At 47.2% G+C, this 56,176-nt stretch carries 63 protein-coding genes and 4 tRNA genes (1 of these 67 cut by a window edge); 40 read left to right on the top strand and 27 right to left on the bottom strand.

Annotated elements, in window-relative coordinates:
• The 9 genes in view from fliD to QMA41_RS23245 are tightly spaced (at most 48 nt apart) and all read left to right on the top strand, a layout consistent with a single transcriptional unit that may run on beyond the window.
• Positions 1-956, top strand: the 3' portion of a protein-coding gene (gene fliD, locus QMA41_RS23285; protein ID WP_281630713.1) for a flagellar filament capping protein FliD. The gene continues 382 nt to the left of window position 1, outside the view; the window shows 956 of its 1,338 coding nt (coding positions 383-1,338); its start codon lies beyond the left edge, outside the window; its stop codon occupies positions 954-956.
• A gap of 21 nt (positions 957-977) precedes the next feature.
• Positions 978-1,364 carry a flagellar export chaperone FliS gene (gene fliS, locus QMA41_RS23280; RefSeq protein ID WP_281630712.1) on the top strand — a complete coding sequence of 129 codons (387 nt, stop codon included), beginning with the start codon at positions 978-980 and terminating at the stop codon, positions 1,362-1,364.
• Entirely contained in the window at positions 1,348-1,662 is a 315-nt protein-coding gene (locus QMA41_RS23275) for a hypothetical protein (RefSeq protein WP_019277547.1), read from the top strand. Before fliS ends, QMA41_RS23275 begins: the two co-directional genes overlap by 17 nt.
• A 2-nt stretch (positions 1,663-1,664) precedes the next feature.
• Positions 1,665-2,672 carry a flagellar hook-length control protein FliK gene (locus QMA41_RS23270; RefSeq protein ID WP_281630711.1) on the top strand — a complete coding sequence of 336 codons (1,008 nt, stop codon included), beginning with the start codon at positions 1,665-1,667 and terminating at the stop codon, positions 2,670-2,672.
• Between the two features lie 14 nt (positions 2,673-2,686).
• Positions 2,687-3,184, top strand: a complete 498-nt coding sequence (locus tag QMA41_RS23265; protein ID WP_019277545.1) for a flagellar basal body-associated FliL family protein — start codon at positions 2,687-2,689, stop codon at positions 3,182-3,184.
• A gap of 12 nt (positions 3,185-3,196) precedes the next feature.
• Positions 3,197-3,925: a FliA/WhiG family RNA polymerase sigma factor gene (locus tag QMA41_RS23260; protein ID WP_006963046.1), complete on the top strand. Its 729-nt coding sequence runs from the start codon at positions 3,197-3,199 to the stop codon at positions 3,923-3,925.
• Between the two features lie 9 nt (positions 3,926-3,934).
• Positions 3,935-4,792, top strand: coding sequence for a flagellar motor stator protein MotA (gene motA, locus QMA41_RS23255; protein ID WP_006963047.1), 858 nt, complete (start codon positions 3,935-3,937; stop codon positions 4,790-4,792).
• Positions 4,792-5,784, top strand: a complete 993-nt coding sequence (locus QMA41_RS23250) for a flagellar motor protein MotB (protein WP_281630710.1) — start codon at positions 4,792-4,794, stop codon at positions 5,782-5,784. The genes motA and QMA41_RS23250 overlap by 1 nt, the downstream gene beginning before the upstream one ends.
• A 48-nt stretch (positions 5,785-5,832) precedes the next feature.
• Positions 5,833-6,120, top strand: coding sequence for a hypothetical protein (locus tag QMA41_RS23245; protein WP_019277544.1), 288 nt, complete (start codon positions 5,833-5,835; stop codon positions 6,118-6,120).
• 94 nt (positions 6,121-6,214) lie between these two features.
• Here the strand turns inward: QMA41_RS23245 and QMA41_RS23240 are convergent, their stop codons facing one another.
• The 12 genes from QMA41_RS23240 to flgB all read right to left on the bottom strand — a co-directional run bounded on the left by QMA41_RS23240 (position 6,215) and on the right by flgB (position 16,267).
• On the bottom strand, positions 6,215-7,258 hold the full coding sequence (locus QMA41_RS23240; protein ID WP_281630709.1) for a flagellin: 1,044 nt from the start codon (positions 7,256-7,258) through the stop codon (positions 6,215-6,217).
• Positions 7,259-7,275: 17 nt separating this feature from the next.
• Entirely contained in the window at positions 7,276-8,172 is an 897-nt protein-coding gene (gene flgL, locus QMA41_RS23235; protein WP_043008855.1) for a flagellar hook-associated protein FlgL, read from the bottom strand.
• A 15-nt stretch (positions 8,173-8,187) separates the two neighbouring features.
• On the bottom strand, positions 8,188-9,561 hold the full coding sequence (flgK, locus tag QMA41_RS23230) for a flagellar hook-associated protein FlgK (protein ID WP_281630708.1): 1,374 nt from the start codon (positions 9,559-9,561) through the stop codon (positions 8,188-8,190).
• Complete coding sequence (locus QMA41_RS23225) at positions 9,562-10,107, bottom strand: rod-binding protein (RefSeq protein WP_095560531.1); 546 nt, start codon at positions 10,105-10,107, stop codon at positions 9,562-9,564.
• Positions 10,108-10,116: 9 nt separating this feature from the next.
• Positions 10,117-11,214, bottom strand: a complete 1,098-nt coding sequence (locus QMA41_RS23220) for a flagellar basal body P-ring protein FlgI (RefSeq protein ID WP_281630722.1) — start codon at positions 11,212-11,214, stop codon at positions 10,117-10,119.
• A 104-nt stretch (positions 11,215-11,318) separates the two neighbouring features.
• Positions 11,319-11,990: a flagellar basal body L-ring protein FlgH gene (flgH, locus tag QMA41_RS23215; protein ID WP_006963055.1), complete on the bottom strand. Its 672-nt coding sequence runs from the start codon at positions 11,988-11,990 to the stop codon at positions 11,319-11,321.
• A gap of 25 nt (positions 11,991-12,015) precedes the next feature.
• The gene (flgG, locus tag QMA41_RS23210) at positions 12,016-12,801 is read right to left on the bottom strand and encodes a flagellar basal-body rod protein FlgG (protein WP_006963056.1); all 786 of its coding nucleotides are present in this window, start codon (positions 12,799-12,801) and stop codon (positions 12,016-12,018) included.
• 21 nt (positions 12,802-12,822) lie between these two features.
• Positions 12,823-13,554, bottom strand: a complete 732-nt coding sequence (locus QMA41_RS23205) for a flagellar basal body rod protein FlgF (RefSeq protein ID WP_038156275.1) — start codon at positions 13,552-13,554, stop codon at positions 12,823-12,825.
• A gap of 11 nt (positions 13,555-13,565) precedes the next feature.
• A complete protein-coding gene (flgE, locus tag QMA41_RS23200) occupies positions 13,566-14,762 on the bottom strand; it encodes a flagellar hook protein FlgE (protein ID WP_172851220.1) in 1,197 nt (398 codons plus the stop codon).
• A 25-nt stretch (positions 14,763-14,787) separates the two neighbouring features.
• Complete coding sequence (flgD, locus tag QMA41_RS23195; RefSeq protein ID WP_019277538.1) at positions 14,788-15,468, bottom strand: flagellar hook assembly protein FlgD; 681 nt, start codon at positions 15,466-15,468, stop codon at positions 14,788-14,790.
• Positions 15,468-15,902, bottom strand: a complete 435-nt coding sequence (gene flgC, locus QMA41_RS23190; protein WP_006963060.1) for a flagellar basal body rod protein FlgC — start codon at positions 15,900-15,902, stop codon at positions 15,468-15,470. The genes flgD and flgC overlap by 1 nt, the downstream gene beginning before the upstream one ends.
• Before the next feature lie 2 nt (positions 15,903-15,904).
• Entirely contained in the window at positions 15,905-16,267 is a 363-nt protein-coding gene (gene flgB, locus QMA41_RS23185; RefSeq protein ID WP_006963061.1) for a flagellar basal body rod protein FlgB, read from the bottom strand.
• A gap of 78 nt (positions 16,268-16,345) precedes the next feature.
• On the opposite strand from flgB, the gene flgA reads away from it, so the two are divergent.
• From flgA to QMA41_RS23120, 13 genes are all read left to right on the top strand, one after another.
• The gene (gene flgA / locus QMA41_RS23180) at positions 16,346-17,143 is read left to right on the top strand and encodes a flagellar basal body P-ring formation chaperone FlgA (protein WP_281630707.1); all 798 of its coding nucleotides are present in this window, start codon (positions 16,346-16,348) and stop codon (positions 17,141-17,143) included.
• Between the two features lie 150 nt (positions 17,144-17,293).
• Positions 17,294-17,575, top strand: coding sequence for a flagellar biosynthesis anti-sigma factor FlgM (gene flgM / locus QMA41_RS23175; RefSeq protein ID WP_006963063.1), 282 nt, complete (start codon positions 17,294-17,296; stop codon positions 17,573-17,575).
• A gap of 18 nt (positions 17,576-17,593) precedes the next feature.
• Positions 17,594-18,037: a flagellar protein FlgN gene (locus QMA41_RS23170; RefSeq protein ID WP_045985016.1), complete on the top strand. Its 444-nt coding sequence runs from the start codon at positions 17,594-17,596 to the stop codon at positions 18,035-18,037.
• Positions 18,034-18,726, top strand: coding sequence for a lytic transglycosylase domain-containing protein (locus tag QMA41_RS23165; RefSeq protein ID WP_281630706.1), 693 nt, complete (start codon positions 18,034-18,036; stop codon positions 18,724-18,726). The genes QMA41_RS23170 and QMA41_RS23165 overlap by 4 nt, the downstream gene beginning before the upstream one ends.
• Positions 18,727-18,994: 268 nt before the next feature.
• Positions 18,995-19,576 (top strand): electron transport complex subunit RsxA, encoded by a 582-nt coding sequence (gene rsxA, locus QMA41_RS23160; RefSeq protein ID WP_006963066.1) that lies wholly within the window; start codon positions 18,995-18,997, stop codon positions 19,574-19,576.
• Complete coding sequence (gene rsxB, locus QMA41_RS23155) at positions 19,576-20,160, top strand: electron transport complex subunit RsxB (protein WP_006963067.1); 585 nt, start codon at positions 19,576-19,578, stop codon at positions 20,158-20,160. Before rsxA ends, rsxB begins: the two co-directional genes overlap by 1 nt.
• An 8-nt stretch (positions 20,161-20,168) precedes the next feature.
• Positions 20,169-23,048 carry an electron transport complex subunit RsxC gene (gene rsxC, locus QMA41_RS23150; RefSeq protein WP_281630705.1) on the top strand — a complete coding sequence of 960 codons (2,880 nt, stop codon included), beginning with the start codon at positions 20,169-20,171 and terminating at the stop codon, positions 23,046-23,048.
• Positions 23,048-24,094: an electron transport complex subunit RsxD gene (rsxD, locus tag QMA41_RS23145; protein ID WP_281630704.1), complete on the top strand. Its 1,047-nt coding sequence runs from the start codon at positions 23,048-23,050 to the stop codon at positions 24,092-24,094. Before rsxC ends, rsxD begins: the two co-directional genes overlap by 1 nt.
• A gap of 8 nt (positions 24,095-24,102) precedes the next feature.
• On the top strand, positions 24,103-24,738 hold the full coding sequence (gene rsxG, locus QMA41_RS23140) for an electron transport complex subunit RsxG (protein ID WP_045985019.1): 636 nt from the start codon (positions 24,103-24,105) through the stop codon (positions 24,736-24,738).
• Positions 24,731-25,423: an electron transport complex subunit E gene (locus QMA41_RS23135; RefSeq protein ID WP_281630703.1), complete on the top strand. Its 693-nt coding sequence runs from the start codon at positions 24,731-24,733 to the stop codon at positions 25,421-25,423. The genes rsxG and QMA41_RS23135 overlap by 8 nt, the downstream gene beginning before the upstream one ends.
• A 33-nt stretch (positions 25,424-25,456) precedes the next feature.
• Positions 25,457-26,098 (top strand): endonuclease III, encoded by a 642-nt coding sequence (gene nth, locus QMA41_RS23130; RefSeq protein WP_006963075.1) that lies wholly within the window; start codon positions 25,457-25,459, stop codon positions 26,096-26,098.
• A 12-nt stretch (positions 26,099-26,110) separates the two neighbouring features.
• Positions 26,111-26,527, top strand: a complete 417-nt coding sequence (gene gloA / locus QMA41_RS23125) for a lactoylglutathione lyase (RefSeq protein WP_281630702.1) — start codon at positions 26,111-26,113, stop codon at positions 26,525-26,527.
• 115 nt (positions 26,528-26,642) lie between these two features.
• Complete coding sequence (locus QMA41_RS23120; RefSeq protein WP_006963078.1) at positions 26,643-27,080, top strand: DUF2753 domain-containing protein; 438 nt, start codon at positions 26,643-26,645, stop codon at positions 27,078-27,080.
• A gap of 47 nt (positions 27,081-27,127) precedes the next feature.
• Here QMA41_RS23120 and QMA41_RS23115 read toward each other — a convergent pair whose 3' ends face one another.
• Positions 27,128-28,009, bottom strand: coding sequence for an OmpA family protein (locus QMA41_RS23115; protein ID WP_043008889.1), 882 nt, complete (start codon positions 28,007-28,009; stop codon positions 27,128-27,130).
• Between the two features lie 204 nt (positions 28,010-28,213).
• Between QMA41_RS23115 and rnt the strand changes: the two genes are divergently transcribed.
• Both rnt and QMA41_RS23105 read left to right on the top strand, forming a co-directional pair.
• Entirely contained in the window at positions 28,214-28,873 is a 660-nt protein-coding gene (rnt, locus tag QMA41_RS23110) for a ribonuclease T (RefSeq protein ID WP_171352427.1), read from the top strand.
• Positions 28,874-28,900: 27 nt separating this feature from the next.
• Positions 28,901-30,226 carry a Na+/H+ antiporter family protein gene (locus QMA41_RS23105; protein WP_281630701.1) on the top strand — a complete coding sequence of 442 codons (1,326 nt, stop codon included), beginning with the start codon at positions 28,901-28,903 and terminating at the stop codon, positions 30,224-30,226.
• A 74-nt stretch (positions 30,227-30,300) separates the two neighbouring features.
• Here the strand turns inward: QMA41_RS23105 and bamC are convergent, their stop codons facing one another.
• Together bamC and dapA are read right to left on the bottom strand one after the other, a co-directional pair.
• Positions 30,301-31,326: an outer membrane protein assembly factor BamC gene (bamC, locus tag QMA41_RS23100; RefSeq protein ID WP_281630700.1), complete on the bottom strand. Its 1,026-nt coding sequence runs from the start codon at positions 31,324-31,326 to the stop codon at positions 30,301-30,303.
• A 55-nt stretch (positions 31,327-31,381) separates the two neighbouring features.
• A complete protein-coding gene (gene dapA, locus QMA41_RS23095) occupies positions 31,382-32,260 on the bottom strand; it encodes a 4-hydroxy-tetrahydrodipicolinate synthase (protein WP_006963083.1) in 879 nt (292 codons plus the stop codon).
• A gap of 300 nt (positions 32,261-32,560) precedes the next feature.
• Between dapA and QMA41_RS23090 the strand changes: the two genes are divergently transcribed.
• Positions 32,561-33,103, top strand: a complete 543-nt coding sequence (locus QMA41_RS23090) for a glycine cleavage system protein R (RefSeq protein WP_006963084.1) — start codon at positions 32,561-32,563, stop codon at positions 33,101-33,103.
• 12 nt (positions 33,104-33,115) lie between these two features.
• The gene (bcp, locus tag QMA41_RS23085) at positions 33,116-33,586 is read left to right on the top strand and encodes a thioredoxin-dependent thiol peroxidase (RefSeq protein ID WP_006963085.1); all 471 of its coding nucleotides are present in this window, start codon (positions 33,116-33,118) and stop codon (positions 33,584-33,586) included.
• Positions 33,587-33,641: 55 nt separating this feature from the next.
• Here bcp and QMA41_RS23080 read toward each other — a convergent pair whose 3' ends face one another.
• The 3 genes from QMA41_RS23080 to QMA41_RS23070 form a co-directional block, all read right to left on the bottom strand.
• Positions 33,642-35,513, bottom strand: coding sequence for a methyl-accepting chemotaxis protein (locus QMA41_RS23080; protein ID WP_171346973.1), 1,872 nt, complete (start codon positions 35,511-35,513; stop codon positions 33,642-33,644).
• Between the two features lie 209 nt (positions 35,514-35,722).
• Positions 35,723-36,799 carry an AI-2E family transporter gene (locus tag QMA41_RS23075; RefSeq protein ID WP_006963087.1) on the bottom strand — a complete coding sequence of 359 codons (1,077 nt, stop codon included), beginning with the start codon at positions 36,797-36,799 and terminating at the stop codon, positions 35,723-35,725.
• Positions 36,792-37,028 carry a sulfurtransferase TusA family protein gene (locus tag QMA41_RS23070; RefSeq protein ID WP_006963088.1) on the bottom strand — a complete coding sequence of 79 codons (237 nt, stop codon included), beginning with the start codon at positions 37,026-37,028 and terminating at the stop codon, positions 36,792-36,794. The genes QMA41_RS23075 and QMA41_RS23070 overlap by 8 nt, the downstream gene beginning before the upstream one ends.
• A 301-nt stretch (positions 37,029-37,329) precedes the next feature.
• Here QMA41_RS23070 and QMA41_RS23065 point away from each other — a divergent pair, with 301 nt between their 5' ends.
• From QMA41_RS23065 to QMA41_RS23050, 4 genes are read left to right on the top strand one after another with little or no spacing between them, the layout of a single operon-like run.
• Positions 37,330-38,784, top strand: a complete 1,455-nt coding sequence (locus QMA41_RS23065; protein WP_281630699.1) for a M48 family metallopeptidase — start codon at positions 37,330-37,332, stop codon at positions 38,782-38,784.
• 48 nt (positions 38,785-38,832) lie between these two features.
• The gene (arsC, locus tag QMA41_RS23060; protein ID WP_171749157.1) at positions 38,833-39,177 is read left to right on the top strand and encodes an arsenate reductase (glutaredoxin); all 345 of its coding nucleotides are present in this window, start codon (positions 38,833-38,835) and stop codon (positions 39,175-39,177) included.
• The gene (gene wrbA, locus QMA41_RS23055; RefSeq protein ID WP_006963091.1) at positions 39,174-39,740 is read left to right on the top strand and encodes an NAD(P)H:quinone oxidoreductase; all 567 of its coding nucleotides are present in this window, start codon (positions 39,174-39,176) and stop codon (positions 39,738-39,740) included. Before arsC ends, wrbA begins: the two co-directional genes overlap by 4 nt.
• Positions 39,741-39,743: 3 nt before the next feature.
• Positions 39,744-40,163: a DUF2069 domain-containing protein gene (locus QMA41_RS23050; protein WP_019277135.1), complete on the top strand. Its 420-nt coding sequence runs from the start codon at positions 39,744-39,746 to the stop codon at positions 40,161-40,163.
• A 31-nt stretch (positions 40,164-40,194) separates the two neighbouring features.
• Here QMA41_RS23050 and QMA41_RS23045 read toward each other — a convergent pair whose 3' ends face one another.
• Positions 40,195-41,415: a DUF2066 domain-containing protein gene (locus tag QMA41_RS23045; RefSeq protein ID WP_281630698.1), complete on the bottom strand. Its 1,221-nt coding sequence runs from the start codon at positions 41,413-41,415 to the stop codon at positions 40,195-40,197.
• 249 nt (positions 41,416-41,664) lie between these two features.
• Between QMA41_RS23045 and QMA41_RS23040 the strand changes: the two genes are divergently transcribed.
• Positions 41,665-42,909: a uracil-xanthine permease family protein gene (locus tag QMA41_RS23040; RefSeq protein WP_064487875.1), complete on the top strand. Its 1,245-nt coding sequence runs from the start codon at positions 41,665-41,667 to the stop codon at positions 42,907-42,909.
• A gap of 71 nt (positions 42,910-42,980) precedes the next feature.
• Here the strand turns inward: QMA41_RS23040 and ybaK are convergent, their stop codons facing one another.
• From ybaK to hemA, 8 genes are all read right to left on the bottom strand, one after another.
• On the bottom strand, positions 42,981-43,454 hold the full coding sequence (ybaK, locus tag QMA41_RS23035; protein ID WP_281630697.1) for a Cys-tRNA(Pro) deacylase: 474 nt from the start codon (positions 43,452-43,454) through the stop codon (positions 42,981-42,983).
• A gap of 85 nt (positions 43,455-43,539) precedes the next feature.
• Positions 43,540-45,201 carry a bifunctional UDP-sugar hydrolase/5'-nucleotidase UshA gene (gene ushA / locus QMA41_RS23030; protein WP_019277132.1) on the bottom strand — a complete coding sequence of 554 codons (1,662 nt, stop codon included), beginning with the start codon at positions 45,199-45,201 and terminating at the stop codon, positions 43,540-43,542.
• A gap of 401 nt (positions 45,202-45,602) precedes the next feature.
• Positions 45,603-46,454, bottom strand: a complete 852-nt coding sequence (gene kdsA / locus QMA41_RS23025; protein ID WP_019277131.1) for a 3-deoxy-8-phosphooctulonate synthase — start codon at positions 46,452-46,454, stop codon at positions 45,603-45,605.
• 44 nt (positions 46,455-46,498) lie between these two features.
• Positions 46,499-47,308: a SirB1 family protein gene (locus QMA41_RS23020; protein ID WP_038510120.1), complete on the bottom strand. Its 810-nt coding sequence runs from the start codon at positions 47,306-47,308 to the stop codon at positions 46,499-46,501.
• 19 nt (positions 47,309-47,327) lie between these two features.
• Complete coding sequence (locus tag QMA41_RS23015) at positions 47,328-47,711, bottom strand: SirB2 family protein (RefSeq protein ID WP_006963099.1); 384 nt, start codon at positions 47,709-47,711, stop codon at positions 47,328-47,330.
• Positions 47,712-47,713: 2 nt separating this feature from the next.
• Positions 47,714-48,583, bottom strand: a complete 870-nt coding sequence (gene prmC, locus QMA41_RS23010) for a peptide chain release factor N(5)-glutamine methyltransferase (RefSeq protein ID WP_281630696.1) — start codon at positions 48,581-48,583, stop codon at positions 47,714-47,716.
• 3 nt (positions 48,584-48,586) lie between these two features.
• A complete protein-coding gene (gene prfA / locus QMA41_RS23005; RefSeq protein ID WP_281630695.1) occupies positions 48,587-49,675 on the bottom strand; it encodes a peptide chain release factor 1 in 1,089 nt (362 codons plus the stop codon).
• A gap of 52 nt (positions 49,676-49,727) precedes the next feature.
• The gene (gene hemA / locus QMA41_RS23000; protein ID WP_019277129.1) at positions 49,728-50,984 is read right to left on the bottom strand and encodes a glutamyl-tRNA reductase; all 1,257 of its coding nucleotides are present in this window, start codon (positions 50,982-50,984) and stop codon (positions 49,728-49,730) included.
• A gap of 162 nt (positions 50,985-51,146) precedes the next feature.
• Here hemA and lolB point away from each other — a divergent pair, with 162 nt between their 5' ends.
• From lolB to QMA41_RS22955, 9 genes are all read left to right on the top strand, one after another.
• Positions 51,147-51,764, top strand: a complete 618-nt coding sequence (gene lolB, locus QMA41_RS22995) for a lipoprotein insertase outer membrane protein LolB (protein ID WP_006963103.1) — start codon at positions 51,147-51,149, stop codon at positions 51,762-51,764.
• Positions 51,761-52,633, top strand: a complete 873-nt coding sequence (gene ispE, locus QMA41_RS22990) for a 4-(cytidine 5'-diphospho)-2-C-methyl-D-erythritol kinase (RefSeq protein WP_281630694.1) — start codon at positions 51,761-51,763, stop codon at positions 52,631-52,633. Before lolB ends, ispE begins: the two co-directional genes overlap by 4 nt.
• A gap of 29 nt (positions 52,634-52,662) precedes the next feature.
• A complete protein-coding gene (locus QMA41_RS22985; protein WP_006963105.1) occupies positions 52,663-53,607 on the top strand; it encodes a ribose-phosphate pyrophosphokinase in 945 nt (314 codons plus the stop codon).
• 149 nt (positions 53,608-53,756) lie between these two features.
• The gene (gene pth / locus QMA41_RS22980; RefSeq protein WP_008075196.1) at positions 53,757-54,347 is read left to right on the top strand and encodes an aminoacyl-tRNA hydrolase; all 591 of its coding nucleotides are present in this window, start codon (positions 53,757-53,759) and stop codon (positions 54,345-54,347) included.
• Positions 54,348-54,357: 10 nt separating this feature from the next.
• A complete protein-coding gene (ychF, locus tag QMA41_RS22975; protein WP_006963107.1) occupies positions 54,358-55,449 on the top strand; it encodes a redox-regulated ATPase YchF in 1,092 nt (363 codons plus the stop codon).
• Positions 55,450-55,717: 268 nt separating this feature from the next.
• Positions 55,718-55,794: transfer RNA gene (locus QMA41_RS22970), tRNA-Met, on the top strand.
• Between the two features lie 37 nt (positions 55,795-55,831).
• Positions 55,832-55,916, top strand: a tRNA-Leu gene (locus QMA41_RS22965).
• Positions 55,917-55,946: 30 nt separating this feature from the next.
• Positions 55,947-56,021, top strand: a tRNA-Gln gene (locus QMA41_RS22960).
• 79 nt (positions 56,022-56,100) lie between these two features.
• Positions 56,101-56,174 (top strand) — tRNA-Met (locus QMA41_RS22955).
• The last annotated feature ends 2 nt before the right edge of the window (positions 56,175-56,176 follow it).

The following is a 56,176-nucleotide window of genomic DNA, read 5'->3' as shown; positions in this document are numbered from 1 at the left end:
GCGAGACAATGACGTTGGATCTTTCCACTCTGGACAGTGACGGAGATGGTAAGGCAACCATGGCTGACTTAACTTCGGCCATCAACAATGACCCCGATAATCCGGGCGTAAACGCCACCTTGGTTCGCTCAGGTGGCAAAACCCACTTCATGCTCTCCAGTGAAGAAACTGGGGTAGCAAACAAGATTGAAGTCTCGGCGACAGGGACTGGACAGAGTTGGTTTGAAGATGCCTTCACCAACCTCAATCAAATCAGCGAAGCAAAAGACGCCATCATTTGGCTAGGGGCGAAAGACTCAGGCCTTAAACTCGAAGGCAGTAGCAATACGTTTAGTGATGCTATTGATGGCCTCGACATCACTGTCAGCAAAGCCCAAGAAACCAGCGAATCGCCGTTAACCCTCAGCGTCGGTGGTGACAATGACGCCACTAAAGAGCAGGTCAACAAATTTATCGACGCCTATAACAAGTTGATGTCGACCGTTGACGAATACACCAAAGTAGACACGGAAAACAACACTCGGGCTGTTCTAGCCAGTGACCCTACCCTACGAGCGATTGAAAGCCAGGTGAAGTCTGTTGTGCGTGGAGATTTCGGTGGCCTTCGCCTGAGTCAGGTCGGTATTGAGATCGATCGTGACGGAAAAATGAAGCTCGATTCAGAAAAGTTCGAGCAGGCTCAAATCGATAACAGTACAGGCCTTGAAGCAATGTTCAACGGTGACGGCAACCTGCTAGATAGCATCGACACCATCATCGAGCCTTACCTGCAGTTCTCTTCCGGTTTGTTTAAATCTCGAAAAGACGCACTAAAGCAGAACATTGATCGCATCAACGACAAACAGGTCGTGTTGGACCGTAAATACGATATGGCTTACGACCGCTACCTCAAACAATTCACCCAAATGAACACCATTATGCGCCAAATGAACCAAACCATGTCGATGTTTGGTTAACGGACACCAGGAGACGTTTTTATGTTAATGGACTCAGGCTACAACTCTTATCAACAAGTCGATCTTGATGCTCAGGCTGCCTCGGCAAACCCACATCAATTGGTGGTGATGTTAATCGACGGTTTGCTCAACGAAATCGAACGAGTTCGAGGCCACATGGCCTCAGGTCGCCTTGCAGAAAAAGGGGCTGGCATTAATAAATGCATGAATATTTTGGTTGGCCTAGATAGCGCACTTGATGCAGAGAATGGCGGCGAGATCGCTGAGAACCTCCACCAGCTATACGACTTTTGTCAGGTTGAGTTTTATCAGGCAAGCGTACAAAACAACCTGGACAAACTCACCAGTGTGGAACATGTCATGAACAATATACGTGAGGGGTGGATGAGTTTTGGTCAGCAAGCATAAAGTGTCCCCTGAACGATTTCGCCATCTCGCGAAGCTGATTCATATCGCAACAAAAACCCAGGACTGGCAAGGTCTGAAACGCTACGACCTTCAATTGAGAGAACTGCTGGAAAGCCACCAGCCCTACCTCAAAGATCCTAGACTCGCGCCTGTCATTACCGAAGTGAAAGCTGTACACAAACAAGCTTTTGACGCACTGGATAAGGCCATTAACGAACTGGAAGCAGAGATTAATGTTGTCGACGCTCAGCATGAGCGTGCAAAAGCTTACCAGCTTGCGATGACCATGGAGTACTAGCAATGAACACACCTTCACTTCACACCATGACAGGTCAAAGACCAGAGCAGTTCTCCGCTGATGGTACGATCCAAAAAGCCCGTGGATTCGGTCAACCTGCCGAACAGAACACTGGCTTTACTCTCATGGGGCAACCAGCATCGACGCTTACTGGCAGTCAGCCAAATGCTGAACAAACTGTCGTGACCTTAACGGATGATAGCGAGGAAATGCTAGGGCAGGAAAATAGCTCAGATCATACGACTACGCTACCGATTGAAAACCCTCATCTACTGAAAGAACACTCTGCAACCACGGACGCTTTAGCTTTGCTACAGCTAAAACAAAAGCGAGTAGCAAGCGGTGCTCAAACGTTCGATGCTATGACAGGCTCAGTGGACACAAATTCGTCAGACAGAATGACACCGCAGAGTATAAGCCATCAACTGGTGAAGCAGACAAGCGGGCCTTTGAGTATCGACACGCCTGTAAGCCAGAGCCCATCAGTTCAGAATGTTCTGCAAACCTTGGCCTCAACACAAGTGCAACCGCAGCCTCAAACCTCTCACCAGCAACCTATAGCAACGTCTGTACAAACAGCAGAATGGGCAGCAGTAAAAGTTGATACCAGTGCGGCTAAGTGGGGCGAACAAATGATGCAGGTATTGCATGACAGAGTCTCACTTCAAGCACAACAAAGCATGCAAGAAGCCAAGATCCGTCTAGATCCGCCAGAGCTTGGAAAGCTGGACTTGCTGGTACGCGTTGATGGCGACCGCCTCAATGTGCAAATCAACGCTAATGCGGCAGCAACCCGCGAGGCCTTGCTTCAAGTTTCTGACCGGCTGCGAGCTGAGTTGCAAGACCAGAACTTTGTCCATGTCGACGTCAACGTAGGCTCAGGAGAAAGTGAACGCGACCAGTCACCTCATCAAGGTGAACAGCAAACACACATTTTCGATAGTCGCGAGTTTGCCAATTCAGACAATCCCAATGATCCATCAGAACATTGGCTCAGCACACACGCATAATTAGGAATAGGGTTATGACAAAAAAACAAATGATCGCGGTATTTTCTGCGATGATCCTCACCAGTGCCCTGGTTTCAGCCGCAACCGTAGTTGGTGGAATTTGGTTCTTAAAGCAATCGGGGAATAGTAACAATTCAGAATCATTTTTCGCAGATTCTCCCCTTGCCTTCCTTACCGAAGAACGCAACCCAGCTCAGACGCCTAGCTTCCACTCACTGGACAAAATTGTCCTCAGCGTTAAAGGAAAGCGCCAGACCCACTTCGTCATGCTGGAAGTCGCGATTGAAACTCGCCGCCCAGAACGCATTCAAAATATTGATGACTACATGCCAATTGTGCGCAATTCACTACTGAAGCTTTTCAGCGACAAAACCTACGAAGATCTGCATCAGGACGGCGCAGTTAACCTGCTCCAGAATCAGGTCAAACAAACGGTGCTGCTAGCCTTTGAGAAAACCGATATTCTTCGCGATATCGATGACGTCTTGCTGACGAAATACGTCGTGCAATAAGGAGCACGGCCCATGTTGGATATGAACTTTCAGGAAGAATACGGCGTCGAAGGTGAAATCAGTTCACCTTCCATTCCTATTGACGAGAATAAGTTGCTCAAACAGCACCAAGTACTGGTCAACCGTATCGTCAATCAACTCAGAGCCCATGCTACACCGCATTGCAGCATCGAAGACATGCAGCAAATTGGCCTTATTGGTTTACTGGAAGCGGGCCGTCGATACGGAAACGTTGAGGACCCCAACTTCCCTGCCTTCGCGGTCTGTCGGATCCGTGGCTCAATACTGGATGAGTTGCGCCGGCTTGACTGGCGATCACGAAAAACGCGTCAACAAGCTCATGAGCTCAATGATGTCACTCGTGATCTGATGCGTTCTCTTGGCCGGCAACCGACCGATGCCGAAATCATCAAAGCATTGGGAACAGACGAACAAGATTATCTGACTCGCCAAAACGCGGCCCTCGCTGGGGAAATGCAAAGCCTAGATCAATTGATTGAAAACGGTATCGAAGCACAATCTGACGCTGTTTATGACGGAATGTCCCATGAGCAAACTCGTCGCAGTCTTGAATTTGCTCTGAATAAACTGCCCAAAAGAGATCAACTGCTGCTGACGCTGTTTTATCAACACGAACTCAACCTTCACGAAATCGCTTTAGTGCTTGATCTGACGCCTCCGAGAATTTGTCAGCTGCACAAACAAGCACTCAAACAACTCAACCACTACTTATCCTCCTAGGAGTCACAAATGCAAAAGTTTTTTGGAGCCATCACCGTCTTACTGTGTGTCTTTGGCGGATATATGTGGGCGGGCGGTAAGCTTGGCGCTATCTGGCAACCGGCTGAATTTCTGATCATCATTGGCGCCGCTGCTGGCTCGCTGATCATAGGTAACCCGCCACAAGTCCTGAAAGAGATGCGTCAGCAAGTTCGTGCCACCATCTCTGCACCACGCGAAGAATACGAATACTACATGGAGCTGATGGCTCTGCTTAACAACTTGCTTGAAACAGCGCGCAGCAGAGGCTTTAAGTTTCTCGATTCTCATATCGAGGCTCCAGATCAGAGCTCGATCTTTCTCGCCTACCCAAAAGTTGGTTCAGATTACCGCCTAATTTCATTTATTACTGACAACTTGCGTTTAATGGCCATGGGTCAAATGTCGCCTCACGAATTAGAAGGTTTACTGGAACAGGAAATCGAAGCCATTCAAACAGAAATGCTCCTCCCTTCTCGCTCAATGCAGAGAACGGCTGAAGCACTGCCGGGCTTTGGTATCTTGGCGGCAGTCGGCGGCATCATCATTACGATGCAGGCTATTGACGGCTCAATCGCTCTTGTGGGTTACCACGTCGCTGCGGCTCTGGTTGGAACATTCGTTGGTATCTTCGGTTGTTATTGCTGTCTTGATCCACTTAGCAATGCCATGGCACAGCGCGTGAAGCGCAACATGACCGCATTCGAGTGCGTCAGAGCAACACTTGTGGCTTATGTGGCGAAGAAGCCAACCTTACTTGCCATCGATGCTGGCCGTAAACACATCCAGTTAGACATTAAACCGACATTCAATCAGATGGAGAAGTGGCTCGCTGAGCAGGAGGGGTAATGCAAAGACAAGAACAGGTGGTATTCAAACGAACAAAAACTGTCGATGACGATGAATTTCACGGAGGCGCCTGGAAGGTCGCTTTCGCTGATTTCATGATCGCCTTAATGGCGCTGTTTCTGGTCTTATGGGTGATGCAGGTTGTTGACAAAGAGGAGCGTAAGGCGATTGTCGCTCACCTTCAGAGTGCGAGCGTGTTTGATAAGAGCTACGGGAATCCGTTTGATACCTCGCAAAGTATCTCTCCTATTGATTTGGCTGCCGACTCTTCCGTACCGAGCCGACATGATTCTACCCACATTGTCAGTTCATTCTTTCAGGGTGATGGTGAAGGTCCGGAAACAGACTCTCTGATTCCCGGAACGTTCGACACACAGGAACGACTGGCTGCACTGGCGAAAGTCATTAAGGAAGCGGTTCGACAAATCAGCGCTCAGGGTAATGTCAATGTCACCGTAACGCCACAAGGTCTACGGATTGTTCTTCAAGACGACTACAAACAGCACATGTTTGGTCGTGGTGGCTCTGAATTGACGCCATTCTTTGAAGATTTGCTTCTTGCCTTAGCGCCTGTATTTAAACGTGTCGAGAACCCACTGATCATCAGCGGTCATACTGACTCTACTCGCTTTAAAGGTCACGTTGAACGTCGCTCTAACTGGGAGCTGTCCGCGTCACGTGCGAATGCAGCTAGGCACACTCTGGTTGCCGGAGGGATGCCCGACGAGCGAGTACTGCAAGTCACAGGGATGTCAGATCGCGCATTACTCAATGGTGATGAACCGGAATCAAGTGAGAATCGACGCATTGAGCTGTTTATCCTCACCACGCCAGCCGCCAAGGTATTGGAAACCTTCTTTGGTAATAATGCTGACAGCGAACTGCAAAAAGCCAAACAGAAGGCGGAATTTAATCAGCCGGTTATTCGCCAGGAAGTGATTAACTTTTCAGATACTCAAGCTTTTTCGAAGCCAAAGCTTCAGCAACTTTAACTCTCTCAGGCGCTCTTGCAGCGCCTGCTAACTCAAACGTAAAAGCAAATGCCTCAATATACGGTCCGACACGCAAAAAAAGATGGATTACAAAAAGCCTTTATGTGGCTGATTGTCATCGACTACGTGTTGCTTTCTTTGTTTCTCAGTCAGCTGTATAACCTGACTCTAAACGGAGGCACGGCCATCAGCACTCTGTTGCTACTCTACAATGTACTACTCACTTTTCTCTGCTTTCAGCGAACCGATAAACGCGACTCTTACATTATTTACCCAACGTTATCGGCAACGCTACTGGCTTTCGTCTGCTTCCTGTACTTCTTCTTTCTGGTCTGACGCGACTTTCCTTTAGGCAAAAAAATGCTCTTCAATTAATGAAGAGCCAAACGAGCAATAAAAATCGGTAAATTATTTTAGCTGGGCTTCCGCCTTAGTTTCTCATTAACGCCACCACAGAATGACGTTTTACGTTCGCCTGAGCATTGAGTGCCATAAAGGCTGTCGAGAATTGGCCAGAGTTCTCATCGAATAGTTTAAGTTTGTCTTCGACTTGGTGAGCAGAAATAACCGAAGACTGCTTATGAAGTGTTTGCATTTGCATTGTCAATTCAGAGCCAATTACACTCGCCTGCTCTAGCCCTACCTGTACTTGACGGAAGTGCTGATTAACCTTAGCAATGGTCTGTTTAATGCCTTCTCGAGAGCTTAAATCGAAACTCAGCTCCGCAATGCCTTCTGGCTCTGCTTTGAGCGTCATAACATTGGATTGCCCTGCAGGAAAGCGATGCCCCTGACCAGTGACCATCACCTTCTGCTGCATTTGTTGATAAGCCTTCTCGGAGGATTCAAATAGAATGGTACCGTCCTCAGACAACGTGGCTCTGAGCCCAAGAGGAATCAGACTCCGGTCTAACATTTTGACGGTTTGCTTGCCCTCAGACTGACCATCAAACTGAACCATCACTGAGTTGCCTTGCGGGAAATCAAGGCGAATTTGCTCAGCTTTGTCGCTCAAGCGATGAATGTTAAGTCCAGGGATTGAGAAACGGCGCATATCCGCTTTGTCGATCTTGAGCTTCAACTCGTTGTCGATCACTTTGTTACCGTCAAAACGTGCGCTGTCTAGAATGCGCTCTATGTTAGCTTTGGATCCTGTTAAGCCTTCTTTTAAACCAGCAACATTACCGGCACCAAGATTCATTGCCCGAGTGAGGCCTTGCTTGATCTTGGCCAATTCACCGCCAATGGCTTGCAAGGAGCGTGTCGCAATCTGAACTGAAGTCGCATTTTGCTGCCCCTGAGTAAGCAAAACACCAGACACCGAATACGATGCTGGTGTTTGGTTTTGGGCAGCTAGTTTACGCTGCCCTATGCCACCATGAGACTCCGAAGAACGAGGAGGAGAAATAGAAGCTCTATCGTGCCCAGTCAATCTGACATTGTGGGGGCGAACCTCAACTGTGCTCATTACCATATTTCAATTCCTGCTTATCAGATGCGGTCGAATAAGTTGAGATCGTTAATCTTAACGTAGCTGGCTTGAGTCGCTTGCAATGCGGCCATGTAGTTACTCAAACGAACTGAAGCTTCACCATAATCTAGTGCGGAGAGATCGCTGCTGACCTTATCGACAAACAACTTATTCTCACCATGAGCACTATCCATCAAATCCAGGTTGTTGTGACGACCCCCCATTTCAGTCATCGCAGCTAACACGTTGCTGGATGTTGCTTCGATAGAGCTGAGCGTCGATTCAACCGTAGTTCGAAAAGCTGGCGTGGGTGATTGGAACTCTGCAATCAAAGCATCAAGATCGTTAAGAACGTTATTGCCACCTAGATCCAGAATTTCCTGTGCAGTCATATTGGATTCCATTGTGACACCTTTCGCTACTGTCACAACGCGTTTATCGCTGTTGCCTTGGATTACGTAACTCCCACTCGCGTTAGACAAAGCTGCCGTGTCTGTTTTAGTTCCGGAGAACAAGTAACGGCCTTCTTCATCCTGAGCGTTAAACGATGAAACGACAGAAGAACGTAGACTTTCAAGTTCGCTGATAATGCCAGTACGATCGCTGTCGGTTAACGTACCATTCGCTCCCCATAGAACCAGTTCGTTCATCTTCTTCAGGCTTTCATTCACTGAGTCAAGTTGAACTTCCTGGTTGGATAATGCGGTCTTTACATTGGAAATATTGGTCTTGTACTGGGTAATGGCTGAGCCTTCACGCTCTAAGTTAAGCAATTGAACTGATGCCATTGGATCATCAGACAATTTGGTCAGACGTTCACCGGTAGACATTTGCTGCATAACTTGCCCAAGTCCGGCGTTATTAATCTGCAAGCTTTGCAGCATCATCTGACTGAATTGAGTATCGCTAATTCTCATCTGATTTCCCTGTAATTAGAATAACTGAAGAACGGAATCAAACAGCTGATTTGCTGTGCTGATCACTTTCATGTTGGCGTTGTGAGCGTTGGCAAACGTCATCAAGTTTGCCGCTTCTTCATCACTGTTTACTGCGCTGACGTTATCTCGGGCTGCCATTGCCTGTTCGCTCATCGACAGCTTTGCCTGATAATCCGCATCCGCCTGACGTGCTTTGATGGCCGTTTCTCCCACCATGGCAGCAAACGAATCGTTTAATGTGACTGAACCAAAACCACTGATTGACACGGCTTTGTTACTGACTGCAATTAAGCTGTCCAGCACATCGGCATTACCAGGATTGCCGTCACCAGACAAAGCAAGCTCCTCTGGTTTGAGGTCGGTAATCGTCAGGCTTGCCGCTGGGTTAGCAGGGTCGTAACTGAACAAGGGCTTACCAGTATTACCATTGAGGTCTTGGCCGGTTACCAGTAATGCGTTGAATTCATCAGCAAGTGCCTTAGCCATATCGTCAATCGCAGAACGGTATGGTTTTAGCACCTCCGTCTGATAGTCGGTCAGTGCGCCAACTTGCCCACCCGGTGTATCAGTAATCGCAAAACTCTGAGTACCAAACTCAACATGCAGGTCGGCAAGATATGGATCGCTGGGATCAGGCACGGCCTTAAGCACTGCAGCATCTCCACCCATGACCAGTGGCTGTCCAGAAGAAAGCGTAACCTGCAAGCTGCCATCGGCTTGTGACGTCGTTTTCACTTCCACAACTTTAGACAGCTCACCAATTAACGCATCACGAGTATCCATTAACTGAGCAGGGTTCCCCCCTGTGCCTTCCATCTCAACAATCTGCTTGTTCACATCAGCGATGTTACTCATCAAGCTGTTGGCATGAGAAATAGCCGCATTGCGCTGGTCATTGACATCTTTATGCTGGTGAGAAAGCGATTCGGTGAGGGTATTAAAACGACGCGCGAGGGCTTCTGATTCATTAATGATTTGCTGGCGGTAAGGAACCGATTCTGGTTTTACCGTTGCATCATTCAGAGCTGAAAATAGCGTATCCAGACCAGCTGAGAGGCTGAAACCGTCAGCGCCGAGCGTATTTTCCAACTGGCTCATCGTGCTGCTGTAGCGAGTGGCGTAAGCAGAAAGACTGTTTGTCGCCCAAGTTTGCTTGACTAGAAACTCATCCGTCACTCGACGGATGCTGGTCACTTCAACGCCCAGCCCTGGGCTTAGCTTGTCGTGTTTCGTTCCACCAACAGAAGCCATCAAGGCTTGTTGACGGCTGTACCCCGGTGTATTGATGTTGGAGACATTCTGCGCTGTGACGTCCAGTGCCACGCGATTCGCATTGAGGCCGGAAAGGGCGATATTGACGAGGTTCATTTACAGCTCCATTTTTCGAATCAATGGTTGAGCGAAGGCTGTGGTCACGCTGACTTCGCCCAACATTTGTCTAACTGAGGCGACCGTCTCCTGAGTGGAATGAAGCGTTTGGCCCGAATTAGACGTTACAGATGCTTCAGCGTGTGAGCTTGCTTCCACCTCATTGAGGTTGTCATTTGCCGGTAAGACTGACACGCTGGTTTCAAATTCCACTTCCGAAATCGAAGGACTGAGCTGCTTAATCAACATTTCTGAAATTCCAGAATGCTGTTTCTTAGACATTTCAATCGCTAGCTGACCATCGTACATATCGCGAAAAACACCCTGTTGCTGGCTGGAAAACGGACTGTCTTCATCGGCCAACACATCACTGCTGCTGCGCATCTGGCGCAGCACCATCTGCAAAAACATCGCTTCAAACTGGCCCGCTACTGTCTCCAGTGCGGCTCCCTGTTCGTTGCTGTTCTTTATGTTCATCAGAGCGCTGTTATCGTGATAAAGCACCGAGTTCATTTGTGACTGTTCATTCAGTCCGTCAAATTTCATAAAAACTCCTTAAATCACTACCAGCTCAGCGTTCAATGCACCTGCTTCATGCAAGGCTTGCAGAATCGACATCAAATCCGTTGGCGTCGCCCCTAAACTGTTTACCGCACTGACGATCGTGTTGAGTTCTGTACCCGGAGGCCAGATCACCATTTGTGCTTGCTCTTCGCTGACGTCTAATAACGATTGGTCGACAACTTTTGTTTCACCGTCAGCAAACGCGTTTGGCTGACTGACCTGTTGCGACTCTGCAATGGTGACCGTTAAGTTTCCATGACTCACCGCCGCTTCACTGACCTTGACGCTCTTACCTATCACAACGGTACCAGTACGAGAGTTAAAAACGATGCGCGCAGGCTTACGTCCTTCCGCCACGCTGATTTCTTCCAGCATCGACATCATGACAACACGCTGCTGGCTATCCTTGGGTGCTTTGACGCTGATACGAACATTGTTCTTTGCTATTGCGACCTTAGGTCCGAAAATGTTGTTGATCTCACGAGCAATATTCTTAGCTGTCGTAAAGCTTGGTTTTCTCAGGTTAAGTACCACGTTATCTTGCTCTGAAAAATCATTGGGTACTTCTCGTTCCAGCGTCGCTCCACCGGGGATACGACCTGAGGTAGGCGTATTAATGACGATTTTAGAACCGCTTTTTCCTTCAGCAGACACGCCGCCCACGACGACGTTGCCCTGAGCAACGGCATACACCTCACCATCGATGCCGCGCAATGGTGTCAGCAGTAAGGTACCGCCTCGTAAGCTCTTGGCATCACCGATGGAAGACACCACTACATTCAATGTCTGGCCCGCACCTGCCATCGGCTCAACGGTTGCAGTGACGCTCACTGAAGCAACATTGCGCAACTTAGGGTTGGTACTGTCGTCGATTTGAACACCAAATTGTCGCAACATATTGGTGATGGATTGCGCGGTAAATTTCACCTGATTACGGTCGCCCTGGCCGTCTAGGCCAACCACTAGACCATAACCAACCAATTGGTTTTCGCGAATACCCTGAACATCAACTAAGTCCATGATAGGGATTTCAACTTCAGCTTGAGCAGGTATTGCTGCCCCTAGCGACAACACCAGCAGCATCCCCATCAAAAATGAATCTCTTTTATTGGAATCCTTCTTCTCATGCGCAGAGCTAAATCGGAGAGAAAGAGAGCTAAGAACGGTGATAAACATTGTCATTTTCTGTTTCATTAAAACGGCATCCAAGGACTGTTGAAGAATTGGCTTAACCAGCCAGCAGCATTGCTATCAGCTAAAGTTCCTCTACCTGAATAAGTAATTCGCGCATCACCGATTCGTGCGGAAGAGACCTGATTGTTACGGCTGATATCATCAACACGTACGATGCCAGTTAGGCGAATGAACTCATCCCCTTGATTGAGACGAATCCATTTCTCTCCACTGATACGCAAGACACCATTAGGCAACACTTCATGAACTGTCACTGTGATAGCGCCTTCGAGCTTGTTGCCCTGAGAGCTGGAAGCACTACCATCAAAAGCGCGTTGAGCGTCGACGCTGGCGGCGAGCTCATCGATGGTTTTGCCTCCTAAGCTCGGTGCAGCAAAACCAACGCTCGAGTTCTTGCCATACTTGGTATCGGCTTTTTTGCTCGATTCCGTTTCTTCGGAAAGGACGACCGTGAGCATATCGCCAACACGGTATGCTCGCCTGTCCTGAAACAGGGTCATGGAGTATTGATGACGATAGAGGCTGCCGTTTTGTGCAGCTGGAAGTGAATAATCCAGCGTAGGCGGTGCGTATTTTTCTTCATCAGGCTCAGGAGGCGTAAACTCCTGACGACCAGCGCACCCAGCAAGCAAAATGACAACCAGAGGCCACACTCTCAATAATGCCTTCATTCCCTGTTCCTTTATTACTTAACGGTTACACCGACTGAGCGACAAACTTCAGCATGTCATCCGCAGCCGAAACGACTTTGGCGTTCATCTCGTAAGCGCGCTGAGTCGTGATCATGTCAACCATTTCCTCCACCACCTGCACGTTTGAGCCTTCCAAAGAGCCTTGTTTAATGCTGCCTACGCCGTCTTCTCCGGCGATCAACTCATCCGCCTGACCACTCGCTTCCGTTTCACGGAATAAGTTTCCGCCCACGGCTTCTAGGCCTGCTGGGTTGATGAATTTCGCTAAGGTGATTTGACCGAGTTCTTGCGGTGCAGTGCTGTCAGCTGTAGTCGCGGACACCGTGCCATCCACACCAACAGAAACCGATAACGCGTTCTCTGGGATCTGGATTTGCGGTTCTAACGGCAGGCCTTGGCTGTTAACCATCAAGCCTTCCGAGTTGACATGAAACTGGCCGTTACGGGTGTACATGATCTGGCCATCGGAATTTTCGATCTGAAAAAAGCCTTGCCCCATCACAGCAAGATCTAACTCCTGACTGGTGTTTTGTGTATTGCCCTGAGTGAACACCTTCTGTGTGCCCACCACTCGTACACCACTACCTAACTGAACACCTGCTGGTAGCTCGTTAACCTGATCCACCAGCGCACCCGGTTGGCGTTGAATGCTGTAAAACAGATCTTCAAACACTACTCGGTCACGCTTAAAGCCAACGGTATTCACGTTTGCCAAGTTATTGGAAATGGCGGTCATTTTGGTGTCTTGGGCTGCCATGCCCGTTTTACTTACCCATAAAGCTGAGTGCATTTTCTACTCCTTGCGCCGCGCCTAGCGTGACGACATTAATTTGTTACCGGCCTGCGCCAAAGTCTCTGCGGTTTTCATCATCCGCACCTGCATTTCAAAGTTACGTGTCAGAGACATCACGTTCAGCAGTTCATCAATTGCTGATACGTTACTGCCTTCAATATGCTCGGGCGCAAGCTGAACGGTTTGGTCAACCTCAAATGGGTTGCCATCAACACTGTGAAGCAAGCTATCGCTCTCTTTCTGCAGTTGAGTGGTTTCCGGCTTCACCAACTTCAACGTGCCTACTTCAAGTTCAGCACCACCGCCTGGAGGCACGACAGAAATACGACCACGTTCGCTGATTTCAACTTTCTGATAATCTGGCAGAACCAAAGGGCCACCTTCACCGATAACCGCGAAGCCATTAATAGATAAAGCGCCAAACGGATCGACTTTGATGTTACCTGCGCGGGTATACGCTTCCTGGCCATCTGCAGTCTGAACGGTCAGATAGCCTTCCCCCATAACGGCAACATCCAACGCGCGACCTGTTTTAACGATGTCACCTTCATCAAAACGAGTAGACGCAGAGTTAGTCACAACCATAGTACGGCCATCAAAGCCTGAGCCCTGAAGCTGTACACTCGAGACACGCTCCATATCAGCACGAAAACCAGCGGTATCCGCATTGGATAAGTTGTTTGAGCGAACATGCTGAGCCTTGAGTACTCGACTCGCGCCAGATGTTGCAGTGAATAGCAAACTGTCCATATCAGGCTCCGTTAGATTGCGTTAAACAACGCCTGAGTCAGTTTGTCATTAGTCGAAATGGTTTTTGCATTCGCCTGATAGTTGCGCTGTGCCGTCATAAGGTTGACCAACTCGCTCGTCAGATCGACGTTTGAACCTTCTAGCGCTCCCGGTGTTAAATCACCTAAAGTGCCAGAGCCTGGGACACCCATTACTGGCGCACCTGAGCTGAAACTTTGCGTCCAAGCAGTACCACTGACTTTTGAGAGGCCTTGAGGGTTAGCAAAATCCGCCAGCACAACTTGGCCCTGCAATTGGGACTGACCGTTAGTGTATGTGGCGTAGACCATGCCGTTATCCTCTACGCGAACACCCGCGAGTTCACCCGATGTGTAACCATTCGGGTTGTTAGTGCTGACACCAAAGCCTGTGCCAAATTGAGTGCTGCCAGACAGGTCAATATCGATGCTCATTGGATTTGCGCCCGAAGCTGGGAACGAAACGTTATAAGCGCCTGTCGGCGTCGCAATTGAACCATCTGGATTGAATGTCATCGCCACAGTGGAAACAGCGCCCGCACCTCCATCAACTTGTACATTCACTTCCCATGCGTTGTCAGCAGTCTTAGTGAAGTACTGAGTAACGGTATGTGGCTTGCCTTGAGAGTCGTAAACTTTTGTCGTGTAAGAAGAGTTGAATGAGTCAGTATTGTTAGGGTCAAACGGATTCACAGTCTGATCGACAATCGAATTCGTTGCATCTAGGTTGGCAATGAACTCCATCTTATCAGTCGCTTTAGCCGCCAATGAGGATGTCGAGATCTTGATATCACCCGTAGCTCCCGTGAGCAGATTGTTGTTCCCATCAACGCTGTAACCTTGCAATTTGGCGCCCGTGTTGCCGATGACGTAATTGTCTTTATCAGTGCCAAATACACCTGAACGGGTGTAAAGCAATTGCCCCGCGCTGTCTTTGGTCACAAAGAAGCCATTGCCATTGATCGCCAAATCCATTGCACGACCCGTTCCGCTCACTGAACCATTTTTATCAAAGTTTTGGGAGATGGAAGCGACTTCCACGCCGCCTGGCTGCATTCCGTTGTAAACAGCCGCAAACTCAGTACGTGCTCCCTTGAATCCGTAAGTCGATGCGTTGGCAATATTGTGGCTGATGGTATTCAGCTCTGTGTTGGTCGCATCAAGACCGCTTAGGGCAATATTAAAACTCATAACTAACCTCTGTCTTCCTTATTGGTTAAGCACCAAACTGAGTGATTTGATAGAAAGGTACGCTGCCAACACCTTCGATGTTAACGAACGCTGCGCCGCCTGAGCTTGGGATACGAACTTGCTCAACCTGACCGGCTAAAAGAATGTTTGGAGCAGATTGCCCCTCCTGAACCTGAACAGATACCGTATATTTTCCTGGTTTAAGACCCAGCTCTTCAGGGTTGATACTAAAATCCACGTCACCCGCGGGATGAGCGCCTAAAGGCACTTTGGTTGACTGGCCGAACTCATCGGTAACAACCAGGTTGACTTGGCTTGAAGGATGTTGAAGCTCAATTTTTCCACCTTGAACTGCGTCACCCATTTCGAACTCGTTGCCAGAAACATAAACCGTCTGACCAACCAGTCCGGCCGTAGACAGAACTTGCATGTTATCGAGCAAAACCATGCTGTTTTGCATCATTGACGCCATGTTCTCTGTACTTTGTACCTGAGAGAACTGTGCCAATTGACTGACATACTCAGTGCCATCAAGTGGGTTAAGTGGATCCTGGTTCTGAATCTGTGCCACCATCAAGCTGATGAATTCGTTTTCTAACGATGTAGCACTATTGGCATCTTGTGGGTTACCAGTCACCGAGGTGGTATTTGCCCCAGAGCCTACTGGAGTGTCAGAAGATAAAGCGTTGTAAGAAGCGATGCTCATTAGCTGCCCTGCCCTAGTCTAAGCAGGCCTTGCTGCATACTTTTTACGTTGCTAAGCACTTCAACATTGGTCTCGAAGCTACGGGTGGCTGACATCATATCTGCCATCTCAGACACTACGTCGATATCTGGGTAGTAAACATACCCCTCGTCGTTAGCCAGCGGGTTACTCGGCTCAAAGCGTTTTTCCGCCTGACCTGCGCTTTGGACAACATCGACAATTCTCACTTCAGCATTTGGGTAACTCTCTTTACTCGCTGACAACTGAGTTTTGCTGTACACCGTAGCAAACACAGGTTTTAGCGCCTTGTACGCGTCATCTGGATTGGCAGAGACAGCATCCGCGTTAGCGAGATTACTCGCGACAGTATTCAAGCGTACTGTCTGAGCATTCATTGCTGAGCCAGCAATCGAGTAAATATCGGTAAATGACATGATTAACGTCCCTCTATCACTTTCGCCAGTCCCTGAAATTTCATGTTCAAAAATGTCAGGCTGGTCTGAAAGTCCATGTTGTTTTGTGTGAATTTGCCCTGTTCAACCCCCAGCTCGACTGTGTTGCCATCTTTGCTGTTCTGATAAGGAATCGAGTACATAGAAGAGACCTGCAGTTTAGGTACTGGTTTGTTCACTCCATGAGGTGATAACTGATTCATTACAGTGGTAAAACTCAGGTCCTTAGCCAGATACCCAGGGGTATCAACATTTGCTAGGTTACTGGCAAGGACTTTGGTACGCTGAACCCGAAAATTCAGCGCATCAGGGTGAACACCCAACGCATTTTCAAATGAAATTGCCATGTCTCTTTCCTTTAAAGTCGGCTCGAATAAGGATGAATAAGACAAGATGCATGCCACAAAAATAACAAAACAAAATCAATGACTTACAAAAAAGAAAGGAAATGCAATTTCCGCATTACGGAAGTATTGAAAAGCCAGAGGAACCGAATTGCTTCCTCTCTAAACTGGGCTGTATTAGTCAGTACCATGCTGTCTAGTCAGGCCGTTTTAAGCAGTGAAAATATCGGCGCCAAGCAATCCATTATTCAAGCCGTAGAGGCCGACTTTAGACAACAGGTCCAGACTCAAGCCAACAACAGACAATGGGGAGACTATCAACTCGATTACGATATTCGTGTCCCTGCTGCTGCAGAGCATCTGCCCATTTGCCCCAAACCGCTGAATATTTCAGGTATCGACAACAAAGTGCTCCCTGTCGGCAACCTAAAACGTGCCGTCAGCTGCGATGTGCCTTCAGCGAACTGGCGTATCAATGTCGCCATCAAATCTGCGCTGACACTCAATGTGGTCGTCACCAAAACAGGCATCAATCGAGACCAAGCGATTTCACCGATGAACCTTAAGCTTGAAAAGAGAACCCTTAGTCGGGAGCAAGATTTCTTCACCCAGCTCTCTCAAGTTTCCGGCATGGTTGCCTCTAGGCGCATACGTTCGGGCCAGATATTAGATCCAAGAAAATTAGAGTCCACGCCTCTAGTCGCGAAAGGTAATCAAGTGGTGATTACCGCCTCCAAAAACGGATTTACTGCATCCACCAAAGGTGTCGCCCTTGAGCAAGGAACGCGTGGTGAACAAATTGATGTGCAGAACAGTTCTTCAGGAAAAGTCATTAAAGCGGTGGTCACTGGACTGAATCAGGTACAGACCCAATTCTGATTTTTGGACTCCGGTTATCATTTTCGTTGTTTATGACTCGTAAAGAGATAATCATTTCAGGTAGATATAAAAAAGTGATTACTTTGACTTAATGTTTCGCGCATCATGGTCGCATTAAACCTGTAACCACGATGACTAAGGAACCCATTGATGAAAATCGACAAAGTTGCAGGCGGCCACGTACCCCAAACCAGCCTAAACCAAGCTTCCAAGAAGCCCGCAGAATCTTCGGCTGCTCAACCGATTTCAGAAGCCATGGTCAATACCAATACTGCTGCAATCGACAAAGCACAGGCAGAAATGCAATCACTGCCTAACGTAGATATGGAAAAGGTTGAACAAGTCCGTAATGCGCTGGTAAAAGGCGAGTTGGCACTGGATACCAAAGCGCTATCTCAAGCGGTTCTACAGTTTCATACTGGTCACGAGTAACGCAGGCTGGAGTTCAATATGGCATCTGAAACCTCTCGCATGATTCAGCGCTTTCTCACCTCCATAGGCGATGACATCAAGTCGTATCGCCAATTAGCGACACTGTTACAAGAGCAAAAATCGCTGTATTTGTCTTTTGATGCAGCGAAACTCAACCAAAATCTTGCCGAGCAAAAACCATTGCTTAGAAAGCTTGATCTACATGCCAGTGAACGTAGCCAGACCATGAAAGCTTTACGGCTGACTAGCGACCAAGCAGGTATTAGCAAACTTTTTTCTGTATTACCGCCGTCGTTGTCAGGCAAAGTTCATGCACAATGGCGCGAACTAGAATCTCTGGTTAAGCAGTGTCACGCACTCAATCAAGAGAACGGCCACAGCTCTGCCAGTTTTCATGAACTGATGTGTCATGTCACTCAACCAAGCCAACATACTTATGAAGAGCAGCCATCGTTAAGATGACCAATGCTCGCAGTGGTTGGAAAGGGGCACTGTACAAGCTCTTGTCGATTTATCTTTGTACTGTATACCCTCTCCACGCCTCACCTCTACCTACTGAATTTGAGCATGAACTGGCTATCCTGACTCCCTATAAAAAGCAAATAGAACAACGTTTGGCGGTTAACCGACCTCTGATTCAGGACATCGCCAAGCAGTTATCATCTCAGTCCTTACCATCACAGCTGATATTGCTACCCATGCTAGAGTCTTCCTATGATCCTAAAGCTGTCTCTCACGCCAATGCAGCAGGGTTATGGCAACTGATGCCAGCTACGGCACAGCGCTTTGGTCTTAAAATCGATGCCAGCCAAGACCAACGATTTGATATTCAAGCCAGTACTGAGGCAGCCATCGAATATCTGGCGTTTTTGCACAATAAGTTTGATGATTTGGCACTCACTATTGCGGCATACAATGCTGGGGAAGGCCGAGTATCCCGTGCCATTAAAAAGTCTGGCAGCAGACAGTTTTCTACACTCGCGCTACCTTCAGAAACGACACAATATGTGCATCGATTTTATGCCCTGCGAAGCTTGATTGAGATAGAGAGACTAATTGAAAAACAGCCTAATACACTGTTTTTATTTGGCGAATTTAACCAGTCACCGCTTGTCGATCTATCTCCTCTTCCACCACTCATCACCTTATAAAGACTCAACGGCTAATCAGATACGTTAACAACTCGGTACAGTTGCTTATGCTCTCAAGCTATTAGCGCTTCAACCTTAATGCCCGGCAGCTCTAAAGATATCCTTGCTTAACGATGGTTTTTACAGGTTTAGCCACTAATTTAGCCCCGATAACGGGAATATCCCGTATAATTTTTATTCAACAATACAAAACCCTAGCTTTCGTTGGTTGTTATTGACTCAGCAAAGCAGGATAATATCGGGATCGGATTCTCTTAAATATATAATTATGACCGAATATCTTTTGTTGCTGGTCGGCACTGTGCTGGTCAACAACTTTGTACTGGTGAAGTTTTTGGGCCTATGTCCGTTTATGGGCGTTTCCAAGAAGCTGGAAACAGCAATCGGAATGGGGTTGGCAACCACGTTTGTCCTGACCTTAGCCTCAGTGTGCTCGTATCTTGTGGAAAGCTACATTCTTGAGCCTTTGGGGCTGGAATATTTGCGTACCATGAGCTTTATTTTGGTGATCGCCGTTGTGGTTCAGTTCACCGAAATGGTGGTGCATAAAACCAGCCCGACGCTCTATCGCCTATTGGGGATTTTCCTACCGCTGATCACAACCAACTGTGCGGTTTTAGGTGTCGCCCTGCTTAACATCAACGAAAACCACAATTTCATCGAATCTATCATTTATGGATTTGGTGCAGCAGTCGGTTTCTCACTAGTTCTCATCCTCTTCGCTTCTATGCGTGAGCGTATCGCAGCGGCCGATGTACCTGCGCCATTTAAAGGGGCATCAATCGCCATGATCACCGCCGGTCTGATGTCGCTAGCATTCATGGGCTTTACTGGACTGGTGAAATTGTAATGAGCGCTATTCTTATTGCTGTACTGGCCCTAGCAGCACTTGCGGCACTGTTTGGCGCCATATTAGGGTTTGCCTCGATCCGCTTTAAAGTTGAAGCAGACCCGATTGTCGACCAGATTGATAACATTTTACCTCAAACCCAGTGTGGCCAGTGCGGCTACCCGGGTTGTCGCCCTTATGCCGAAGCGATTGCGAATGGCGACGAGATCAACAAGTGTCCTCCTGGCGGTCAGGCAACTATCGAGAAGCTGGCCGATCTTATGGGCGTCGAAGCAACAGACTCGGCACACGATCTGGATGACAACGTCAAAACCGTCGCATTTATTCATGAGGACATGTGCATTGGCTGCACTAAGTGTATTCAGGCTTGTCCGGTTGATGCGATTGTTGGCGGTACTAAAGCTCTTCACACGGTGATCAAAGACGAATGTACCGGTTGTGATCTGTGCGTCGCACCTTGTCCAACGGACTGTATTGAAATGATTCCTGTAGAAACCACTACAGCGAGCTGGAAGTGGCAACTGGACGCCATTCCTGTTGTTGATATTACCGATTCTGCCAAGTCGCAGAATGGCGTGAATTAAGGACTGGTATGCTGTCACTCATCGAACAAATTAAGTCAGGCGCACTTTGGGATTTTCCAGGGGGTGTCCATCCACCAGAAAACAAAAAACAGTCGGTTAAAAGCGAGATTGCTAGAGCGAGTATCCCGCAAGAAATCGTTCTGCCAGTGAAGCAACACATTGGTAAACCGGGCACGATCACAGTGGAAGTTGGTAAGCACGTACTCAAAGGTCAGCCGCTGACTAAATACGACACCAGCTTCATGCTTCCGGTTCATGCGCCAACATCCGGTAAAATTATAGCGATAGAGTCTCGCACTACTGCCCACCCGTCCGGTCTGGCAGAAACTTGTATCGTCATTTCTCCAGATGGCGAAGATCGCTGGATTGAACGAAAAACAGATAACGACTTCACCCAACGCACACCAGACGAGTTGATTGAGATTATTCGTCAGGCTGGCGTTTCAGGTATGGGTGGCGCAGGCTTCCCAACCGCGAAAAAGATCCAAGCTGGATTGGCTCGTACAGAGATTCTGATTGTTAATGCGGCAGAATGTGAGCCTTACATCACTGCCGATGACATGTTGATGCAAGAACATGCCGATGAAGTCATTAAAGGCATCGAGATTGTTGAACACATCTTAAAGCCTAAGCTGACCATTATTGGTATTGAGGACAACAAACCTCAAGCCATCAAAGCGTTAGAGCAAGCTGCAGAGCACAAAGACATCGTCATCCGCGTCATTCCCACCAAATACCCATCGGGTGGTGAGAAGCAGCTGATTAAGATACTGACCAACAAAGAAGTGCCAGTGAACAGTATTCCAGCAGATATTGGTTTACTGGTACAGAATGTCGGTTCACTGCAAGCCATTAAGCGTGCCGTTTGTGACGGTGAACCTCTGGTTGAGCGAATCGTTACTCTGACCGGAGATACCTTTAAGCAACCGCGTAATGTCAAAGCACTGATTGGTACACCCGTTCAATCTCTGCTCGATGAGTTCGGCTATAAAGCGGATAAAAAGCTGCCTCGCCTAATCATGGGCGGCCCTATGATGGGCTTTACGCTTCCTCATGCTAACGTTCCGATTACCAAAACCGCGAATTGCATTCTGGCTCCGACTCGTAAAGAGATTTCACCCAATCAGTACGAAATGGCCTGTATCCGCTGTGGCCAATGTGCCGAGGCCTGCCCTGCTTCACTGCTACCTCAGCAGCTTCAATGGCATGCAAAAGCAGAGGAATACGACAAATGCGAAGAGCTCAACCTTAAAGATTGTATCGAATGTGGCGCTTGTGCCTTTGTCTGCCCAAGTGAAATCCCGCTGGTGCAATACTACCGCCAAGCCAAAGCTGAGATGCGTACTCGCAAAGAAGAGTCCGAAGCAGCAGAACGCGCTAAAGTCCGCTTTGAAGAGAAGAAAGCGCGACTTGAGCGTGATAAAGCCGAGCGCGAGAATCGATTCAAGAAAGCGGCAGATGATCGTCGCAAAGATATGAAGAAAACCGGCGGCGATGATGCCATTGCCGCAGCCATTGCGCGCGTAAAAGCCCAGAAATCTGAAACGAAATCGGACGAACCCGCAGTTAAACCTGCGGTAGCGGCCGCAATCGCTAAAGCAAAAGCCAAGCAAGCTGCTGCGATGCAAGCAGGTGATGCGGAGCCAGACAACTCTGAAATGGCAAAGCTGCGTGAAGAACGCAAACGTCAGGCAAGAGAGAAAAAAGCTCAGAAGACTCAAGAGGCTACGCCAGCCACTTCATCCGATGATAAGAAAGATGCGGTTGCAGCAGCTATTGCGCGCGCTAAAGCGAAAAAAGCCGCTCAACAGGATAACGGTACTGATTCAGCAACTGAAGATAAAAAGGCTTCCGTTGCCGCGGCTATTGCTCGTGCTAAAGCACGTAAAGCGCAGCAAGAAGGTAAACCGGAACCCGTCACCGCTGAACCGGAAAACGCTGAAGCAGGAGAGGATCCGAAGAAAGTGGCGGTCGCTGCCGCTATCGCACGCGCTAAAGCACGCAAAGCGCAGCAAGAAGGTCAATCGGAACCAATCACCGCTGAGCCTGACAGCGATGAAGTTGCCGAAGAGGATCCGAAGAAAGCCGCGGTCGCTGCCGCTATTGCGCGTGCTAAAGCACGCAAAGCGCAGCAAGAAGGCAAACAGGAACCCGTCCCCGTTGAGCCTGAAAACGCTGAAGTAGCCGAAGAGGATCCTAAGAAAGCCGCGGTCGCTGCCGCTATTGCGCGTGCTAAAGCACGTAAAGCGCAGCAGGAAGGTAAATCGGAACCAATCACCGCTGAGCCTGAAAGCGCTGAAGTGACAGAAGAGGATCCGAAGAAAGCTGCAGTCGCTGCCGCAATTGCGCGCGCTAAAGCACGTAAAGCGCAGCAAGAAGGCAAACAGGAACCCGTCACCGCTGAGCCTGAAAGCGCTGAATTAGCCGAAGAGGATCCAAAGAAAGCAGCGGTGGCTGCCGCTATTGCGCGTGCTAAAGCACGTAAAGCGCAGCAGGAAGGTAAGTCAGAACCCGTCACCGCTGAGCCTGAAAGCACCGAAGTAGCCGAAGAGGACCCTAAGAAAGCTGCTGTAGCTGCCGCAATCGCGCGCGCTAAAGCACGTAAAGCGCAGCAAGAAGGCAAATCGGAACCCGTCACCACTGAATCTGAAAGCGCTGAAGTTGCCGAAGAGGATCCGAAGAAAGCCGCGGTTGCTGCCGCCATTGTGCGTGCCAAAGCACGTAAAGCTCAGCAGGAAGGCAAATCGGAACCCGTCACAGCAGAACCTGAAAGCACAGAAGTAGCCGCAGAGGATCCGAAGAAAGCGGCTGTGGCTGCCGCTATCGCACGCGCCAAAGCACGCAAAGCTGAACGCGAACAGAATAATAAATTTGAGGAGAAAGAGTAGTGGCCTTTTTCATTGCCAGCTCACCCCACGCTCATAGTCGCAGAAGTACCCCCGATCTGATGAAATGGGTAGCGCTGTGTGCTTTACCCGGCTTATTCGCCCAGACCTACTTTTTTGGGTGGGGAACATTAATTCAGCTCGGCTTTGCCATCATTCTTGGGCTTTTGCTTGAGGCTGGTGTCATGTTGGCTCGTAAACGCCATCCGATGTCGGCATTGCGGGACAATAGCGCGATTGTAACTGCGTGGCTGCTTGCGGTTGCGATTCCACCTCTGTCGCCGTGGTGGCTCATCACCATTGGTCTGATTTTTGCGATTTTGATAGCAAAGCACCTCTATGGCGGTATTGGCCAAAACTTATTTAACCCCGCAATGGTTGCTTATGTTGTACTGCTGATCTCCTTCCCGGTACAAATGACCAGTTGGATCTCACCTACCGAGCTGCAACCGACAACGAGTTCTTTAGGCGATGCGTTTTCACTGATTTTCACTGGTTTCAATCTTGATGGCTTATCACTTCAGCAGATTCGAACAGGTGTAGATGGCATTACGATGGCAACGCCACTCGATGCCTTCAAGACCGCACTCCATACAGGTAATACCGCAGCAGAAGCTCTCCACCAGCCTCAGTTCAGTGGTCTGGCAGGTATCGGTTGGGAGTGGGTTAACTTAGCCTATCTAATGGGTGGCCTACTGCTGATCAAATTAAGAGTCATTAACTGGCATATTCCGGTCAGCTTCGTTGTCAGTTTGACGGTGATGAGCGGCTTGTTTGCTATCTTAACTCCGGGAGAGACGGCGTCTCCGCTGATCCACTTACTCTCCGGAGCGACCATGCTTGGCGCTTTCTTTATTGCCACTGATCCAGTGTCTGCGTCTACTACGGTGAAAGGCCGACTGATTTTCGGTGCTTTCATTGGCGCTATGGTATTCATTATCCGCAGTTGGGGTGGCTTCCCTGACGGTGTCGCCTTCGCAGTACTGCTTGGCAACATGTGTGTGCCTTTGATTGATTACTACACTAAGCCTCGAACGTACGGCCACTAAGGAGCAGCATGTTAAACGCTATTCGCAAGAACGGTGCAATACTCGCGATTTTCGCCTGTGCTTCAACAGGTGTCGTTGCGCTCACGCACTATTTGACTAAAGACCAAATCAGCCAGCAAGAACAAGCTCAACTGCTGTCTGTACTCAACCAAGTGATTCCTCCTGAGATGCATGACAACAGCTTGTACGAGTCCTGCACAATGGTCTCAGATCCCGCTTTGGGAACTGATGAAGCTATGCCTGTCTATATGGCGAGTAAAAATGGCGAGCCCACAGCATTGGCCATAGAGGCGATCGCCCCAGACGGTTACAACGGCGCAATCAAGATCATTGTTGGCATCGAGCAAGATGGGACGGTTCTAGGGTCACGAGTTCTGAGTCATCAAGAAACACCTGGACTAGGGGACAAAATTGACTTACGAGTTACCGACTGGATCCTGAGCTTTGCTGGCAAGAAAGTTACGCCAGAAAACGAAGCCGATTGGAAAGTACGTAAAGATGGTGGGCAATTCGATCAGTTTACTGGCGCAACAATTACCCCGAGAGCCGTCGTCAAAGCAGTGAAAAATACAGTACAATTTGTGAACAAAAATCGTGCACAAATTCAGAACCAGCCACGCAATTGTGGAGGCAACAATGAGTGATCACAAAACACTGATTAAAAACGGTATGTGGAACAACAACCCGGCACTGGTTCAGCTGCTGGGTCTCTGTCCGTTGTTGGCTGTGTCTTCAACAGTGACCAATGCTTTGGGTTTGGGCATCGCTACCTTACTGGTCTTGGTCGGCTCTAACGTCACCGTTTCTCTGGTACGTGATTACGTGCCAAAAGAAGTACGTATCCCAGTTTTCGTAATGATCATTGCTGCTCTGGTAACGTGTGTTCAACTGCTGATGAACGCCTACGCCTATGGTCTTTACCTGTCTTTGGGTATCTTCATCCCTCTTATCGTGACCAACTGTATCATCATTGGCCGAGCCGAAGCGTTTGCTTCGAAGAACGATGTATTGCCTTCCGTACAAGATGGTATCTGGATGGGCCTAGGCATGACCAGCGTCCTCGTTGTCTTAGGCGCCATGCGTGAAGTGATTGGTAACGGCACCTTATTTGATGGCGCTGACCTGTTACTTGGCAGCTGGGCAAGTGCCCTACGCATTGAAATATTCCAGTTTGATAACAGCTTCTTACTGGCGCTACTTCCGCCTGGTGCCTTTATTGGCGTTGGGTTACTCATTGCACTGAAAAACATCATAGATAAACAACTAGAAGCTCGTCAGCCAAAACAAGAAAAACCGACCATTGAACGAGCTCGCGTCACTAACCAGTAATATCTGGTTTACACACTGGAAAGCAGCTTCAAAATGAACAAAGAAAAACGAGTACAAATACTGGAACGCCTGAGGGAGAACAACCCAAACCCTCAGACTGAGCTCAACTGGAGTACACCTTTCGAACTCTTAATTGCTGTGCTCTTGTCCGCGCAGGCTACCGATGTCAGCGTGAATAAAGCGACCGACAAACTTTACCCTGTGGCTAACACACCGCAAGGGTTATTTGATTTGGGTGTCGATGGCGTCAAAGAGTACATCAAGACTATCGGCCTGTTTAACTCAAAAGCAGAGAACGTAATTAAAACCTGCCGTATCCTGCTCGACCAACACAATGGTGAAGTACCCGAAGACAGAGCGGCGCTAGAAGCTCTGCCGGGTGTTGGGCGCAAAACTGCCAACGTCGTGCTCAACACTGCGTTTGGCTGGCCGACGATTGCCGTTGATACTCATATTTACCGCGTCTCAAATCGTACCAAGTTTGCGATGGGGAAAAATGTCGATCAGGTTGAAGAGAAGCTACTCAAAGTCGTACCCAAAGAATTCAAACTCGATGTACACCATTGGTTGATCCTTCATGGGCGTTATACCTGTGTTGCACGTAAACCTCGTTGTGGCAGTTGTATCATCGAAGATTTGTGCGAATTTAAAGAAAAAGTTTACCCAGAAAACTAGGAGAGCAAGGCAATGTCAAACGGGCGTATTTTACACACCATGCTACGTGTAGGTGATCTAGATAAATCAATTCAGTTTTATACTGAAGTCATGGGAATGCAGCTACTACGCACCAACGAAAATAAAGAGTATGAGTACACTCTCGCTTTCTTGGGTTACGGTGATGAATCTCAAGGTGCTGTGATTGAACTGACTTACAACTGGGGCACAACAGAATACGATTTGGGTAGCGCATTCGGCCATATCGCGATTGGTGTTGAAGACATCTACAAAACTTGTGATGCCATCAAAGCTGCCGGTGGTAATGTCACTCGTGATCCGGGACCTGTAAAAGGCGGAACAACTCATATTGCTTTCGTAAAAGACCCTGATGGTTATATGCTGGAACTTATCCAAAACAAACAAGCGTCGGCAGGTCTTGAGGGGTAATCGACTCCACCACTGATTCTATAGGGCAGCATTCACTGCCCTATTATTTTTGCTTTACATGATAATAATTATCATTTAATCTCCAGGTATTGTGAATTCGGAGAGTTATAAGACAATGGGCATCACCGAGTGGGAAAAACACACGCTACTGGCTGATTTAGCAATGAACGATGATGATCACCTGCGTAGCATCCTTCACTACCAGCAAGCGCTGACATTAAGTGAGCGAATTGGTGATTCCAATGAGATTGATGTTGAAGACCGACTGATGATCTCCGTGATTTCCTGCCACAACATGGCTTCGTTTTGGCGAACGGTTGGCGATACTAAATACGAACTCAAATACCTTCAGCTAGCTTCAGAAAAAGTCCTTACCTTGGTGCCTCAATGTCCAAATAGCGACTGTGATGCCTTCGTCGACTCAATGGGCTGCTGTAAAAAAGCGCTGATCGAATTCATGAAACGACACCCAAATCCTAAGATAGCGAAACTGGTGCAGGATATAGACACTGCCACTAACTGTAACCTAATCGCTAAGTTCCGACTTAACTAATCGGAATGAACAGTAAAAAAGCCAGCATTACGCTGGCTTTTTTACTATCAGACTTGGGTCCGCCCTAGTGATATCACTACTCGGCGGTTTTTATCTTTACCAAGCGGTGAAGAGTTGTCTGCGACCGGACGACGACGGCCGTAGCCTTGAACTTGAATCCGATCCTCAGGTAAACCGAGCGATTTAAAGTAGTCACGCAGTACTTCCGCCCGTTGCTCAGACAAATTCTGGCTAGCGCTCTTACTTTCTTCATTCGAGGTGTATGTCGATACCAAGACCAAATCAATATCCTGATTATGGCGAATGTATTCTGCTATCTGTGCCAACCGTTTCTGCGACGCTTTGTTTAGCTGAACACTTGAACGGTCATAATGCAGAATGGTGAAAGCAATATCTTCAAAACTATATGGCAGCAGATTTGCAATACAGTCGCTAAACGCATTGTAGGAGTGCTGGAACAAGACAGAAGACAATGAGACTTCTATACGCTGATCACGACTTTGCCATTCCTGATAACTAAAAGTTGGGTAACGCCCTTTTTCCAGCTCTGTGAGAATGCTCCATGCAGTTTGCCCACCTACATAACCATCAAACTGCTGGAAGAAACGAATATTAGTAATACGCTCAGCGCTGTCCCCTGGTCGCCATACGGGAGGCATTGAAACCAGAGACACATCTCGGGTTTTACCCATAGGGCGCTTCATCTTCAGCTCAAAATCGAGGTTGATCTTTTTGCTGGCATGGGATGAGAATACCGCGTCACCGTAATTTGGAATCGGGTGCACCATGCGACACTCTAGTGGCGTATTTGCAATCATCTGCCACTGTGACTGCTGGGGTTTAGCAGCATAGCGAACATCCATTGCCGAAGCGGAGCTGGCAACAGAAGCAAGTGTTAATGTTAGGCTAGTGGCTAACAGTCTTTTCATGGGGTACGGATTCTCTTACTTAGCACGGCGCAATGTTGCCGCTAATACTTCTACAACACCTACAATGCAAAAATCTCGCCAAGAACACAGTCACTGGCTGCATTTCTATCAATAACCACGGAACGTTATTAATTAGACAATCCGGTTTTTCTTGCCCTGAGAATCTGCAATAATGCTGCCCTTGTCACATAATACTAGGCCAACATGACTGTAGAAAACGAAGCATTGACGCTCAAAAAACGATTTCGTGGCTATTTTCCTGTCGTTATCGACGTTGAAACCGCAGGGTTTAATGCCAAAACGGATGCACTGTTAGAAATCTGTGCCGTCACTCTTAAAATGGATGAAAATGGTGAGCTTCAGCCCGCTTCTACCATCCACTTCCATGTTGAGCCATTTGAAGGAGCAAACCTCGAGAAGGAAGCTCTGGATTTTAACGGCATTCATGATCCGTTTAGCCCATTGCGTGGTGCGGTACCTGAATCCGAAGCCCTCAAAGAGATCTACAAGCTTGTGCGCAAAGAACAAAAAGCGGCTGATTGTAGCCGAGCGATTATGGTTGCACATAACGCAACTTTTGATCACAACTTTGTGATGGCCGCTAGTGAACGTAGCAAGCTAAAACGCGTCCCTTTTCATCCCTTTGCAACGTTTGATACCGCAACGCTAAGCGGGTTGGCTTATGGTCAAACTGTATTAGCCAAAGCGTGCAAAACCGCTGGGATGGATTTTGACAACAAAGAAGCCCACTCTGCCCTTTACGATACGTTAAAGACGGCAGAACTATTCTGCGGCATCGTCAACAAATGGAAAGCTCTTGGTGGTTGGCCTTTGATCAACGAAGACGCAGAAAACAATAAATAAAAAGTAAACACAACAATCGAGTAAACTATGAATCCTGTTGTAATTTCAGTATGTATCATGCTGCTTCTGGCACTGATGCGCGTGAATGTCGTGGTTGCCCTGACATTCAGTGCTATCGTCGGTGGCCTCGTTGCTGGCATGGACCTAAATGATGCTGTTGCTGCATTTGAAAGTGGCCTAGGTGGCGGTGCAACGATTGCACTAAGCTACGCTATGCTTGGGACATTCGCTGTCGCTATCTCTAAATCGGGGATCACCGATTTACTGGCAAACAGTGTCATCAAACGTATTCACGGTAAAAAAAACGGCTCTGCTTCGACAGGTCTTAAGTACGCAGTGTTAATCGCACTAATCTTAGTGACTATGTCTTCTCAGAACGTCGTACCTGTGCATATCGCCTTCATCCCTATTCTTATTCCACCTCTGTTAGGCGTTTTTGCGAAGCTCAATCTAGATCGTCGTATGATTGCCTGTGTGCTGACGTTCGGCCTAGTAACACCCTACATGGTTTTACCAGTTGGCTTTGGCGGTATATTCCTTAATAACATCCTGCTCAAAAACCTGCACGATAATGGCTTGGAGTCCGTCGTCGCAAGCCAAGTCCCTGTCGCTATGTTGCTGCCAGCAGCAGGTATGATCTTCGGTTTATTAACAGCCATTTTCTTTAGTTACCGTAAGCCTCGTCAATACAAGGAAACGGAGCTGACACACGTTGAAGAAAACACGCCGTCAATCAACAAAAAGAACATCCTAATTGCTTGTGCTGGTATCATCGCTGCACTTACTGTCCAGCTAACCACAGGTTCAATGATCATTGGTGCCCTAGCAGGTTTCATGGTCTTCACGTTTGGTGGTGTTATCGCTTGGAAAGAAACCCATGACGTGTTCACTAAAGGCGTGCACATGATGGCGATGATTGGCTTCATAATGATTGCCGCCGCTGGTTTTGCTGCCGTAATGAAGCAAACAGGCGGAGTGGAGTCTTTGGTAGAAGCACTATCGACTAGTATCGGGGATAACAAACCACTAGCCGCTCTTCTTATGCTGGTTGTTGGCCTCTTAGTCACTATGGGCATTGGCTCTTCGTTCTCGACTATCCCGATCATTGCAACGATCTACGTACCACTGGCTGCAGCATTTGGTTTCTCGCCAATGGCAACAATTGCTCTAGTTGGTACAGCGGCTGCATTGGGTGACGCGGGTTCTCCAGCCTCTGACTCAACACTTGGCCCTACGTCTGGCCTGAATGCTGATGGTCAACATGAACACATTTGGGAAACCGTAGTGCCGACGTTTGTTCACTACAACATCCCATTGATTGTGTTTGGTTGGATTGCGGCAATGGTTCTCTAACCGAGCCAAAAGCAAAACAACAGACATAAAAAAAGCTGACTTTGATAGTCAGCTTTTTTATTACCTATTGGAGGTTACTTAGCGTGTTTGTCTGCCACCGCAGACAGAACTGGTACCATATCTTTCAGCAGCTCTTCTTCTACAGGCTTACCTGAAGAGTCAGTAACGTTGATAGAAGTACGGTTACCTAAATCACCAAATAGGAAAGTGTAAGTCCCTGATGAAAGGCCAATCGGCTTAACGCCAACCTCAGTCCAGAATGCATCATCTGGTGCAGCGTACTTAGCTTTCACTGTCCCTTGTGATTGGTTGCGCTCTTCAATGGTGAAGCCCATTTCAGGGAGAAGCCTAGGCAGACGAGGCCACAGCACGTTATAAGGAGTACGTGCGATGATCACTGGGAAGCCACTACGGTCTGTGCCCATAGAGATCGGGATCTGCTTAACCAGCTCTTGAGCACGACGAGCTGCTTCCTCACGAATATCCAAGTCGTAACGAGCAGTCACTAGGTTGGTCATCAAGGCGTTATAGCGCTCTTTATTCGTCGCGGAGACTGGCATTTGTTTGCCTGCTTCGCGCCAATCAATCAAAGAGATCTTAAAGCCGTAGCGATTGTTCGCTTCAACACTGGTGATTTCATAGCGAGAACCGATTTCAGCGTCTTCGTCTTCAGACTGCCAGCTAACCCAATCCGTCTCGATACGGTTATCCGTTTGCTCACGAATAGCAATGTTCTGCTCTTGCAGCATCTTCAGCGCCGTTTGCCAGACCTTATCCAGCTCATCTTCACGCAATAACCACAGCGTTACTTCGCCATTCTTTCGCTCTGCACGCGCGCCTGGGATCAACTCCAGAACCTGTTGTGGTGGGCGAATATCCACATCTCGACCGACACCACCACTAAACTCTCCTTGAGGGATCTGGTAGTTAGTGTAGTTGCGCGGGTTCACACCTTCGATATTATTCCACTCAGTCAGAGGCGGAGTATTGAGGTAATCAAAATCGTCCTTCGCCTGACGACGCTGAGTTGCGTCACCAGAACAGGCACTTAAAACAAAAACAGCTAGCGAACTAACAACTAGCTGGTGAGACAATTTCATTGAAACTCCTGATAAGTAAATGCCGAAGCTTTGTGCTTCGGCAATTCATTCTGATTTAGTAGATGCAAGCTTCCGTCATTGCCTGTGCCACAATTGGACGAGCATTTTCAGACAACTCTGTCAGCGGCAGTCTTAAGTCACCGTGAGCAATCAAGCCCATCTTGTGCGCAGCCCACTTAACTGGAATCGGGCTCGACTCAACAAACAGATTCTTATGAAGCGGCATCAAGCGTTGGTTGATAATCTCGGCTTCTTCGTACTTACCTTCAAGGGCAAGCTTCATCATTTTTGCCATATCTTCCGCCGCGATGTTATTCGTAACTGAAATCACACCTTGGCCACCTTGCTTAACAAAATCAAGGCCACTCGAATCATCACCACTTAGTAAGATAAAATCTTCGCCACAAAGTTCACGGTGAATTGCAATTCTGCTTAAATCACCCGTTGCATCTTTTAGCGCCACGATATTATCGATTTCTGCCAGACGAGCAACTGTTTCTGGCAACAAATCTACTGCGGTGCGACCTGGCACGTTGTAGAGGATTTGTGGCACGTCGCTTTCTTCAGCAATCGCCTTATAGTGCTGGAACAAACCTTCCTGAGTTGGCTTGTTGTAATACGGCGTCACACTCAGACAACCTGCAATACCAGAGTTGTTTAGTAAACGACTGAAAGTGACTGATTCATGAGTAGCATTCGCTCCTGTCCCTGCAATCACAGGAATACGACCTTCAGCAAACTCCACCGCTTTGGTAACAACCTTGACATGCTCTTCAACGGTTAACGTTGCAGATTCACCTGTTGTGCCAACGGCCACAATTCCATCTGAGCCAGATTCGACGTGAAAATCCACAAGTTTTTTCAGGCTTACGTAATCTACTTCGCCATCATTATTAAACGGTGTAATTAACGCTACGATACTTCCTGAAAACATGTCTTTCTCCCTAATTTAGATACTTTCTGCATGGTACTGTAAGGCGATTGAAAAAGACAAGGGATTAAACCCGCTTAAATCACCTATTTGAGTGAATATTTATCAGATGTTAGAACTTTGGCAACTTACGCCTTTTTTACAGCCCGTTGTCAGCCTGAGGTTAGAAATATCAAGCCCTCAGACAGGGTCAGCAACGAGTGCAGAAAATTGCATCAGATTTCTGTTGAGCGGACATTTTTCTCTTCAGTAACTGTGCTAAGCTATCTCATTAATAATCATAACAATGCTCGAAGTGATATTATGACTCAACATCTGGTGATTACAGCGGTAGGAACGGACCGCCCCGGTGTCTGCAACCAAGTGGTTCACCTGGTCACACAATCTGGATGCAATATTGTTGATAGTCGCATTGCGCTTTTTGGCAACGAATTCACCCTCATTATGCTACTTTCCGGCAACAATGCAGCGGTCACTCGCGTCGAAACTACACTGCCTTTATTAGGTCAGGAACTTGATCTCATCACCATGATGAAACGTACATCTCAACATGCTCATGCTGACAACTCTTACAGCTTGGAAGTCTTTGTTGAGTCTGATGATGAAGTTGGGCTGACAGAGAAATTCACTCAGTTCTTCGCTGATAAAAATATTGGTCTTGCATCACTCAGCGCGCAGACCATAGATAAAGCGAAAATTCAGTCTACGCAAAACCAGTTCCATATTGCTATCACGGCCACTGTTGATGCAGATTGTAATTTGATGCAGTTGCAGGAAGAATTCGAAGCATTGTGCTCAAGCCTTGGCGTTCAAGGCTCATTAAACTTCATAAAGAACAGTCAATAAAAAGGAAAATCAATGAACACGCTAACAGCTGGCACTCCGGCTCCGGCATTTTCCCTGCTGGATCAAGACGGCAACACAGTGTCACTCAGTGACTTTGCTGGTAAAAAGATTCTTTTCTACTTCTATCCAAAAGCGATGACTCCAGGCTGTACCGTACAAGCACAAGGTCTGCGCGATACTAAAGCAGAACTGGATGCTCATAACGTTGTAGTGCTTGGCGTCAGCATTGACCCAGTAAAACGCCTAGGTAAGTTTATCGAGCGTGACAACCTCAACTTCACTCTGTTGTCTGATGAAGACCACGCAGCCGCAGACCAATTCGGTGTTTGGGGTGAGAAGAAGTTCATGGGTAAAGTGTATGACGGCCTACACCGCATCAGCTTCCTTATCAATGAAGAAGGTGTGATTGAGCACGTCTTTAATAAGTTCAAAACCAAAAATCACCATGAAGTGGTTTTGGATTACTTGAATGAAAATAAGTAATCTCTACTCATAAAAAAACGCCAGCTTGTCGCTGGCGTTTTTTGTTTCTTTATCCTTAAACAATAAACTTGTTCAGTATTGCATCTTGCTCACGGACATTTTCCGTCTGTACCTGCATAGCAATATTGGCGTTTTCTGCGGAGTCGGCCACCTGTGTCGACAGATCTTTGATCTTCACCGTATTGCTGTTGATCTCTTCCGCCACCAAGCTCTGCTCTTCTGCCGCAGAAGCAATTTGCATGTTCATGTCAGTAATGCTCTGAATCGCATCACGAATGCGTTGCAAGGATTCATTTGCCGCTTGAGCTTTATCCACCGCATCCACCGCTGTGTTCTTGCTTTCATGCATTGCAGCTGACACTGAGCTTGCTCCAGCTTGTAGCTGCTCAATCATGCTACGAATTTCAGTTGTCGATTCCTGAGTACGCTGCGCGAGCGTTCGAACTTCATCCGCTACAACTGCGAAACCTCGACCAGACTCACCCGCACGTGCTGCCTCAATTGCCGCATTCAAGGCTAGCAGGTTCGTTTGATCGGCAATGTCGTTAATCACTTTAAGGATGGTTTCGATGTTCGCTGTCGCAGATTCCAGGCCTTGTACTTCTTCAACCGCTTGATCGATTCGCGCCGACAATGCATCAATCGATGACGTGGTAGCACTCACCACTGAAGAGCCTTGTTGTGTTGCTTCATCGGCGTCTTTCGCTGCACCAGCGGCGCCTTGAGCGTTATTTGCGACTTCTGTTGCCGTCACAGCCATTTCGTTCATCGCTGTAGCAAGCTGCTCAAGCTCCTGCAGTTGGCTACGCATCGCTTCTGCTGACTCTTGTGAGCCCTGAACCGTCATTTCAGTACCGCGCAGGATTTCAGCACCAATCGCTTTCGATTGCTGGATCTGCTTCTGCAAGGTCTCAGTAAAGGTATTGAAGCCTTCTGCCAGCTCAGCAAACTCTTTGTCAGTGTTCGTATCCAGACGTTTGGTTAAGTCACCCTGACCGGAGGCGACATCTTTGATCGCTTCATTAAGTGTACCTAGAGGGCGCATCAGGAACTTAATCAGGAAGCTCAGTACCACAACACTCAATACAACACTGATTACTGCGTATAGAATTGAGCTGCTACGCATATCGTCAATAGCCGCAAACGCAATACTCTCATCAACAATTGCACCGATATACCAGTTTTCACTTGGTACTTTGGTAAAGTGGACAAGGTATGACTGACCATCTTTTTCTATACGCTGGTTGCCTTCTTTAATGCTAGCTTCTGGCAAATAAGTGGAAAGATTTTGGCCATTATTCTTGGCATCAGGGTGAGCGATGGTTGTACCGTCAGCGGTGATAATAAACAAATACCCCGCATCGAGCAGATTAGCGCTATTAACTAAATCCGCTAAGCCTGTCAGTTCTAAATCATAAAACATGGCTGCGGTAAACTGGCCGTTGTCTCGAACAGGTGTACCGATAGAAATGATGACTTTCTTCGAGGAAACATCAACATAAGGCGCTGTGACTACAAGCTTGCCTTGGGCTTTAGCATCTTTATACCAAGGTCGGACACGCGGATCATAATCAGGACCAGCTTCCCAGCCATCATCATTTTCTACAACAAAACCATCCGCTTCATAGCCGTATCCGACAGCCAAGAAGCTACCTTTCAGGTTTGGTTTCTCAAGAATATCTTTAACGCGTGCTTTGTTTTGAGGGTCAAGTTCAATAACCTCGGTAGTGGATTGAGCAAGAGACTTCTTACTCTCCATTTCTGAAGTAACGGTGTTTTTTACCCCTTTCACCATCTCAATCAGACTGGTATCGACCAAGTCCTCTACTTCATCCTTTACTGTATTAAGTTGTTGCACCGAAAGTAACACAACGGTTACTAACAGCAATGCTGATGATGCAGCAACGATCTTTTGACTAAATCTCATAGTGTCCCTCAAAGATTAATTCGTTTTTTAATTTATAGTTGTTATGTCGTATCTATTATTATCGTCCTAACCACAGCAGACTTAAGAAATTTCTTACAAAATTCATACTTTGTAAAACAATCTTTTAAAAAGTATATACCGTTTGCGCAAATAAAAAGCCTCAAAGCGAAAGCTTTGAGGCTTTTTATTTGATGAAATTGTAATTTGGCCTATCCGGGGTGTGAATAGACTTCGTCTTCGTCATTACTTGGCAGAGCATTCCACACCGCTTTCACTAAGGTTGCTAACGGGATAGCAAAGAACACGCCCCAGAAACCCCAAAGCCCTCCAAAGACCAGTACGGCAACAATGATAGCAACTGGATGCAAGTTCACGGCTTCAGAGAACAGAACCGGAACCAGTACATTTCCATCCAGGGCCTGAATGATGCCATAGGCAATTAGTAGCCAGTAAAACTGCGGAGTCAGCCCCCACTGGAACAGGCCAACCATTGCCACAGGTACTGTTACCGCAGCCGCACCGATATACGGAATCAACACAGAGAGACCGACTGCAACGGCAAGTAGTACCGAATAGCGCAAATCTAAAATTGCGAATGTCACATAACTCACACCGCCGACAATCAGAATTTCCATCACTTTGCCGCGAATATAGTTAGAGATTTGATCGTTCATTTCATGCCAAACTTTGGTTGCCAGCTTACGGTTGCGCGGTAATACACCACTCGCCATGGCAATCATCTCTTGCTTATCTTTGAGCAGGAAAAACACCAGTAGTGGCACCAAAATCAAGTAAACCGCCAGTGTTGCAATGCTCACTAAAGACGCTAGAGAACCCTTAACGACCGTCTCACCCATCACGATCACTTGGTTCTTCGCGTTGGTCACTAGCGATTCGACAATCTGGAAATTATCCAATTCAGGATAACGTTGCGGTAACTCTGCAATCACCTTTTGCAGCCCAGTGTACATGGAAGGAATATCATTGATGAGATTGCCGACTTGCTGCCAAATCGTCGGGACCAGGCCAAATACCGCCACCATCATTAAGCTCGTAAAACCAAGAATAACCAAGATGACCGATAACGTTCTTGGAATACCCAAGCGGGACAACTGAGAAACAGGCCATTCCAATAAGTAAGCCAAAACAATCGCAACAAGCAAAGGCGCAATAAGATTGCCGAAGAAATAAATCGTGATAAAGCCGAAGAGCAGAATCGCAACCAAGCTCACAGCATGTGGATCAGAAAAACGTCGCTTGTACCAACGACTCACCATCTCAAACATTCGACAAGGTTCCTTTAGTCACTTGCAAACAGTAATAACTATCCAACTCTTCGCAGACCAACTCGAAGGATTGCTTAAGCAGGAAATGTTTTATATCTGACATAGAACTGGGGTCTGAAACATAAATGGTTGTTTGTTGTCCTTCACAAAGCCCTTTAGTGTGACGCTTGGCAAGTAATAGTGCCATAGGGCAGCGCTCTTGACGCAAATCCAAAAGATTCAGTTCCATTCTTCAGCCCGATGCTTATCATAGGAGGAATATTGTATAGTGTTTTTTTCCAAGCGTCAGTGCAAATACACCGATGCAGCGAAAAGTTTCACTTTGACATAACTCAATTCAATGGAACACTTTACACTCGATAGATGAATGATAGGCGCACAATTCACAAAACAGCAGCCAATCGACGGTGAAACCATCTCAGTAAAAGAGTGTCAAAAAGCTATACCTCCAGCCTGACACCGTTCATTATAACCAAATGACTCAGACTGAGTGGATAGACCAAATGATCATGGAGTATCACCAATAAAATATGTTTAGACGTACGCGCTCACTTGTCTGCTTATGCGTCGCAGCTTCGCTGGGTATACAGACACCAACCTACGCCAATACTCTCGATTTGCCTGATATTGGTACGGCAGCCAGTAGCACTTTGACCATAGATCAAGAGCTACAATACGGTGACGCCTACATGCGCATGCTGCGTAACAACCAACCTATCGTCAATGACCCAGTTCTGAATGAATACATAGACAGCTTAGGCCACCAGTTGGTTGCTAGCGCCAGTGACGTAAAAACCCCGTTTACCTTCTTTATGATCCGTGACCGCAATATCAACGCCTTCGCGTTTTTTGGTGGTTACGTAGCTCTGCATACTGGGCTATTCCTTCATGCCAAAAGTGAAAGCGAGTTGGCTTCCGTTGTCGCACACGAAATAGCGCACGTTACTCAACGCCACCTCGCACGCAGTATGGAAGAACAGGCAAGACGATCTCCCGCGACAATGGCGGCATTGGCAGGCTCACTGCTTCTCGCTATCGCTGCGCCTGAAGCGGGTATCGCAGCGATTACCGCAACCACTGCTGGTAATATTCAGGGCCAGATAAACTACACACGTAGTAACGAGAAAGAAGCCGATCGCTTTGGTATCGACACGCTAGCCAAAGCTGGGTTTGACGTCAATGCGATGCCACGCTTTTTCAGTCGCTTAGCCGATGAATACCGATACGCCAGTAAGCCACCTCCAATGCTGCTGACGCACCCGCTGCCGGAAGATCGTATTACCGACAGCCGAGCAAGAGCGCAAAATTATCCGGCGAGAAGAATTGACCCATCACTGAATTACAACCTCGCTCGCGCTCGTATTGTCGCCCGTTATGCTGGCATCAGTGCCAAAGCCGCAATGGATTGGTTGACTCGCACAGAGAAGAAAGCGCCAGCAAGCCTGAAATCTTCTTTCCAATATGGTCGAGCTCTGGTCCATTTAGATAATAACGAGCTGGATGAAGCTAACACGATTTTACAATCCTTGATCCAACAACAACCGGACAACAACTTCTATCTCGACGCCATGTCCGATTTGTACATTGCGCAGAAAAAGGCCAGTGAAGCAGAGAAAATGCTGCAAAAAGCGTTGAAAAGTAAACCAAACAACGCCGTGTTAACCATCAATTACGCTAACGTTTTGATGAAGCAGGATAAAAACGAAGAAGCGGTGCGTGTTCTTCAGCGCTACACCCACGATAACCCTAACGATGTGAATGGTTGGCACTTACTGTCTGAAGCCAGTATTCATCTAGGCCGCAGTGACGAAGACCTCGCTGCTCGTGCGGAAATTTTAGCTCTGAAAGCCAATTGGAATAAGGCGATTCAGTATTACACTCAAGCCAGCCAACTTGCTGAACTTGGCAGCCTAAAGCAAGCACGCTACGATGCGCGAATCGATCAGCTTATGGTTCAGCGTGATCGTTTTATGGCTCTACAATAATGATGGAACGGATGACACGCCGTTCCCAATAACTCGGAGACTCAACTTATGTCAGTCGTGATTTATCACAACCCTCGTTGCTCAAAAAGCCGCCAGACTTTGGCGCTTCTCGAAGAAAAAAATATCCAGCCAGAAATCATCAAATACCTCGACACACCACCAAGCGTGGCTGAATTGAAGTCACTTTTCGCACAGCTCAAGCTAGATAACGTTCGCGCTATGATGCGCACTAAAGAAGACATCTACAAAGAGCTCAATCTAGCAGATGCGACAGACGAACAACTATTCGAAGCCATGGCTGCTAATCCAAAACTGATTGAACGTCCAATTGTCGTTAGCAATGGTCAGGCAAAACATGGTCGTCCACCAGAGCAGGTTCTCGATATTCTATGAGTTGCCAGATTGTCGTCCTTTATTACAGCCGACACGGTTCTACCCGCGCATTAGCGCGGCAAATTGCCAGAGGGATAGAATCTATCCCTCACTGCGAAGCCTTGATTCGTTCGGTTGAAGACATAGATGAAAGGCAACAAGCTCAAGATCCTGTAGTGACTTTAAATGAACTAAAAGCCTGTGATGGCCTAGCGATGGGTAGCCCGGTCTGGTTTGGCAACATGTCCGCCTCACTCAAACACTTCTGGGACCAGACGACGTCTTTGTGGGTCTCTGGAGATTTGATCGATAAGCCTGCATGTGTCTTTAGCTCCTCTTCCAGTTTACATGGCGGGCAGGAAACGACATTGCAAACCATGATGTTACCTCTGTTACACCACGGAATGATGATCTTAGGGATTCCTTACTCTGAGCCGACGCTGCATACCACGCAAACCGGTGGAACACCTTACGGTGCCACGTCTGTCACTCACGACGGGGCTTCACTCAGTCAAGATGAAATCGAACTGGCTCAACAACTAGGTAAACGCTTGGCGACCACTGCGTTAAAAATGAAGGACTGATGCATGCAGGAAATGCAATCACAAACCAAACTATTCCGGCTTCTGGCGTTATGTGGAAACCTCGGTCTACTTGCTTGGGTGGCCCTGTGGCAACTTAGCCTATCTCCTCACCCTCACATCAGCAGCATTACACTTGCCATTGCCTGGAGTATTCCTCTGCTGTTGCCGTTACCCGGCATTCTTGCTGGTAAACCGTACACACACGCTTGGGCCAACTTCGTGCTGATGCTGTACTTTCTGCATGCGTTAACCATTCTTTATATCGATGGTGGTGAGCGCTGGCTAGCAGGTATAGAACTAATCCTTACAGCAGCGGCCTTCGCCGGTAACATTCTTTATGCACGCTCCCGTGGTAAAGAGTTAGGGCTTAAGCTCAAACGGTTATCGAAAGTCGAAAAAGAAGAAAAAGAACGATTCGAATAAAAAAGGTCTGGCATTTGCCAGACCTTTTTCGTTATTCAATTGCGTCTTCGAGCGCTTCTTGAGCCTCTTCTGAATCTATCAATTCAGCTTCATGCTCTATTTCTGTCGCGGGAGCCCCTAACCATTCAAACGTCAGGATTTGCTCCGATGGAATCACTGCTGGAACCTCAGCAGGAGTATCAATGTTAGGTAGAGCACCACTAACCGAATCGTCAGGCGATTCAATTTGTGGCTCGTCTATAATAACAGGCTGAGACTCAGTGCTACTTTCCAGTTGAGTCACCTGCCCCATACGGCTGACTTCCTGCTCAAATTCCGCTTGAGAAGCCAACAGATGCACATTGAACGTCACCTGATTACCTTGAATCTTTAGAATATCCGTTGCGGCTACTGAACTGAGTTTCTTCAGTTGTTTCTCTAACGTGAAAAAATCCACCGCATTATTTAACGAAGTAAAACGAACTTTCACAGTTTCAGAAGACTCACTTGCAACGACTACTGCGCTCTTTTTCGCATAGTAGTCACTGATCTGGTTCACCATCTTAGTCGCAGAATCCGCACCGCTGTTTGAGCCAGATACTGGTGCTTGACGCGTTATACCAATCGTGGCGGGTTTTTGGTCGTACAAAGTCCATCGTAGCGAGTTACCCTGTACTCTCACAACCAATACAGCATCAACAGGGTAACGTTGGCTTGCTTCACCAACAGGGCGAGCAAAACCACCCCAAAGGTCAGAGGCAGCTACACCTGTAATATCATCAAAATCTCCAACTGGAACCGTCAGCGGTAAGCCACGCTTTTCTGCTTCCACTTTCATCTGGCCAAGCACTGGTGAATCAGAATGTTCCCAGCTGATATTACGATCATATTGAGTCTCTTCAACCAACCAAACCAGCAGATTGGCGCGAGCAGCAGGCCAAATAGGTAATTGAGCCTGACTTAACAGAGAACGGATATGAGGCGCACTGAAACCCAAACGAAGTGTTTGCTGGCCATCAAGTTGCCCATAACTGATTTGCGAAAGGTACTGAGAGTTTTGTTTCAGAGCCTTTTGTACCACTTGATTCGATACTGCACTTTGATCGCCAGAAGCACGGACGATAATCTCTTTCATCCCATCCACACGAGCTTGGGCATCCGCATTTTCAACGCTTTGATCAAGTACAATCTCTGTCTGATATAAATCTACATTGGTCAAAGCAGCGGCAGGGAATCCCACCAGCCCTAAAGCCAACAAAACTAAATGGCGCATAGCTTTCCTAAGGTCAATTCTTCATTGCAGCTTCGGATGATAAGCAACTATCCAATCTTGAGCAACTAAAGGTCGGATTTATGTGTTTTGGCACCCTTAAACCATCACGCTTACTGATTGGTTAATTATTGTTTATTTGATCCACTTCAGATTGCAAACGATTGCCAAGGTGATAAAATCCCGCGAATTTTATTTTTCTGTTGAGTATTTACCTACTGCTCTTCGATTCACCACATAAAGGAATAAGCCATGAAAAACGCCATTCAAGGTGCGCAGATGCTATTTGTCGCATTTGGGGCTCTCGTGTTGGTCCCACTGCTGACAGGATTAGATCCTAGTGTCGCTCTATTTGGTGCAGGTGTCGGAACCCTTCTTTTCCAACTTGTTACTCGCCGCTCTGTTCCTATCTTCCTTGCCTCATCTTTTGCTTTTATTGCACCTATTCTTTACGGAGTTCAAACTTGGGGTGTACCTGCAACTATGGGTGGTCTAATGGCGGCCGGTTGTGTATATGTTGCAATGGGAGCGCTCATTAAAGTACGCGGTGTAGACATTATTCATAAGTTACTACCACCCGTTGTAGTCGGTCCGGTCATCATGGTGATTGGTTTAGGTCTCGCCCCCGTAGCTGTGAACATGGCTCTCGGTAAAGTAGATGGTTCACAGGTCATTGATGCAAATGCCTCGCTGGTCATCTCAGTAGCCTCATTGTTAACAACCATAATTCTGAGTGTTTTCGCCAAAGGTTTCCTGAAGTTAACACCGATTCTAGGCGGTATCGTTGTCGGTTATGCGCTAAGCCTTAGTTACGGCATCGTTGACTTTACGCCAGTCCATGAAGCAGCTTGGTTTGCATTACCAAACTTCACTACTCCAGAATTTAATATCAACGCCATCTTATTTATGATTCCCGTCGCCATTGCGCCTGCGGTTGAACACGTAGGGGATATGTTGGCAATCTCGAACGTAACAGGTAAGAACTACATCAAAAAGCCAGGATTGCATCGCACTATCGCAGGTGACGGGGTGGCAACCATTGCCGCTTCTATGGTTGGCGCACCGCCGAATACAACCTACTCAGAGGTAACCGGTGCGGTCATGCTGACTAAAGCGTTTAACCCTGTGATCATGACTTGGGCAGCAGTGAGCGCAATTGTCTTAGCACTGGTAGGTAAGCTTGGTGCGGTTTTACAAACCATTCCTATGCCTGTCATGGGCGGCATTATGATTCTGCTGTTTGGTTCAATTGCAACTGTCGGCTTAAACACACTTATTAAGAATAATGTCGACCTGCACAAATCCCGCAACCTAGTTATCGTTGCGATCACCCTAGTATTTGGTATCGGCGGTATGGCTTTTGGTATTGGCGAATTTAGCCTGCAAGGCGTCAGCTTATGTGGCATCGTAGCAATACTACTTAACCTCCTCCTTCCGAAAGATTTGGGTGAAAACCACGTCGTGGATAACGCCCAAATGGAAGACGAAGCCAAGTAGAATCGAAAAAGGGTTGATGTATGGACATCAACCCTTTTTAAAAGAACCTATCAGACGATTAGAATCGCTCGTTACAGACACAGCTCTGCAAATTGCCCGCGCGTCAATGCAGCCAAATCCTTCGGCGCTAATTCGATTTCCAAACCACGCTTACCAGCACTGACACAAATAGTCTCTCTGTTTTCCGCGCTCTGATGAATAAAAGTAGGCAACACTTTTTTCTGACCAAGCGGGCTAATTCCCCCCACCACGTACCCCGTCGTTTTTTGCGCGATTTCAGGATTCGCCATTTCTGCCTTCTTAGCTTTAGCGGCTTTAGCAGCCAGCTTAAGGTTCAGTTTTTGGTCGACCGGAATGACAGCAACCGCCAAGTTTTTAGGCTCTCCATTCATACAGAACAACAAAGTCTTAAACACTTGCTCCGGATCTTGCCCCAACGCTTCAACCGCCTCCAAACCATAGCTATCTGCACGAGGGTCGTGATCATATTGATGAATAGTGTGGGTGACTTTTTTCTTCTTAGCGAGATTGATTGCCGGGGTCATGTTGATTCCATTGGATAAATAACAAAAAAGCGCTGCAAAATGTGCAGCGCTTTTAAGTTAATGAGATTTCGAAGTTTTAGTCAACTTACTTGTAAACAATCTCGCCAGCAGGTGCGTACTTGTTAACATCAACTGGGCTGTTCGCTTCTAGGTACTCTTTTAGAACCTCAGCGTCTACGAAACCAGTATTAACGTAACCAGGGTGACCTGTCAGTTTAGGGTAACCATCACCACCCGCAGCGTTAAAGCTTGGGATTGTGAAACGGTAGGTTTCATCAAGGCGAAGTTGCTTACCACCAATAAATACATTTGATACTTCGCCATTTGCTACTGTCATTGAGATACCAGCAAACTGTGCGTACGCGCCAGAATCAACAGGTTTAGTTGCAACTACGTTTAAGTAGTCGAGAACTTCTTTACCCGTCATGTCAGTGTAAGTCAGGATGTTAGCGAATGGCTGAACAGTTAGCACATCTTTGTACGTTACATCGCCGCCTTCAATCGAGTCACGAACACCACCTGAGTTCATTACTGCGAAGTCCGCTTTTGCACGCTCCATGTGAGCAGTTGCAATCAGACGGCCTAGGTTAGTTTGCTTAAAGCGAACGACGTTACGATCACCTTCAAGCTTGCCGTTAGTTTCTGCAATCTTCACATCCAGCTGCGCTTTACCTTTTTCTTGGTAAGGGCGTAGGAATTCAAGCAGTTCTTCGTCTTGCTTGATTTCATCTTCAATAAGAACACGTTGCTTCTTACCGTCGATCTTAACTTTCTTCTTCAAGTTAACTGGGATCAGGTCGTAGCTCACCATTTCTAGCTCACCGTTACGGAATTCGTAATCAGCACGACCTACGTATTTACCCCACTCGTGAGCCTGAACAATGTAAGTACCATTTTGTAGGTCTGGCTTACACTCGTCAGAAGGTTTGAAGTTCTTCTTAACAACGTTTGGCGCTTCCATACATACTGGCTCTTGAGAGTGACCACCTACGATCATGTCCAGAGAGCCTTCGTCTAGGTAGCGAGCAAGAGCCACGTCACCCGGAGCATTAACACCACGCTTACCATCTTCGTAGTGGCCCATGTGAGTCACAGCAAAGATCAGATCTGGTTTTTCAGTTTCTTCGATCTCAGCGATCAACTTCTTCGCTTCTTCTTTAGGATCGCGGAAGTCGATACCGCCAATGAATTCTGGGTTACCAATCTTAGCCGTATCTTCAGTAGTCAGACCAATTACAGCAATTTTAATACCCTGCTTATCAAACATCTGGTAAGCCTGGAACATACGCTCGCCAGTCTCTTTGTCGTAGATGTTTGCAGACAGCATTGGGAAGTTTGCCCACTCTTTCTGCTTAAACAGAACTTCAAGTGGGTTATCAAATTCGTGGTTACCTAATGCCATTGCATCGTAACCAATCTTGTTCATGCCTTTGAAATCTGGCTCGGCATCTTGCAGGTCAGACTCTGGAACACCTGTATTGATGTCACCGCCAGATAGTAGTAGCACGCTACCACCGTCAGCTTCTACTTCTGCACGCAGCTCGTCAACCAACGTTTTACGAGCAGCCATGCCGTATTCACCATATTTGTTCTGCCAGAAACGACCGTGATGGTCATTAGTGTGCAGAACTGTCAGTTTATAAGTTTTGTCCGCTTCCCACTCTTGCTGAGGTGCTGTCGCACAACCAGCTAGAGTTGCAAGAATCGCTGCGCTTAGTGCGGTTTTTACAATCAGGCGTTGCTTCATTGTCATACCTTTGAATTTTTGGGGATTTCCACTGCTTTATACTGAGTTTGTTGAACAGACGCGCTCAGCAACCAATAACTGAGAACTCAGTAAAACTTGAACTAGTTTAAATTAAGCCGTTAGGGGTGACATCTTGATTTCATATTTATGCCGCTTAGATCACCCTAATTGACATTTAAGTGTGTAACAAAGCAGCACAATTGCACCTGTTCTACCAAATGATCACAAGCAAACGTTTTACTGTGAGTTAACATCACTGAACAGCAAATGTGAGATTGAGCGTTTACTCAACAAAGAAAGGGAACATGACTTCTTCTTGTTAGGGTTCTAAGGGATTTGGGGAGCAATCAGAAACAAAAAAGGCTAGCCAATTGGCTAGCCTTTTTCTTAACAATGAATACCTACTTAATGTCGATGTGCTCGAAACCTTTAATCAGATCGTCCAGCGCTTTCATTTGCGCTAGGAAAGGTTCCAGCTTGTCTAAAGGCAATGCTGATGGACCATCACATTTTGCCTGATCAGGATTCGGATGCGCTTCAATAAACAGACCCGCAATACCAGTCGCCAGACCCGCTTTTGCCAATTCAACAGTCTGTTCACGACGACCGCCAGATGCAGCACCTGAAGGGTCACGCATCTGAAGTGAGTGGGTCACATCAAAGATGATTGGGCTACCTTTTGACGCTTTCTTCATCACACCGAAACCCAGCATATCTACCACTAGATTATCGTAACCGTGACAAGAGCCGCGCTCACATAGAATGATGTTGTCATTGCCACACTCGCTGAATTTATCAACGATGTTACCCACTTGACCTGGGCTCATGAACTGCGGTTTCTTAACGTTAATCACAGCGCCAGTTTTTGCCATCGCTTCAACAAGGTCAGTTTGACGAGCCAAAAATGCAGGTAGCTGAATCACGTCAACCACGTCAGCGACAGGCTGTGCCTGAGCTTCTGTGTGTACATCAGTGATAATTTTAACACCAAATGTGTCTTTCAGCTCTTGGAAGATTTTCATACCTTCTTCCAGACCCGGACCACGGTATGAATGAACAGAACTACGGTTTGCTTTATCGAATGACGCTTTGAACACGTAAGGGATGCCAAGCTTTTCTGTCACTTTGACATAGTGCTCACAGATCTGCATAGCCAGATCACGAGATTCAAGAACATTCATACCTGCAAACAACGTAAACGGTTTGTCGTTAGCTACAGGGATATCACCAACGTGAACGATTTTCTGTTCCATTTTTTTCTCTCTATTTCTTTGTGTATGCCAACCTGTAGCTGGACTTAATGAAGTGTTACCTGAGTCTCGCTCATGGCATTTACTTGATTCTTTAACAACTCAGCTGCCGGATCATCTGGGCACTGATCAATAAAATATTGGTAGTCACTCAGCGCAACTTGATGGCAGTCTAGCTGCTGGTAGATAAAACCACGATCGCGAATTTCATATGGGTCATCAGGTACAAACGTTAGCGCTAAATCGGTGCATTTCAAAGCCAAAGTATAGCGCTCTTCACGAAGTAAAGCGCTCTTAAGCAATGCTAGCCAACGACCGATAACCGTTGGATTATCCACAGACTTCAGATGTTCAGGTTCCAAAGTCGCTAGAGGCCCACTGTGCCCAATTAGCCACGCCCCCAGTACATGCTTGGAAACGTACTCACCATTGAATGGATTAATAAACTGTGGACTCTCACCATACCATTCCAGCTTCAGCAAAAACTGGCTTGGAAAGGTCACACCACTGATTGGAAAACCTAGCTTGCGCCCAAGGTACAGTAATAGTGCCCCCAAGCTTACCGGAATGCCTTTGCGACGCTCCAGCACTTTATCAATGAAAGCATTGGACGAATCATAGTAGGCTTCCTGATCACCAGTGAATCCCCACTCGTGATAAAAGAGGCGCAGCAAAGCGTCGAAACGTTGCTTTTCGTCGATCTCTTGGCTTAATCTCAACTCAGCTTCTTTTAGCAATCGATGCAGTTCTTTCTCTGCCCACTGATCATTGGTCGACGGGTTAATCGCTTTGTTTAAGATCAGCGCCCCTTCTGCCAGTTCAATAGCATCAAAATCTTCATCAAACAACTCAAGCATGAATAATACCTAGTACGCCTTAACCTAAAAATAATGGGGCTTTACTTACAGCCACCTTACCTGCCATCGCTAACCAGCCTAGCGCGCCAAAGAAGGAGAATGTACGTAGTAACTTGTTTTTACCCAACTTAAGAGCAAAGAAACCCAGTGCGATATACGCCAACACACAGGTAATTTTTTCCGTCAGCCAAGGAGCTGCAGCAGTAAAAGGAATAAAGCCAGTGATAAAAATCAGACCAATACCCGACAACAGTAAACACGTGTCATTGATGTGAGGGAAGACTTTGAAAAACTTCTTCTCTAACAGTTTGGAGTTGGCCATCATCATCGCGTAGCGCACAGACAATAAAGTGGCACTGATTGCTATCGTTAACAGATGAAAGTGCTTTAAACCTTCGTACATAATTATCTCTCTTGCTTCTCTGGAGAAAATTGACCTATGGTTACGCGGTCGTTTTCGCCGTAGTCTTTATAAGTTGTAATGTTTTGGTATCCCAGTGAGCCCAGAATCTCTCTCACTGCCATACCTTGATCGTAACCGTGCTCAAACATCAACCAGCCATCACACTGCAAAAAGCTCAGTGCCTGACTCGAAATGTGCTTGATATCAGCCAATCCGTTATCTTTCGCCACTAAAGCGCTCAACGGTTCAAATCGCACATCTCCCTGTGCTAAATGCGGGTCATGCTCTTCAATATAAGGAGGGTTTGATACTATCAGAGCAAACTTTGTACCAGTTTCAATCGGTTCAAACCAGCTGCCTGATAAAAATTGTGCATTGCGAATGCCCAGATGCTCAGCGTTAGACTCAGCCAGCTGTTTGGCTTCTTGCTTGAGATCGATACCCCAAACTTGACGGTTTGGTAGCTCCGAAGCAATGGCGAGTGCAATCGCGCCGGTTCCCGTGCCTAAATCTAGAATATCACCCTGATTTTCAACCGCTTTCTCTAAAGCAATTTCAACCAAACGCTCTGTATCTGGACGTGGAATAAGTGTGCTTGGTGCCACTTTCAGGGGCAGTGACCAGAACTCACGTTCACCGGTAATGTAAGCGACCGGTTCACCATTGATGCGACGCTGTAAGCTCGCTTCAAAAGCCAGAATTGCTTCTGAATCAAGAATTTTGTCAGGCCACGTCAGCAGAAAGGAGCGAGGCTTGTTGAGGGTGTGGCAAAGCAATACCGCGGCATCAAGAGAGGGCGAATCACTGCCACTCTCTTGAAGCTTGTTTACGGCACTCTTTAGTGTGTATTCAACACTATGTGGTGCAGTCATTGATTAGTTGTTCTCAGCCAGCGCCGCTAATTGGTCAGCTTGATGCTCTTGGATAACAGGATCAACCAAACTTGCTAGATCCCCTTCCATCACTTCATTGAGACGATAGATAGTCAGGTTGATACGGTGGTCAGAGACACGGCCTTGTGGGTAGTTGTAGGTACGGATACGGTCACTACGATCGCCTGAACCTAACAGGTTACGACGAGTATCTGACTCTTCCGCAGCACGTTTAGCTTCTTCGGCCTGGATAATACGTGCCGCCAGTACTGACATCGCTTTCGCTTTGTTTTTGTGCTGAGAACGCTCATCCTGACACTCAACAACAGTACCTGTTGGTAAGTGAGTAATACGAATTGCAGAATCCGTGGTGTTAACGTGCTGACCACCAGCACCCGACGCACGGAAGGTATCAATTTTCAGGTCTGCCGCTTTGATTTCTGGGATTTCCGCTTCTGGGATCTCCGCCATAATGGCGACAGTACATGCAGAAGTATGTACACGGCCTTGTGATTCAGTCGCTGGGACACGCTGAACACGGTGACCACCTGACTCAAACTTCAACACGCCGTAAGCACCATCACCAGAAACTTTTGCAATCATTTCTTTGTAGCCGCCATGTTCTGCTTCATTAGAAGACATGACTTCAACACGCCAACCTTTCTTCTCAGCAAACTTGCTGTACATACGGAATAAATCGCCTGCAAAAATACCGGCTTCATCACCACCCGCACCCGCGCGGATTTCTAGGAAACAGTTGCGATCATCGTTAGGATCTTTTGGTAGTAGCAGAATCTGTAGCTCGTCGTCAAGACGCTCGATAGTTTCCTGTGCTTCTTTGATCTCTTCCTGAGCCATCTCACGCATTTCAGCGTCGTCTTCCTTAGCCATTTCTTCAGCCGCGACTAGGTCTTCCTGTGCTTGCTGATAAGCTTGGAAACACTTTGTCACTTCCTCTAGCTGAGAGTACTCTTTTGACAAGGCGCGGAATTTATCTTGGTCGCCGATCACGTCAGGATCGCCAAGCAGGTGTTGAACTTCTTCGTATCGTTCAACCAGTGTTTCTAGCTTAGTTAGAATCGAGGCTTTCATAGTTTTCTTAACTCAGGGTTCGATAGATTGGTCGTTTTCACGTCCAATGAAATTAGGAGTCTTCCAGACCCAAACTTTGTCTTAATGTGGCGAGCTTGGCCGGCTCACCTTGTTCTGCAGCACTTTGCAATGCTCGGGTCGGTGCATGAATCAGCTTGTTAGTGAGCTTATTACTCAGCTCCAGCAATACTTTTTCCGGATCAGTCCCCGCTGCCAAAGACTGCAGACTTTTATTCAGTAGATCTTCTCTGATGTCATTGGCCGATTTTCGATAATCTCGAATACTGTCGACGGCTTGAAGAGAGCGCAGCCATGACATGAACGTGGCACTCTCTTCACTGACGATCGCTTCCGCTTGTATGGCTTCAACTTTTCGCTGCTCCATATTGCTTTCGACAATCGATTGCAGGTCATCTACAGAGTAGAGATACGCATCATCAAGCTCAGCCACTTGCGATTCAATATCACGAGGCACCGCAATATCCACCAACAAAATGGGTTGATGACGGCGGGCTTTCAGCGCACTTTCCACCATCCCTTTACCAATGATTGGCAGCGGGCTGGCCGTGGAGCTTATCACAATATCAGCGCGAGGAAGATGATCAGGTATTTCTGGCAAGCCAATGATTTGGGCACCAAACTGCTCAGCAAGTGGCAATGCACGCTCTCTGGTGCGGTTGGCAACAATCATTTTGCTACAACCATTGCTTGCAAGGTGTTTCGCCACTAGCTCAATCGTCTCACCAGCACCAACCAAAAGCACCGTAGAATCTTCAAGTGACTCAAAAATGTGCTTGGCCAATGTACAGGCCGCGTAAGCAACAGAAACGGCGTTGCCACCAATATCCGTTTCGGTACGGACACGTTTTGCGACAGAAAAAGTCTTCTGAAATAGCTTTTCCATCGCGGTATCGACCGACTTATGTTCACGAGAGTCTGAATAAGCCTGCTTAACCTGCCCTAGAATCTGAGGTTCACCAAGCACCAGAGAATCCAAACCGCAGGATACACGCATCAGGTGACGAATCGCCGCCTGCTCTTCGTGTACATACAAACTGGGTTTCAGGTCTTCAGGGCTTACCTGATGAAACTGAGCGAGCCAATCCACTACTTTGCTTTTACCAGAAGATTTGACGTCACAGTAGACTTCAGTGCGGTTGCAGGTTGAAATGATCACACTGCCATTGACATGAGGGTTATCGCCCAATTGCTTAAGTGCTTGAGGTAACTTCTCCGGTCCGAATGCGACTTTCTCTCGCAACTCTACCGAAGCCGTATTGTGGTTAATACCTATAGCAAGCAAAGACATGTAATCAGGGTTCTCGTTTTCAGCGAATGAACAAATAAGGACGGAATTTTACTTGATGGCCCGATTTAATTAAAGGGTATTCGGGATATGTTTTCATGACTTCGTGATTTCAATGATATAGTGTAGCGCAAGACAAGGACTCAAATGGATAAATAGCCAACAATGACGACCTATTTTCGTCCCTTCTTTATCTTTCTGTTCAGTAGTTTAATTCTTGCGGGATGCGCAACTCTTGACACCAGCACCACCAATGTCGAGTGGCAAACACACCAACAGCGCCTGAACAGTATCAGCCAATACCAAGCTAACGGAAAACTGGGCTACATTTCACCACAGCAGCGCCAGTCACTCAATTTTCAGTGGAAACACAGCCCCGATTTCAGCCAGCTTAGGCTCACCACTTTTATTGGTCAAACGGCACTGAACCTGAAAATTACACCGAGTGGTGCTTCGGTAGAAACGTATGAAGACGAAACCTACACTTCACACGATGCCCAATCGCTAATTTATCGCCTAACAGGGCTCACCCTACCTGTCGAGCAACTCAATAACTGGTTCTTAGGTAGCCCAATTGACGCTGATACATACCGACTCAATGACACCAATACTCTAGCTTCATTGACTAAGCAGGTGAATGGGCAAACCTGGCAACTTGATTACCTTAACTATCAAGATATCCAGTATCAGGGCAGCGCTTTACCATTGCCACAGAAGCTCAAGCTGAAACAAGGCGACATTTCAATCAACATCGTTATATCCAAATGGAATCTTGATCAATGATCAGCGAAACAACGCATTGGCCTTCACCGGCAAAACTGAACCTTTTCTTATATATCACAGGTCGCCGCGACAACGGCTATCACGAATTACAAACCTTATTCCAGTTTGTTGATCATGGTGACACCCTCACCGTTACCGCCAATCAGAGTGGTGAAATTCAATTAACACCCGATCTGCCGGGCGTAGCTGTTGAAGATAACCTGATTTGGCAAGCTGCGATGGCACTGAAGGCGAAAACAGGCTGTTCATACGGTGCCCAAATCGAGTTAGATAAAGTGTTACCAATGGGCGGAGGCATTGGTGGTGGCTCATCAAACGCTGCCACAGTATTAGTCGCCTTGAATCACCTTTGGCAGACTAAACTGACTGAGCAACAGCTGGCCGAGATTGGATTGAAGCTTGGTGCAGACGTACCTGTCTTCACACAAGGTTTTGCCGCGTTTGCTGAAGGTGTCGGTGAAGAGCTCACAAAAGCAGAACCTGAAGAAAAGTGGTATTTGGTCGTTAGACCGGATATAGCCATCGCAACGGCAGATATTTTTACGCACCCTGATTTAACTCGAAACACTCCAAAACGTGACCTGGCAACACTTCTTGACAGCCATTACGTAAACGATTGCGAAAAAATTGTTCGAATGCTGTACCCAGAGGTTGATAAGCAACTTTCATGGCTGCTACAATACGCGCCGTCAAGACTGACAGGGACCGGATCCTGCGTTTTTGCTGAGTTTTCGAGCCAAAATGAGGCCAACAAGGTTCTTGAACAATTACCTGACAATGTCTCTGCTTTTGTGGCTAAAGGGAAAAATATTTCTCCTTTATACGAGACACTGGCTAAGTATCGCTTAGCCCACAATATATCTATCTAAATACTGGACGCAACCCCGAGGTTTCCACCGTGCCTGATATGAAGCTATTTGCTGGTAACGCTACACCTGAACTAGCCCAACGTATTGCTGATCGTCTATACATCTCTCTTGGTGATGCTACTGTTTCTCGTTTTTCTGATGGCGAAGTCGCTGTACAAATCAACGAAAACGTACGTGGTAGTGATGTTTTCATCATCCAATCTACCTGCGCACCAACTAACGACAACCTAATGGAACTTGTAGTGATGATTGACGCAATGCGCCGCGCTTCAGCGGGCCGTATTACAGCAGTTATCCCTTACTTTGGTTACGCTCGCCAAGACCGTCGTGTACGTTCAGCGCGTGTGCCAATCACAGCAAAAGTTGTTGCTGACTTCCTTTCTAACGTTGGCGTTGACCGCGTCCTAACCATTGACCTACACGCAGAGCAAATCCAGGGCTTCTTCGATGTCCCTGTAGATAATATCTTCGGTACACCAGTTCTTCTGGATGATATGGAAGCGCGTGGTCTTGAAAATCCAGTTGTTGTTTCTCCAGATCTTGGCGGTGTTGTACGTGCTCGTGCAACGGCTAAAGCACTAGGTGACATCGACATCGCTATCGTTGATAAGCGTCGCCCACGTGCGAACGTTTCCGAAGTGATGAACTTGATTGGTGATGTAGAAGGCCGTGACTGTGTGATCGTAGATGACATGATCGATACTGGCGGTACGCTATGTAAAGCAGCTGAAGCGCTTAAAGAGCGTGGTGCTAAGCGAGTCTTTGCTTACGCAACTCATGCTGTATTCTCTGGTAACGCTGCACATAACATCAAGAACTCAGTACTGGACCAAGTCATCGTGACTGACTCCATCACTCAGTCAAAAGAAATGCAGGCAACAGGTAAAGTGACTACGCTAAGCTTGTCTCGTATGCTGGCTGAAGCAATTCGTCGTATTAGCAACGAAGAGTCTATCTCAGCAATGTTCAACTAATCTTGGATTAGATAAGAATGACTTGAAAACACCCCACTTTGGGGTGTTTTTTTATGGCAACAAACTAGCAGTCAATCCACACCTCGCCCGAGGTGAGAATTCTGTGCTATCATACTGCGCTTTTTGAGATTCCAAGAGAGATCCTAACCTTGAGTCAACAGATCAAACTTCTTGTCGGCCTTGCCAATCCTGGGCCTGAATATGCCAGAACCCGCCATAACGCTGGGGCTTGGGTAGTAGAAGAACTAGCACGCGTTCATAACATCACACTGAAAAACGAAGCGAAGTTTTTCGGCCTGACTGGACGCATTATGATGAACGGTCAAGATCTCCGCTTGCTTATCCCAACGACCTTTATGAATCTCTCTGGCAAATCCATTGCCGCATTGGCGAAGTTTTACCAGATTAAACCAGAAGAGATCATGGTCGCACACGATGAGCTAGACTTACCTCCCGGTGTCGCCAAATTTAAGAAAGGCGGCGGCCACGGCGGGCACAATGGTCTACGTGACACAATTAGTAAGCTTGGTAATTGCAAAGATTTCTATCGTCTGAGGATCGGTATTGGCCATCCGGGACACAAAGATAAAGTAGCGGGATTTGTTCTAGGTAAAGCGCCTGCCAAAGAGCAAGAGCTACTTGATGCAGCGGCTGATGAATCTGTTCGCTGTCTAGACATCCTAATAAAGGATGGCTTATCGAAAGCGCAAAACCGTCTACACACGTTCAAAGCAGAATAAGGTTAATATCATGGGTTTTAAATGTGGCATCGTTGGTCTACCAAACGTAGGTAAGTCAACTCTGTTTAACGCACTAACTAAAGCAGGTATCGAGGCGGCAAACTTCCCGTTCTGTACTATCGAGCCAAATACTGGCGTTGTACCTGTACCCGATCTGCGCCTAGACGCACTGGCGAAGATCGTTAACCCACAGAAAGTCCTGCCAACAACGATGGAGTTCGTTGACATTGCAGGTCTGGTTGCCGGTGCATCTAAAGGTGAAGGTCTAGGTAACAAATTCCTAGCGAACATCCGCGAAACTGATGCGATTGGCCACGTAGTGCGCTGTTTTGAGAACGAAAACATCGTTCACGTAGCTGGTAAAGTGTCTCCTATTGAAGACATTGAGGTTATCAACCTTGAGCTTGCGATGGCGGATCTAGATTCATGTGAACGTGCAATTCAACGTAACAACAAGAAAGCAAAAGGTGGCGACAAAGACGCTAAGTTTGAGCTAACTGTTCTTGAAAAACTGCTTCCTGTTCTGACTGAAGGTGGCATGGCTCGCACTGTTGAGCTGGCAAAAGAAGAGCTGGCAGCGATTGGTTACCTGAACTTCTTAACCCTCAAGCCAACAATGTACATTGCCAACGTCAACGAAGATGGATTTGAAAATAACCCATACCTAGACGCAGTACGTGAGTTTGCAGCAAAAGAAAACAACGTTGTTGTCCCAGTTTGTGCGGCCATTGAATCTGAATTATCTGAACTGGATGATGAAGATCGTGAAGAGTTCCTAGCAGATATGGGGATCGAAGAACCAGGTCTGAACCGTGTAATCCGCTCGGGTTACGAGCTTCTGACACTACACACTTACTTCACTGCAGGTGTTAAAGAAGTTCGAGCATGGACAATTCCAGTTGGAGCAACAGCGCCACAAGCAGCAGGTAAGATCCACACTGACTTTGAAAAAGGCTTTATCCGAGCTGAAGTCGTTGGTTACGATGATTTCATCGAATTCAACGGTGAAAGTGGTGCAAAAGATGCAGGTAAATGGCGTTTAGAAGGTAAAGAATACATCGTGAAAGATGGTGATGTTGTTCACTTCCGCTTTAACGTATAATTTCTTCGCAAGTCATTGACTTTCAAAGCCAGCATTCGTGCTGGCTTTGTTGTTTCTGGAACTTTGGCAATTAAATTAAGTTGGCTAATGGATAACATTTTGTTGTCACTTTTCGATGATTAACACGCCTCTTTGTTTAAAAAGAAACCGAACAGTTGATTTATCCCGATTTATTCAAAAAAACTATTGACGGCTTTGCTGCAACTTCGCATAATGCGCGCCGTTCCCGACGATAAGGTCAATTATCTGAAAGAACAAAACATGGTATGGCTACGTAGCTCAGCTGGTTAGAGCACATCACTCATAATGATGGGGTCACAGGTTCGAATCCCGTCGTAGCCACCATTCCTAAAGACTTTTACGAAAGTATTTAGGAATAGATGCGGAAGTGGCGGAATTGGTAGACGCACCAGATTTAGGTTCTGGCGCCGCAAGGTGTGAGAGTTCAAGTCTCTCCTTCCGCACCATGTTTTAGATAGCTTTTGCTATCAGCTCGTAGGTCTATCGCCAAGCGGTAAGGCAGCGGCTTTTGATGCCGCCATTCCCTGGTTCGAATCCAGGTAGACCTGCCATTTATTTAAAGTGTTAGGCCTTTTGGAAAAAGGGCTTGTCACTAAGAGCGTGAAGGTTTATATTGTCTCGCTCACGAGTGGCTACGTAGCTCAGCTGGTTAGAGCACATCACTCATAATGATGGGGTCACAGGTTCGAATCCCGTCGTAGCCACC

Source organism: Vibrio sp. St2 (genome assembly GCF_947311885.1).
Classification (GTDB): Bacteria; Pseudomonadota; Gammaproteobacteria; order Enterobacterales; family Vibrionaceae; genus Vibrio; species Vibrio coralliilyticus.
Note: the sequence above shows the minus strand (reverse complement) of the source record. Positions and strands in the feature narration are given on the sequence as shown.

Bases quoted from the DNA above. Each gene is read 5' to 3' on its own strand.
- fliS (WP_281630712.1), top strand. From the start codon at position 978: ATGTTAATGGACTCAGGCTACAACTCTTATCAACAAGTCGATCTTGAT.
- QMA41_RS23270 (WP_281630711.1), top strand. From the start codon at position 1,665: ATGAACACACCTTCACTTCACACCATGACAGGTCAAAGACCAGAGCAG.
- QMA41_RS23265 (WP_019277545.1), top strand. From the start codon at position 2,687: ATGACAAAAAAACAAATGATCGCGGTATTTTCTGCGATGATCCTCACC.
- QMA41_RS23260 (WP_006963046.1), top strand. From the start codon at position 3,197: ATGTTGGATATGAACTTTCAGGAAGAATACGGCGTCGAAGGTGAAATC.
- motA (WP_006963047.1), top strand. From the start codon at position 3,935: ATGCAAAAGTTTTTTGGAGCCATCACCGTCTTACTGTGTGTCTTTGGC.
- QMA41_RS23250 (WP_281630710.1), top strand. From the start codon at position 4,792: ATGCAAAGACAAGAACAGGTGGTATTCAAACGAACAAAAACTGTCGAT.
- QMA41_RS23245 (WP_019277544.1), top strand. From the start codon at position 5,833: ATGCCTCAATATACGGTCCGACACGCAAAAAAAGATGGATTACAAAAA.
- QMA41_RS23240 (WP_281630709.1), bottom strand. From the start codon at position 7,258: ATGGTAATGAGCACAGTTGAGGTTCGCCCCCACAATGTCAGATTGACT.
- flgL (WP_043008855.1), bottom strand. From the start codon at position 8,172: ATGAGAATTAGCGATACTCAATTCAGTCAGATGATGCTGCAAAGCTTG.
- flgK (WP_281630708.1), bottom strand. From the start codon at position 9,561: ATGAACCTCGTCAATATCGCCCTTTCCGGCCTCAATGCGAATCGCGTG.
- QMA41_RS23225 (WP_095560531.1), bottom strand. From the start codon at position 10,107: ATGAAATTTGACGGACTGAATGAACAGTCACAAATGAACTCGGTGCTT.
- QMA41_RS23220 (WP_281630722.1), bottom strand. From the start codon at position 11,214: ATGGGGATGCTGCTGGTGTTGTCGCTAGGGGCAGCAATACCTGCTCAA.
- flgH (WP_006963055.1), bottom strand. From the start codon at position 11,990: ATGAAGGCATTATTGAGAGTGTGGCCTCTGGTTGTCATTTTGCTTGCT.
- flgG (WP_006963056.1), bottom strand. From the start codon at position 12,801: ATGCACTCAGCTTTATGGGTAAGTAAAACGGGCATGGCAGCCCAAGAC.
- QMA41_RS23205 (WP_038156275.1), bottom strand. From the start codon at position 13,554: ATGGACAGTTTGCTATTCACTGCAACATCTGGCGCGAGTCGAGTACTC.
- flgE (WP_172851220.1), bottom strand. From the start codon at position 14,762: ATGAGTTTTAATATTGCCCTAAGCGGTCTTGATGCGACCAACACAGAG.
- flgD (WP_019277538.1), bottom strand. From the start codon at position 15,468: ATGAGCATCGCTTCTTACAACGCTTTATCTTCTGACACTCCAGTAGGC.
- flgC (WP_006963060.1), bottom strand. From the start codon at position 15,902: ATGTCATTTACCGATATTTACTCGATTGCTGGCTCAGCAATGAATGCT.
- flgB (WP_006963061.1), bottom strand. From the start codon at position 16,267: ATGGCAATTTCATTTGAAAATGCGTTGGGTGTTCACCCTGATGCGCTG.
- flgA (WP_281630707.1), top strand. From the start codon at position 16,346: ATGACTTACAAAAAAGAAAGGAAATGCAATTTCCGCATTACGGAAGTA.
- flgM (WP_006963063.1), top strand. From the start codon at position 17,294: ATGAAAATCGACAAAGTTGCAGGCGGCCACGTACCCCAAACCAGCCTA.
- QMA41_RS23170 (WP_045985016.1), top strand. From the start codon at position 17,594: ATGGCATCTGAAACCTCTCGCATGATTCAGCGCTTTCTCACCTCCATA.
- QMA41_RS23165 (WP_281630706.1), top strand. From the start codon at position 18,034: ATGACCAATGCTCGCAGTGGTTGGAAAGGGGCACTGTACAAGCTCTTG.
- rsxA (WP_006963066.1), top strand. From the start codon at position 18,995: ATGACCGAATATCTTTTGTTGCTGGTCGGCACTGTGCTGGTCAACAAC.
- rsxB (WP_006963067.1), top strand. From the start codon at position 19,576: ATGAGCGCTATTCTTATTGCTGTACTGGCCCTAGCAGCACTTGCGGCA.
- rsxC (WP_281630705.1), top strand. From the start codon at position 20,169: ATGCTGTCACTCATCGAACAAATTAAGTCAGGCGCACTTTGGGATTTT.
- rsxG (WP_045985019.1), top strand. From the start codon at position 24,103: ATGTTAAACGCTATTCGCAAGAACGGTGCAATACTCGCGATTTTCGCC.
- QMA41_RS23135 (WP_281630703.1), top strand. From the start codon at position 24,731: ATGAGTGATCACAAAACACTGATTAAAAACGGTATGTGGAACAACAAC.
- nth (WP_006963075.1), top strand. From the start codon at position 25,457: ATGAACAAAGAAAAACGAGTACAAATACTGGAACGCCTGAGGGAGAAC.
- gloA (WP_281630702.1), top strand. From the start codon at position 26,111: ATGTCAAACGGGCGTATTTTACACACCATGCTACGTGTAGGTGATCTA.
- QMA41_RS23120 (WP_006963078.1), top strand. From the start codon at position 26,643: ATGGGCATCACCGAGTGGGAAAAACACACGCTACTGGCTGATTTAGCA.
- QMA41_RS23115 (WP_043008889.1), bottom strand. From the start codon at position 28,009: ATGAAAAGACTGTTAGCCACTAGCCTAACATTAACACTTGCTTCTGTT.
- rnt (WP_171352427.1), top strand. From the start codon at position 28,214: ATGACTGTAGAAAACGAAGCATTGACGCTCAAAAAACGATTTCGTGGC.
- QMA41_RS23105 (WP_281630701.1), top strand. From the start codon at position 28,901: ATGAATCCTGTTGTAATTTCAGTATGTATCATGCTGCTTCTGGCACTG.
- bamC (WP_281630700.1), bottom strand. From the start codon at position 31,326: ATGAAATTGTCTCACCAGCTAGTTGTTAGTTCGCTAGCTGTTTTTGTT.
- dapA (WP_006963083.1), bottom strand. From the start codon at position 32,260: ATGTTTTCAGGAAGTATCGTAGCGTTAATTACACCGTTTAATAATGAT.
- QMA41_RS23090 (WP_006963084.1), top strand. From the start codon at position 32,561: ATGACTCAACATCTGGTGATTACAGCGGTAGGAACGGACCGCCCCGGT.
- bcp (WP_006963085.1), top strand. From the start codon at position 33,116: ATGAACACGCTAACAGCTGGCACTCCGGCTCCGGCATTTTCCCTGCTG.
- QMA41_RS23080 (WP_171346973.1), bottom strand. From the start codon at position 35,513: ATGAGATTTAGTCAAAAGATCGTTGCTGCATCATCAGCATTGCTGTTA.
- QMA41_RS23075 (WP_006963087.1), bottom strand. From the start codon at position 36,799: ATGTTTGAGATGGTGAGTCGTTGGTACAAGCGACGTTTTTCTGATCCA.
- QMA41_RS23070 (WP_006963088.1), bottom strand. From the start codon at position 37,028: ATGGAACTGAATCTTTTGGATTTGCGTCAAGAGCGCTGCCCTATGGCA.
- QMA41_RS23065 (WP_281630699.1), top strand. From the start codon at position 37,330: ATGTTTAGACGTACGCGCTCACTTGTCTGCTTATGCGTCGCAGCTTCG.
- arsC (WP_171749157.1), top strand. From the start codon at position 38,833: ATGTCAGTCGTGATTTATCACAACCCTCGTTGCTCAAAAAGCCGCCAG.
- wrbA (WP_006963091.1), top strand. From the start codon at position 39,174: ATGAGTTGCCAGATTGTCGTCCTTTATTACAGCCGACACGGTTCTACC.
- QMA41_RS23050 (WP_019277135.1), top strand. From the start codon at position 39,744: ATGCAGGAAATGCAATCACAAACCAAACTATTCCGGCTTCTGGCGTTA.
- QMA41_RS23045 (WP_281630698.1), bottom strand. From the start codon at position 41,415: ATGCGCCATTTAGTTTTGTTGGCTTTAGGGCTGGTGGGATTCCCTGCC.
- QMA41_RS23040 (WP_064487875.1), top strand. From the start codon at position 41,665: ATGAAAAACGCCATTCAAGGTGCGCAGATGCTATTTGTCGCATTTGGG.
- ybaK (WP_281630697.1), bottom strand. From the start codon at position 43,454: ATGACCCCGGCAATCAATCTCGCTAAGAAGAAAAAAGTCACCCACACT.
- ushA (WP_019277132.1), bottom strand. From the start codon at position 45,201: ATGAAGCAACGCCTGATTGTAAAAACCGCACTAAGCGCAGCGATTCTT.
- kdsA (WP_019277131.1), bottom strand. From the start codon at position 46,454: ATGGAACAGAAAATCGTTCACGTTGGTGATATCCCTGTAGCTAACGAC.
- QMA41_RS23020 (WP_038510120.1), bottom strand. From the start codon at position 47,308: ATGCTTGAGTTGTTTGATGAAGATTTTGATGCTATTGAACTGGCAGAA.
- QMA41_RS23015 (WP_006963099.1), bottom strand. From the start codon at position 47,711: ATGTACGAAGGTTTAAAGCACTTTCATCTGTTAACGATAGCAATCAGT.
- prmC (WP_281630696.1), bottom strand. From the start codon at position 48,583: ATGACTGCACCACATAGTGTTGAATACACACTAAAGAGTGCCGTAAAC.
- prfA (WP_281630695.1), bottom strand. From the start codon at position 49,675: ATGAAAGCCTCGATTCTAACTAAGCTAGAAACACTGGTTGAACGATAC.
- hemA (WP_019277129.1), bottom strand. From the start codon at position 50,984: ATGTCTTTGCTTGCTATAGGTATTAACCACAATACGGCTTCGGTAGAG.
- lolB (WP_006963103.1), top strand. From the start codon at position 51,147: ATGACGACCTATTTTCGTCCCTTCTTTATCTTTCTGTTCAGTAGTTTA.
- ispE (WP_281630694.1), top strand. From the start codon at position 51,761: ATGATCAGCGAAACAACGCATTGGCCTTCACCGGCAAAACTGAACCTT.
- ychF (WP_006963107.1), top strand. From the start codon at position 54,358: ATGGGTTTTAAATGTGGCATCGTTGGTCTACCAAACGTAGGTAAGTCA.